Origin of the sequence: Mycolicibacterium pyrenivorans (genome assembly GCF_025821625.1) — a bacterium.
Taxonomy (GTDB): Bacteria; Actinomycetota; Actinomycetes; order Mycobacteriales; family Mycobacteriaceae; genus Mycobacterium; species Mycobacterium pyrenivorans.
This window is the reverse complement of the sequence record NZ_JACKSH010000017.1, coordinates 1-53,208: the sequence shown is the minus strand read 5'-3', so window position 1 is coordinate 53,208 and position 53,208 is coordinate 1. Positions and strand designations below refer to the sequence as shown.

At 63.5% G+C, this 53,208-nt stretch carries 45 protein-coding genes and 1 pseudogene; 13 read left to right on the top strand and 33 right to left on the bottom strand.

Going from position 1 to position 53,208, the window contains the following annotated elements; genetic code table 11:
• Positions 1–76 precede the first annotated feature (76 nt).
• The 3 genes from H7I57_RS01580 to H7I57_RS01570 all read right to left on the bottom strand — a co-directional run bounded on the left by H7I57_RS01580 (position 77) and on the right by H7I57_RS01570 (position 3,181).
• Positions 77–889, bottom strand: coding sequence for a hypothetical protein (locus tag H7I57_RS01580; RefSeq protein WP_264021498.1), 813 nt, complete (start codon positions 887–889; stop codon positions 77–79).
• Positions 886–1,791 carry a hypothetical protein gene (locus tag H7I57_RS01575; protein WP_264021497.1) on the bottom strand — a complete coding sequence of 302 codons (906 nt, stop codon included), beginning with the start codon at positions 1,789–1,791 and terminating at the stop codon, positions 886–888. Before H7I57_RS01575 ends, H7I57_RS01580 begins: the two co-directional genes overlap by 4 nt.
• 301 nt (positions 1,792–2,092) lie before the next feature.
• Entirely contained in the window at positions 2,093–3,181 is a 1,089-nt protein-coding gene (locus H7I57_RS01570; protein ID WP_264021496.1) for a phosphotransferase, read from the bottom strand.
• 238 nt (positions 3,182–3,419) lie between these two features.
• Between H7I57_RS01570 and H7I57_RS01565 the strand changes: the two genes are divergently transcribed.
• Positions 3,420–4,646, top strand: coding sequence for a cytochrome P450 (locus H7I57_RS01565; protein ID WP_264021495.1), 1,227 nt, complete (start codon positions 3,420–3,422; stop codon positions 4,644–4,646).
• A gap of 477 nt (positions 4,647–5,123) precedes the next feature.
• Here the strand turns inward: H7I57_RS01565 and H7I57_RS01560 are convergent, their stop codons facing one another.
• The 7 genes and pseudogenes from H7I57_RS01560 to H7I57_RS01530 form a co-directional block, all read right to left on the bottom strand.
• On the bottom strand, positions 5,124–5,987 hold the full coding sequence (locus H7I57_RS01560; RefSeq protein ID WP_264021494.1) for a hypothetical protein: 864 nt from the start codon (positions 5,985–5,987) through the stop codon (positions 5,124–5,126).
• The gene (locus tag H7I57_RS01555; RefSeq protein ID WP_264021492.1) at positions 5,984–8,197 is read right to left on the bottom strand and encodes a molybdopterin-containing oxidoreductase family protein; all 2,214 of its coding nucleotides are present in this window, start codon (positions 8,195–8,197) and stop codon (positions 5,984–5,986) included. Before H7I57_RS01555 ends, H7I57_RS01560 begins: the two co-directional genes overlap by 4 nt.
• A 10-nt stretch (positions 8,198–8,207) precedes the next feature.
• Positions 8,208–8,585 carry a nuclear transport factor 2 family protein gene (locus tag H7I57_RS01550; RefSeq protein WP_264021491.1) on the bottom strand — a complete coding sequence of 126 codons (378 nt, stop codon included), beginning with the start codon at positions 8,583–8,585 and terminating at the stop codon, positions 8,208–8,210.
• A complete protein-coding gene (locus H7I57_RS01545; RefSeq protein WP_264021490.1) occupies positions 8,582–9,301 on the bottom strand; it encodes a phosphotransferase in 720 nt (239 codons plus the stop codon). The genes H7I57_RS01550 and H7I57_RS01545 overlap by 4 nt, the downstream gene beginning before the upstream one ends.
• Complete coding sequence (locus H7I57_RS01540; RefSeq protein ID WP_264021489.1) at positions 9,295–9,663, bottom strand: hypothetical protein; 369 nt, start codon at positions 9,661–9,663, stop codon at positions 9,295–9,297. Before H7I57_RS01540 ends, H7I57_RS01545 begins: the two co-directional genes overlap by 7 nt.
• A 409-nt stretch (positions 9,664–10,072) precedes the next feature.
• Positions 10,073–10,369, bottom strand: coding sequence for a hypothetical protein (locus tag H7I57_RS01535; RefSeq protein ID WP_264021488.1), 297 nt, complete (start codon positions 10,367–10,369; stop codon positions 10,073–10,075).
• Between the two features lie 74 nt (positions 10,370–10,443).
• Positions 10,444–11,659: pseudogene (locus H7I57_RS01530) on the bottom strand (amidohydrolase family protein).
• Positions 11,660–11,726: 67 nt separating this feature from the next.
• On the opposite strand from H7I57_RS01530, the gene H7I57_RS01525 reads away from it, so the two are divergent.
• Positions 11,727–12,065, top strand: coding sequence for an acyl-CoA synthetase (locus tag H7I57_RS01525; protein ID WP_264021487.1), 339 nt, complete (start codon positions 11,727–11,729; stop codon positions 12,063–12,065).
• Here the strand turns inward: H7I57_RS01525 and H7I57_RS01520 are convergent, their stop codons facing one another.
• Together H7I57_RS01520 and H7I57_RS01510 are read right to left on the bottom strand one after the other, a co-directional pair.
• A complete protein-coding gene (locus H7I57_RS01520; protein WP_264021486.1) occupies positions 12,066–13,787 on the bottom strand; it encodes an N-acyl-D-amino-acid deacylase family protein in 1,722 nt (573 codons plus the stop codon). It abuts the gene before it with no gap.
• 339 nt (positions 13,788–14,126) lie between these two features.
• Positions 14,127–15,683 carry a class I adenylate-forming enzyme family protein gene (locus H7I57_RS01510; RefSeq protein ID WP_264021485.1) on the bottom strand — a complete coding sequence of 519 codons (1,557 nt, stop codon included), beginning with the start codon at positions 15,681–15,683 and terminating at the stop codon, positions 14,127–14,129.
• A gap of 116 nt (positions 15,684–15,799) precedes the next feature.
• On the opposite strand from H7I57_RS01510, the gene H7I57_RS01505 reads away from it, so the two are divergent.
• From H7I57_RS01505 to H7I57_RS01485, 5 genes are all read left to right on the top strand, one after another.
• Positions 15,800–17,080: an amidohydrolase family protein gene (locus H7I57_RS01505; RefSeq protein WP_264021484.1), complete on the top strand. Its 1,281-nt coding sequence runs from the start codon at positions 15,800–15,802 to the stop codon at positions 17,078–17,080.
• A 122-nt stretch (positions 17,081–17,202) separates the two neighbouring features.
• Positions 17,203–18,030 carry an SDR family NAD(P)-dependent oxidoreductase gene (locus H7I57_RS01500; protein WP_264021483.1) on the top strand — a complete coding sequence of 276 codons (828 nt, stop codon included), beginning with the start codon at positions 17,203–17,205 and terminating at the stop codon, positions 18,028–18,030.
• Positions 18,031–18,076: 46 nt separating this feature from the next.
• Positions 18,077–19,186, top strand: coding sequence for a dihydrodipicolinate reductase (locus tag H7I57_RS01495; protein WP_264021482.1), 1,110 nt, complete (start codon positions 18,077–18,079; stop codon positions 19,184–19,186).
• Positions 19,179–20,378 (top strand): cytochrome P450, encoded by a 1,200-nt coding sequence (locus tag H7I57_RS01490; RefSeq protein WP_264021481.1) that lies wholly within the window; start codon positions 19,179–19,181, stop codon positions 20,376–20,378. The genes H7I57_RS01495 and H7I57_RS01490 overlap by 8 nt, the downstream gene beginning before the upstream one ends.
• A 19-nt stretch (positions 20,379–20,397) precedes the next feature.
• Complete coding sequence (locus tag H7I57_RS01485) at positions 20,398–21,222, top strand: SDR family NAD(P)-dependent oxidoreductase (protein WP_264021480.1); 825 nt, start codon at positions 20,398–20,400, stop codon at positions 21,220–21,222.
• On the opposite strand, the gene H7I57_RS33690 is transcribed toward H7I57_RS01485, so the two are convergent.
• From H7I57_RS33690 to H7I57_RS01470, 4 genes are read right to left on the bottom strand one after another with little or no spacing between them, the layout of a single operon-like run.
• The gene (locus tag H7I57_RS33690) at positions 21,119–21,625 is read right to left on the bottom strand and encodes an SDR family NAD(P)-dependent oxidoreductase (RefSeq protein WP_372510087.1); all 507 of its coding nucleotides are present in this window, start codon (positions 21,623–21,625) and stop codon (positions 21,119–21,121) included. The two genes, H7I57_RS01485 and H7I57_RS33690, sit on opposite strands and share 104 nt — an antisense overlap.
• 23 nt (positions 21,626–21,648) lie before the next feature.
• Complete coding sequence (locus tag H7I57_RS01480; RefSeq protein ID WP_264021479.1) at positions 21,649–22,461, bottom strand: thioesterase family protein; 813 nt, start codon at positions 22,459–22,461, stop codon at positions 21,649–21,651.
• Between the two features lie 5 nt (positions 22,462–22,466).
• Positions 22,467–23,711, bottom strand: coding sequence for a cytochrome P450 (locus tag H7I57_RS33395; protein ID WP_264021478.1), 1,245 nt, complete (start codon positions 23,709–23,711; stop codon positions 22,467–22,469).
• On the bottom strand, positions 23,708–24,322 hold the full coding sequence (locus H7I57_RS01470; protein ID WP_264021477.1) for a hypothetical protein: 615 nt from the start codon (positions 24,320–24,322) through the stop codon (positions 23,708–23,710). The genes H7I57_RS33395 and H7I57_RS01470 overlap by 4 nt, the downstream gene beginning before the upstream one ends.
• A gap of 194 nt (positions 24,323–24,516) precedes the next feature.
• Between H7I57_RS01470 and H7I57_RS01465 the strand changes: the two genes are divergently transcribed.
• Positions 24,517–25,221, top strand: a complete 705-nt coding sequence (locus H7I57_RS01465) for a GntR family transcriptional regulator (RefSeq protein WP_264021475.1) — start codon at positions 24,517–24,519, stop codon at positions 25,219–25,221.
• A 26-nt stretch (positions 25,222–25,247) separates the two neighbouring features.
• Here the strand turns inward: H7I57_RS01465 and H7I57_RS01460 are convergent, their stop codons facing one another.
• The 3 genes from H7I57_RS01460 to H7I57_RS01450 all read right to left on the bottom strand — a co-directional run bounded on the left by H7I57_RS01460 (position 25,248) and on the right by H7I57_RS01450 (position 28,948).
• The gene (locus tag H7I57_RS01460; protein ID WP_264021474.1) at positions 25,248–26,492 is read right to left on the bottom strand and encodes an acetyl-CoA hydrolase/transferase family protein; all 1,245 of its coding nucleotides are present in this window, start codon (positions 26,490–26,492) and stop codon (positions 25,248–25,250) included.
• 72 nt (positions 26,493–26,564) lie between these two features.
• Positions 26,565–27,824, bottom strand: coding sequence for a CaiB/BaiF CoA transferase family protein (locus H7I57_RS01455; protein ID WP_264021473.1), 1,260 nt, complete (start codon positions 27,822–27,824; stop codon positions 26,565–26,567).
• On the bottom strand, positions 27,821–28,948 hold the full coding sequence (locus H7I57_RS01450) for an FAS1-like dehydratase domain-containing protein (protein ID WP_264021472.1): 1,128 nt from the start codon (positions 28,946–28,948) through the stop codon (positions 27,821–27,823). Before H7I57_RS01450 ends, H7I57_RS01455 begins: the two co-directional genes overlap by 4 nt.
• A 212-nt stretch (positions 28,949–29,160) precedes the next feature.
• On the opposite strand from H7I57_RS01450, the gene H7I57_RS01445 reads away from it, so the two are divergent.
• Together H7I57_RS01445 and H7I57_RS01440 are read left to right on the top strand one after the other, a co-directional pair.
• On the top strand, positions 29,161–29,595 hold the full coding sequence (locus H7I57_RS01445) for a Zn-ribbon domain-containing OB-fold protein (RefSeq protein ID WP_264021471.1): 435 nt from the start codon (positions 29,161–29,163) through the stop codon (positions 29,593–29,595).
• A complete protein-coding gene (locus tag H7I57_RS01440; RefSeq protein ID WP_264021470.1) occupies positions 29,592–30,761 on the top strand; it encodes a thiolase C-terminal domain-containing protein in 1,170 nt (389 codons plus the stop codon). Before H7I57_RS01445 ends, H7I57_RS01440 begins: the two co-directional genes overlap by 4 nt.
• Before the next feature lie 6 nt (positions 30,762–30,767).
• Here H7I57_RS01440 and H7I57_RS01435 read toward each other — a convergent pair whose 3' ends face one another.
• From H7I57_RS01435 to H7I57_RS01410, 6 genes are all read right to left on the bottom strand, one after another.
• Complete coding sequence (locus H7I57_RS01435) at positions 30,768–32,252, bottom strand: aldehyde dehydrogenase (RefSeq protein ID WP_264021469.1); 1,485 nt, start codon at positions 32,250–32,252, stop codon at positions 30,768–30,770.
• Between the two features lie 5 nt (positions 32,253–32,257).
• Positions 32,258–33,472, bottom strand: coding sequence for an amidohydrolase family protein (locus H7I57_RS01430; RefSeq protein ID WP_264021468.1), 1,215 nt, complete (start codon positions 33,470–33,472; stop codon positions 32,258–32,260).
• Positions 33,473–33,539: 67 nt separating this feature from the next.
• On the bottom strand, positions 33,540–35,867 hold the full coding sequence (locus tag H7I57_RS01425) for a CaiB/BaiF CoA transferase family protein (RefSeq protein WP_264021467.1): 2,328 nt from the start codon (positions 35,865–35,867) through the stop codon (positions 33,540–33,542).
• Positions 35,868–35,932: 65 nt separating this feature from the next.
• On the bottom strand, positions 35,933–37,114 hold the full coding sequence (locus tag H7I57_RS01420; protein WP_264021466.1) for a thiolase C-terminal domain-containing protein: 1,182 nt from the start codon (positions 37,112–37,114) through the stop codon (positions 35,933–35,935).
• Between the two features lie 49 nt (positions 37,115–37,163).
• Positions 37,164–37,571: a Zn-ribbon domain-containing OB-fold protein gene (locus H7I57_RS01415; protein ID WP_264021463.1), complete on the bottom strand. Its 408-nt coding sequence runs from the start codon at positions 37,569–37,571 to the stop codon at positions 37,164–37,166.
• Between the two features lie 43 nt (positions 37,572–37,614).
• The gene (locus H7I57_RS01410) at positions 37,615–38,898 is read right to left on the bottom strand and encodes an amidohydrolase family protein (protein WP_264021462.1); all 1,284 of its coding nucleotides are present in this window, start codon (positions 38,896–38,898) and stop codon (positions 37,615–37,617) included.
• Positions 38,899–39,172: 274 nt separating this feature from the next.
• Here H7I57_RS01410 and H7I57_RS01405 point away from each other — a divergent pair, with 274 nt between their 5' ends.
• Positions 39,173–40,666 (top strand): aldehyde dehydrogenase, encoded by a 1,494-nt coding sequence (locus H7I57_RS01405; RefSeq protein WP_264021460.1) that lies wholly within the window; start codon positions 39,173–39,175, stop codon positions 40,664–40,666.
• A gap of 13 nt (positions 40,667–40,679) precedes the next feature.
• Here H7I57_RS01405 and H7I57_RS01400 read toward each other — a convergent pair whose 3' ends face one another.
• Positions 40,680–41,477, bottom strand: coding sequence for an SDR family NAD(P)-dependent oxidoreductase (locus H7I57_RS01400; RefSeq protein ID WP_264021459.1), 798 nt, complete (start codon positions 41,475–41,477; stop codon positions 40,680–40,682).
• Positions 41,478–41,571: 94 nt separating this feature from the next.
• Positions 41,572–43,077, bottom strand: a complete 1,506-nt coding sequence (locus H7I57_RS01395) for a class I adenylate-forming enzyme family protein (RefSeq protein WP_264021458.1) — start codon at positions 43,075–43,077, stop codon at positions 41,572–41,574.
• A gap of 422 nt (positions 43,078–43,499) precedes the next feature.
• Here H7I57_RS01395 and H7I57_RS01390 point away from each other — a divergent pair, with 422 nt between their 5' ends.
• Positions 43,500–44,297 (top strand): SDR family oxidoreductase, encoded by a 798-nt coding sequence (locus tag H7I57_RS01390; protein ID WP_264021457.1) that lies wholly within the window; start codon positions 43,500–43,502, stop codon positions 44,295–44,297.
• 53 nt (positions 44,298–44,350) lie between these two features.
• On the opposite strand, the gene H7I57_RS01385 is transcribed toward H7I57_RS01390, so the two are convergent.
• The 6 genes from H7I57_RS01385 to H7I57_RS01360 all read right to left on the bottom strand — a co-directional run bounded on the left by H7I57_RS01385 (position 44,351) and on the right by H7I57_RS01360 (position 51,557).
• Positions 44,351–44,680, bottom strand: coding sequence for an SRPBCC family protein (locus tag H7I57_RS01385; protein ID WP_264021456.1), 330 nt, complete (start codon positions 44,678–44,680; stop codon positions 44,351–44,353).
• A 181-nt stretch (positions 44,681–44,861) separates the two neighbouring features.
• A complete protein-coding gene (locus tag H7I57_RS01380; RefSeq protein WP_264021454.1) occupies positions 44,862–46,037 on the bottom strand; it encodes a thiolase family protein in 1,176 nt (391 codons plus the stop codon).
• Positions 46,038–46,083: 46 nt separating this feature from the next.
• Positions 46,084–46,992 carry an enoyl-CoA hydratase gene (locus H7I57_RS01375; RefSeq protein WP_264021453.1) on the bottom strand — a complete coding sequence of 303 codons (909 nt, stop codon included), beginning with the start codon at positions 46,990–46,992 and terminating at the stop codon, positions 46,084–46,086.
• A gap of 38 nt (positions 46,993–47,030) precedes the next feature.
• A complete protein-coding gene (locus H7I57_RS01370) occupies positions 47,031–48,482 on the bottom strand; it encodes an aldehyde dehydrogenase family protein (protein WP_264021500.1) in 1,452 nt (483 codons plus the stop codon).
• Between the two features lie 304 nt (positions 48,483–48,786).
• Positions 48,787–49,851 (bottom strand): alpha/beta hydrolase family protein, encoded by a 1,065-nt coding sequence (locus tag H7I57_RS01365; protein WP_264021452.1) that lies wholly within the window; start codon positions 49,849–49,851, stop codon positions 48,787–48,789.
• Between the two features lie 32 nt (positions 49,852–49,883).
• Entirely contained in the window at positions 49,884–51,557 is a 1,674-nt protein-coding gene (locus tag H7I57_RS01360) for a flavin-containing monooxygenase (protein WP_264021451.1), read from the bottom strand.
• Positions 51,558–52,178: 621 nt separating this feature from the next.
• Between H7I57_RS01360 and H7I57_RS01355 the strand changes: the two genes are divergently transcribed.
• On the top strand, positions 52,179–53,093 hold the full coding sequence (locus tag H7I57_RS01355) for a TIGR03619 family F420-dependent LLM class oxidoreductase (protein WP_264021449.1): 915 nt from the start codon (positions 52,179–52,181) through the stop codon (positions 53,091–53,093).
• Positions 53,094–53,208 lie beyond the last annotated feature (115 nt).

Genomic DNA, 53,208 nt, shown 5'->3' with positions numbered 1-53,208 from the left:
ATGTGATCCTCGAGAAATCTCATTCTTTCACCACGACAGGGCATTTCGCTGTTACAACCCGCCTCCCATCCCTACCTCATCGGTGAATCCAGGTTAAGTCAGTGCTCTTCAACACCATCCGAGTCAATGCCTCCCGCGCCTGACGCTGCCCGTTCGGCACGTAGTTCGCGGCGAAGATGCACATCGCCCAGCAGTAGGAGAAGACCTGATAGCGAAGCTGAGTGCCGCCGTGGAATTGCTCGCCCCAGTCGAAACCCTTCAGTCCGTCGTGCGGCTGTTGCGCCAGGTCGTAGCACCACCGCACCAGCTCGGCGTCGATCGCATTCGGCTCGCGCGCTCCCGGACGCCCCGTGGGCAGCTCGACCGATGCGAGGTATTCGTTCAGTTCAGCCACCTTGGCACGCTTGGCACGAAACCGGCGCTCCAGCTTCCAGAGTCCCGTGCCCGCAGCCACCACCGCGATCAGGTAGACCACCGGTATGCTCCACGGCCAGGTGGTGCCTCGTTCGAGAATCAGCCGGGGCGAATCCACCAGGGACCAGGCAATAATCGCGCTGCCCAACCACACCGCGGGAATCGCCAAATGCGCGCTGATCCCCCACCACAGCACCAGCGCCACCACGAGTAGCGCAACGGTGAACACGAAGGCGATGGGGTGAGCGGTGTAGAGTAGGCCGCCGCCGGGGAAGACCAAAGACAGCCCAATAGCGCGCGAGGAATCCGTGGCAACACCGAAAACAAGGACTGCCGCGAGTACTTCGACCAGGCCGACGCACACCGCCGTACGAGCCAGCAGGTGGCGTGTCACCGGGCCGAAACGGGCGGGCCGCGGCGCAAGCAGAGGAACTGGTGCGGGCGAATTAGCCTGTGCGGGAACTGTTTGGGTCATGCGTCTCCAGACTCCTCGATGACGTGCGCTGCCCTGCCAGCGCGAAAATGCTCCGCCAGCCGGTCGATTGCCACGGCCAGCGGATCGTGTTTGACAGTCGGACGGTAGAGGACCGCTGCGGCGGCCGGGTCGTCGATGAAGTTGAGCCACACCCTGCCCGCAGCGACGAGTCGTTCGTCGTCGCTGCGTTCACTGCCCCGCGCCGCGGCGCCGAGCACGCGTTGACGCAGAGCGGGCCAGTCCTGCTCATCGATCCAACCACGGGAGTGCGCGATCGCCGTCACCAGCGCGTGTTCCCAGTCGCAACACTTGCCCGCCGACAATCCCAGCGGACTCCACCACCACGCCGCGCGGTGGCCGCGACGTATAGCGAAAGGGCCGGCCAGAGCGAGGCGCCATCGCTGGGCTGCCGTGGCGTCCTGGGCGTCTTCCAATGCCACCGCGACCAGGGTTGCATCGAGCGGGCGCACCCAGGTCGGTTCGCTACACGGCACGCCCACCCGGGAACAGTGCGCGTCTGCGGTCAGCCGCTCGGTACCGGTTGCGTCGAGCAGCCCGCACATCAACATCGCGGCCCTGGTGTGGGCATGATCGTTGCGTAACGGATCACCCGCGAACCGCCAACGTGCAGCCACACCGACCCGGCGTGCCCGCCGATGTACTTCCGGAGAGCGCAGTGCGTCGAGTGCGTCGTCATCGACCACGTCCGCCATCGACAGCACCGCAACCGCTCGACAACGATCCGGCACCGACAAGTCGGACAGGGTCCAGGGTTCGGATCGCGACCGCCGTCCGGCCAGCCAGCGGAATCCAGGCACCCCCGCCAGTGTCGCGCGCACCCAACCAGCCGTCGCCAGGAGCAGCAACACCAGCGGGAACTCGTGCGACTGGCTGTATGTCACGACCGCCCCAGCGGCCGCGTGTGTCGTGCTGCCCCACCCGGCTGAGGCAACCATCGACGCGACGACAATCAATGCAACAAGCCAGTCGGTTCCCCATAACAGCCATGCGGTGGTCCCTGCGGCAGCGCAGACCATGAACATGACCGCAATCACCGGTTGAGCCTCCAGCATTCCGGCGCCCGGAATCAGAAAGCTATGCGCAGCGTGCACGCCGGGATGACCGCACCCGAAAGCGACTACGGCCGGAGTCAGGGTCACGCAAACCGCGATCAGCCAGCGCGACCACGGCGTGCGGAGCGCATCACTCGAGGAGTTCGAGCGCATTGAGGTCCAGTGCATGTCGTCCGTGACGTTGGATCATCGAGGCCAGCAGCCTCTCTCCGCGTTCGGTCTTCTCGGCCATCAAAGATGCGGAGACGGAGTTAAACACACCCCACAACGAACCGAGACGGTAGTCGCGCCATGTGGTGTCCGCCGCGACCGAAACCCCGGCGGACGTGAGTTGGGCGTGATACTCGGCCACGAGATCACGCTCAACACTTGCGCTCCCGGTCTGGTCGGCGAAGCTCCCCCCGATCAGGTACGCGATATCGCCGGCTGCGAAACCAACATTCAGCGCCTGAAAGTCGACCACTGTCACCGGCGGCGCACCCGGCCCGGTACCAAACAGCAAATTATCAGCACGGAAATCGTTGTGCACCAGGGTCCTTGGCGTACCGAGACCGAGCGGTAGCCGGCCGGCGCTCGGCGCGAACTGTTCGATCAAATGAATGACGTCGGCATCGAGCTGGTTGCCGAATCGATCCAGGAAGTCCGGCAGCGCGGCTTCGAAGACGGCCTGGGTCAGGGCCGCAATGTCAACGAGTGAGGTCAGCGGCTGCCCGGCTGTGACGATCGCCTCGATCGACGGGTCACCCCACCGGGGCGCGTGCAACTTGACGGCCTGCGCGATGGCGATCGCGGCCTGATCGGCTGACAGGCCCGCCACTTGGTCGCCAGCCACCGCATCCTCAATGTCTTCGAGCAGCAAGACGAAGTCCTGTGCCTCTCCGTCGTACGCGGCGTAGTAGCACCGCGGCGTTCGTACTTCGACGAGCGCGGCCACCTGCTCGTAGAACACGTGTTCTCGCAGGTATGTGCCGGATCCAAAGAGAGCTGCCCGCGGCATCGGATCGACGCACGGCATCTTGGCCATCAACGTCTGTGGACGGTCGTCGGGCACGTCCCACGTGAGTCCGATCCGTGCGACCCGCCCCGCTTGTCCCGTCCCGACGTAGCCGATGAAGTGGGCATCGATCAATTCGGCGCCGTGCGCGACACCCGATTTCCGTAGGGCGCTTCGGACCCAATCGGCACCGACTGTCTCGGGATCACTCAGGACTTGGGTCATCGACAGGCACTCCTTCCACGGACGACGGTGTACGCGGGTCACCCCTTGTGCATACAAGTATGCATCTTTCCAGCGATGTCGGGCCGCAGAGCTCGGTTTGACGACGGTAGGAGTGATCGATTTCGCGCTCAAGAACCTCTATTCTCATTGGGAAGACCCGCTAGGCGATGCTTTGAGGCGAGCACATTGCGTAGTGTCCGGGTACCAGCACATTGCATTCGTGGAGGAAGCGACAGACATGAGCCGAGTTACCGACGACGCCGCGCTGGTGTTCGTCGACCCGCAGGCCTACACCAACGAGACCCGTCTACACGCGGCATTCGCTCACCTACGTGCCAATGATCCGGTGGCATGGGTCGAAGCACCGGGCTACAACCCGTTCTGGGCGATCACCAAGTACGACGACATCATGGCCGTCGAGCGGGCCAACGACACCTTCACGAATTCGCCCCGGCCCGTGTTGGCCACCGCCGAGCAGGACGAACAGTCCGCTCAGCTGGGCGTCAATACCCTGATTCACATGGACGACCCCGAGCACCGCAAAGTCCGCGCGATCGGCGCCGACTGGTTTCGCCCAAAGGCTATGCGCGCGTTGAAGGTCCGCGCCGACGAGCTGGCGAAAGAACATGTCGACAAGATGCTCGCCGTCGGCAGCGAATGTGATTTCGCCCAAGAAATCGCCGTCAACTATCCGCTGTACATGATCATGTCTCTGCTCGGCGTACCGGAGGCCGACTTCCCGCTGATGCTGCGGTTGACACAGGAGATGTTCGGCAACGCCGACGCCGAGATGCAGCGCGGCGGCGATGACGTCCTGGCGTCGCTGATGGAGATGTTCGCCTATTTCAATGACCACACCGCGGCGCGGCGCAAGAAGCCCACCGAGGATCTGATCTCGGCAATCGCCAACGCCAGGATCGACGGCGAGCCGCTTTCCGACATCGAGACGGTGTCGTATTACCTCATCGTTGCGACCGCGGGCCATGACACGACCAGTGCGACGATCGCCGGGGGTCTGCACGCCCTCATCGAGAATCCAGATCAGCTGCATCGTCTGCAACAGGACCCGTCGCTGATTCCGGCAGCCACCGAAGAAATGATCAGGTGGGTCACCCCGGTCAAACACTTCATGCGGACCGCTCAGGACGATGCCGTCATCCGTGACACGGCCATCGCCGCCGGCGAATCATTGCTGCTGGCTTACCCGTCGGGCAATCGCGACGAGGACATCTTCGACAATCCGACAAAGTTCGACATCAGCCGGGTACCCAACAAGCACGTCGCCTTTGGCTACGGTGTGCACTTCTGCCTGGGTGCCGCACTCGCCCGCCTGGAGCTCAACAGCTTCTTCACCGAATTGGTCGCACGCCTGAAGTCGATCGAGATGACCGCCGAACCCGAGTGGATGGCCACGACATTCGTCGGCGGGATTAAGCACCTGCCTATCCGCTACGAGCTCACTTAGCCGCGGCCTTCCTCAAGCCGACACTCGATCAGATCAGCGGCAGATCAGCCGACGTGGCGAATCCTGGTGCAGCATCGCACACCGCGGGCACCGCGTTGACCGCCTGTTCGGGGCATTCGCTTCCGACTGTCCATAGCGTCTCGATCCGGACGCGCGGGCGCACCGTTGCGCCGACCAACCCAGTTCCACCGCTGAGCCTCCGTCGTCCCTGCCCGCAGCAGGTGCTGGCCGGAGCAACGAATTTCATACCGTCGAAGTGTTATCGCCGGGCTGTCCCAGAGCGGCCAGTGGGCACGTTCCTGCTGCTTGATCAGATCGAGCGACGGTCCTATTCCGACATGGCCAGCGGTATAACACCAGACTTCTGCCCGGGTTCAGTCACTTCCATGCGAGGAGGCCCGCCCTTCTCGCACGCGGCGCGCTACCGGTCATGCATGGAAGTGCTCGCGGGGTGAAAGCAGAATGACACTGTCGGGTTCATACGATCTCGAGGACGGCGGCTGCAGATGTGATCGCCTTGTCCCCGTCGCCTTCATCGTGGAGCAACATGCGCACTCCGACTTTGTTCGGACCCCCGACGTACGCGCTGCCCTCAGCACGGAACGGGCCGACCTTGCCGCGCGCCATGAACATCACATGCCAACTGACGACCTGCAGCCGGCGGGTGCCCGCACGATCAGCTGCGAAATCGATTGCCGCCGTCTCCAGCACCACGTGCTGCGGGCCGATGTGCAGCGCCGCGTCGGGCGAAGCCAATTCGGTACTCAGCGGCGGCAACGTCCAGTACCCGTCGTCGCGCCGCGACGCCCCGAACGCCTGCCACAGCGGAGGCAGGTCCGGCGAATCCGCGATGACCAGTTCAGTCCCCGACACATCCATCCGGTCGAGCCCATCCGGTGGAATCCCGATGACCGCGCCCTGGCCCTCATTGAACGCGATGATCCGCTGCGCGTTGTCGGCATCGACGATCACACAGCGGCCATAACCCATCGTGCGGCCCTGGTGCACGACGCCTGATCCGACGATCTGAACCTTGCGCACATCGAAGCCGGGATCGACGATCTGCACCGACCCGATGACCGGGTTGGGCACCGCGACCATGTCGGTCTGGCACCCCTCCGGAGAGGCAATCGCCAACGGGGCAGCCATGATTCCACCGGCCTCGTTTCGCATATCGCGACGGATCACCACGGTATCGTCGATGTCGCCGGTGTTCATGGCCGAGTGGTTTCGGCCGATGTAGCGGTAACTCAACAGTCCGGTCCAGCGCTTGTACAGTTCGTCGCGGTACGCATCCTGGTCATTGACCAGTTCCCGGATGTCGCGCGGCCGGCCAGTCATGATGGCCCCCTTCCACTGTTGAGCTCCGCACGCGCCACCCGTACCGGAACGCCGGTGAGCCGAGACATGCCAGACAGCGACTCCACATCGGTGATTTCGCTCGACATCAGTTCGTTGACGTTGGCGCCACGTGCACGGTTGGCGAGGTGCCAAGTACCGGATCCGTTGTGCCCCCAGCCATGTGGGATCGCGATCACACCCACCACGATGTCCTTGGTGGTCTCGACGTCGACCTCGATCTCCCCGGTTCGCGATGCCACCGTGATCCGGTCACCGTCGCGGATCCCCAGCGGTTCGGCGTCGAGTTCGTGCATCAGCGCACGATGCCTGCGTTCGCCGCGCATCAGCGACGACGTGTTGTGCATCCATGAGTTCTCCGACTTCGGCTCACGCATGCCGATAAGCTGCATCGGGTACTCGTCAGCGTCATCGTCCCGCGACAGCTTGTCGACCTCACGGCGGATTTCGTCGTGCTCCAGCTTCATTCGCCGGCCCCGATACGCCACCATCGACGGGAGCACACCGGTCGGCAAATAATCCGAGAGCACCTTTCCGTGTGGATGCTCCTGGGTGAGGCGGGCAAATGTAAGCCCAGACTTCCTCAGCCCGAAGCGATCCCCGCCCTCGGACATGCGGACAATCGCGTCGGCGAGCACGCGGGGATTCATCCGCTTGCCCCGCAACCGTAGCGCTCGTCGGACGACTGCCATCACCGCGAACATCGGCGCGTGACCGGCAAGGCGGCCCATCAGGTCGTCGAAGATTTCCCACTCGCCTCGCGCATCACCGCGCGGCGTAACCACCGCCTCCGTTGTCTGCCGGAACGCGGTCGCTTGGAAGCCCTGGAAAGTGAGCGCGAAGTCGTCGCGTTCGTACATCGTGGTCACCGGCAGGATATAATCGCAGAGGCCGGTCGTCTCGGTGACATAGAGGTCCAGCGCGACCGACAGCTCGAGTTCGGCCATGGCGGAAGCGAGTTCGTTGCCGTTGGGAACGGACAGGACCGGGTTGCCGGCGCTGACGAAGAGCGCCTTCATCTGACCCATCCCGGGGGTGGTGATCTCTTTGGCCATCAACGCCGCCGGCGCGTAGCCGGTGACGAGGGGGAAGCTTCCGACGCGGGTTCGCTTCGTGCGGTAGGCGCTGCGAAGCGCGCTGCCCAGTGCGGTGTTCGTCCATTTCATTCCCGGGATCTGCAAGCCGCTGAAGACCGAACCGCCGGGGACATCGAGGTTTCCCGCCGCCAGGTTGACGGCATCCAGAAGGTACGACGTGAGGGTGCCGAACTCCCCCACACATGTCCCCAGCCGGCCGTACAGGGCTGCGCGCCGCGTACGCGAAAGCGCGTGGGCCAGGGCACGGACCGCATCGGGCTCGATCCCCGTGTGGGCGACAGTACGTTCGGGAGACCAGGGCAGCGCGAGTCCGCCGAGCCAGTCCAGTCCGTCCGCCTGGCGGTCGGCCCGGCGGCGGTCGACCAGACCGTCCTCGAAAAGCACATGTAGGAGCGAGAGCAGGAAATAGGGGTCACTGCCCGGGCGAATGCCCAGCCACTCAAATTGTGTTGCCGTCTCGGTCTTGCGGGGGTCAATGACGACGACTCTACCGCCATCCTTGACGATTTCGCGCAGGCGGTCGTGGATCCGGGGCGCGGTGAGAAAACTACCGTGCGATACAACGGGATTGGCGCCCACGATCACCAACATCTCGATGCGTTGCAGGTCGGGAATGGGAACTGACGTTGGTGTGCCGTAGAGAAATTGGCTTGCCAGGAGCCGACTGCTGGTGTCCTGGGTCGATGCGCTGAAGTTGTGACACGGGCCACCGCGCCGGCCGCCAAGTCCTTTGACGAACATCGTCAGCCACATCAGGTGTGCATAGCTGAACGCCGCCGGATTGCCCATATAGCAGCCGACCGCTGCCGGCCCGTCTCTGCGCACGATCGCGCCGAGACGGTCGGCGATGTCGGACATAGCGTCGTCCCAGGACACCGGCTCGAAGCCCGCCTCCGTGCGGCGTAGCGGCGTCGTCACCCGGTCCGGATCGTTCTGTACCTCGGTGAACGCGATGCCCTTCTGGCATGCGAAGCCGCTGGACAGCGGGTGCTCCTTGTCCGGTCGGAGTGCCACGAGTCGACCGTCGTCCACGGTCGCGATCATGCCGCACAGCGGTTCGCAGATCCGGCAGTACGTTGTGTGCTGTTCGACCATGTCAGACCTCTCAGTGCCAAGTGCCTTGTTTGTAGTCGCTGTTCCACACCTCGGTGATCCGACCGTCCACCACCCGGAAGACCTCGATGCTGCTGACCGTCGTATCGGTGCCGTTGGTGAACCGCATGGGTGACTCGTAAACTACGGCGACGTACTCACCATCGTCGACGACGACCTTGAGGTTGAAGCTCATCTCCTCAAACATCGCCAGTGAGTCCACGATGCGCTTGACCGCCTCCCCGTGGGTTTGCACCACCGCCTCGCCCACCTCGTGGCGTATCACGGTGTTGCCCATCAGCTCGTCTGCCAGTGCGAAATCTCGCTGCCCCCAGACGACGTGGTTGTAGAGCTCGACGACCTCGCGCGCGGACCGACTTGCGCGCGTCACGCCAACACCTCGTATGCGGCGTTGTCGTCGATCGCGGCCACCGCGCGGTCGACGAGGGCCAGGCACAGGGCCTGCGATCGTGGAGGCATGGCGTCCCAGCCAGTTAACAAGATCGTGGGGATCACGATCCAATACGCGGTTGCGGCGCGATACTGTCGCCACGCGTCCTCAAAGGAGTAGCCATCGCCGCCGAACGTCCTGAAGCGGTCGAGGTATTCGCGCACCAGCGCTTCGTCACCCGGATCGCGGCGCACCTCCGTCGGCAGGCTCTGACTGACCAGGTAGGCGACGTCGACGGCACCGGCGCCGTGGGCCATGAACTGCAGGTCGATGACTTTCAGCCGCGCTCCGGCGAAGAACATGTTGTCGGCCCGGATGTCACCGTGCAGCAGCACCGGCTGTTCGGCCATGATGGTGAGCGCGGTCAGCGCATGCGCGGCGAAGTCCTCCGCGTACCGGGTCACCGCACCAGGCACCACCGTCTCAGAGCGCTCGCGGTAGACCTGCCAGCCCGACGAGAACATGGGAACGAACAACTCACGCGCGACCGGCCCATCGATACTCGGGAACAGCGCTGGGACATCCGCGTTTGTCGGTTGCCACGACCACGCGTGCAGGGACGCCAATTCCGCCAGACATAACCGGGCCTGTTCGATCGTCAGGCCGAGGAGATGGTCGCCGTTGTCCCAGCCCGCCAGGTCTTCGAGTATCAGCACGAATCGTCGCCTGTGGCCGCGATCTCGGCGGCGTAGACGTGCGGAGTGGTCATCGGCACGCTGTCGGCGAGTCGCTGATAGAACAACAATTCCCGCTCGTAGCCACCGAGCACACTGATCGCCGCTCGCACTTCCGGTTTCGCCGGGAGCTTGGCGATCACGGCGGCGGGGATGTCGACGCTGCCGGCCAGATGCAAACGGTAGATCCGAGAAGCGAACCCGGTGTCTTCCGCGATCTGTTCGGCCCGCACGTCCGTCACCGTCGCTGCGTCGCCAAGCTGGGACCGGAATACGCGGGTGAGCCACTGTGGGGTGATGTCCCCGACCGTGGTCGGGACCCCACGCAGCACTGATTCCGCCATGGCCCTCCTCTGCTGCTGGCTGGCCAGCCATACCTGCGAAGGTACCTTATCGCGCAGCGCAAACACCTATTCTCGACGTCATGACGGCATCGCATAGCCCACGGGCCGTTCAGGCGGCCGGCACCGACAGCCCGTCGTGGGCCGTCGGCATCGGCTGGGCCGTGTTCGTCGCCGCGTGTAGCAGACGCGATCGGCGTCGAGCGCGAGAAGGTCGGCGACGTCGTAGGTCGCCATGACTCCCATTGGCTCGATGCCGACCAGCGCACCGGCGTCCTTCCCCACCATCGCCGGGTCATACACACGCAGGCCGACGGGTTCGAAGTCAGGACCCTCGACGATCGTCCGTGGGGCATGACACCCAACGTTTCCGTTCGCCCACTGGATGGTTCGGTACACCGGGACGCCTTCGTCAGAACCGAAGCGCGAGTTGCGCATCCACGTCAGGAATCTCGTCGAAGATGCTGCCCGGGGTTGCCAGGGGCTGCACCGGATCCGTACAGACTTCGCGACGGCGCATACCCAGCGCAGTTCGGCGACGCAATATCTCGATCGTCTCGAGGATGTCCCCCGCCGACGAATCGGTATCGGAGACGATGCCGGCCATTTCGGCGACGGGCGGCGAATCTCGGACCTGAGCGTCAGACTTCACGAGCGCGGTGAATTTCTTCAATACGCGCACGTACCCAACCTTGGCACCGGCGGCCATCAACTGCGCGGATCCATCTGTTGGCCCTGTTGACACGAAGGTACTCCCAGCTCTCAACGGGTGGATGACTCGGTTCAGACGGCGGGTGCGATCGACCGTGGAAAGTTCAGCATTCGCCGGGCGTTGTCCTCGACGATGAGCTGGCACTCTTCGTCGGGCACATTGGCCAGCACCTCGGCCGCCCGCTTTCGCGAGTTCGGCCAGTTGGAGTCCGAATGCGGATAGTCGATCTCCAGAGTGATGCGGTCGACGCCGATCTTGTAGCGGTTCTCGACGCCGTGCTCGTCGTCGATGAAGCAGCCCCAGAAATGATCCCGCCACAGGTCCGACGGCCGGGTGTCGAAATCGATCGGCTGGTAGTACCGGTGCCGTTCCCATACGAAGTCGGTGCGCTCCAAGATATAAGGCACCCAACCGATCCCGCCCTCCGACAGCGCGATCTGCAGCTTCGGAAACCGCTGAAGCTTGCCTGACAGCAGCAGGTCAACGGTCGTCCACGCCAGATTCGAATTGAACAGCGTGAAAGCGACCGCGAATGGCGAATCCATCGCCAACGGCGGTATATCACTGTCCGGGTCGGTGACCAACTGGCGGGGATCGGGATTGAACGACGAGAACGAAAATCCTGGGACGAAGCCGCCCGACCCAAAGTGCAGCGATACCGGCATCCCCGTATCCGAGCACACCGACCACAGCGGGTCCCAGTACGTCGAATGGAATGAAGGCAGTCCCAGCGGGACCGGGCTGTCGGGGAAGCTGATCGATCGGGCGCCCTTGGCAGCGGCCCGTTCCGCCTCCGCCACCGCCTCGTTGATGTTCCAGAACGGTATCAACGCCATGGGAATGAACCGGCCCGGAGCCGTGGCGCACCATTCGTCGATGTAGAAGTCGTTCCACGCCTTGATGCACAGCACCGACAGCTCTTTGTCCTGGCCGCGAAAGAACATCCCACCCGCGAATCCGGGGAACGACGGGAAACACATCGCCGACTCGACCCCGTCGAGGTCCATATCGGGGGATGCGGGCCTTCGGGTCGTAGCAGCCCGGCAGCATATCCTCGTATCGGACGGGATCGAGGCCCCACTCCGCCGGCGGCTTGCCCGCTACAGCATTCAGCCCGATGTTGGGATAGACCTGGTCCTCATACTGCCACATGTGCTTACCATCATGCTCGATGATCTTCGGCCCGGCCTCCTTGAACTTGTCCGGCAGCCGGTCCTGCCACACTCGGGGATGCTCGACCAGGTGATCGTCGACCGAAACGATCTGCATATCGTCTTGCAATGGCATCGCGCGCTCCTAGGCTGAGAGTCGGGGAAAGGGTTGATGCTCGGCACCTTTTTGACAGACTAGACAGTTGGCGTTGCCAAGACGCCGGATTGGGAGAACTATCATTTCCGATAACGAGAAGGCCATCATCCCCCGCAAGGCCCTCCGAGACCTCGGCGAGAACGACCACGATCTCCTGACCTTCGACGAGGCTGGCGGCCGACTGCAGTGCGAAATCGACCGCGCTGCCACATTGGTGGCCGATCTGCAGAAGACCGATGACGCAACGGGTATCCAACGTGCGAAGGACCGGCTCGCAGCACTCAAGGAGGCCGCCTGCCGGATTAGTGAACATCGGATCGCCGGAGCGAATTCCGGTGGATTCTTCGGATATCCCGCCGAGGTGGGGACAGAACGCGCTGAATGATCAGCCAGGTGCCGGCCGGCGACCGCGAACCAGCTTGCCCGGCCGGGCCGCGGTGGGCACGCCAAGTTCCGCAATGACCTCGCCACTGACCACCGTCACCACGTATCCGTTGGCGGCCTGGTCGAGCCGTCGTCCACCCGACGGGAGATCTTTGACGACCACCGGCCGGCGCAATTGCAGCGCGTCTTGATCGATGACGTTGAGATCTGCCTTGAAACCCACCGCGATCCGGCCGCGGTCGGCCAGCCCGACGACACCGGCCGGTACCGAAGTCAGCTCGCGAACGGCCTCGGCAACGGTCAGCCTGCCTGCCGGCCGATCACGAACCCAGTGGGTCATCACATAGGTGGGAAAGCTGGCGTCGCAAATCATTCCGTAGTGTGCGCCGCCATCGCCGAGTCCGAGAACGACGTCCGGACGCCGGATCAGCTCAGCGACGGTATCCAGGGATCCGTCGCGGAAGTTGGCCATCGTGACCAGCAGCATGGCACGTCCGTCGTCATCGAGCAGCCTGTCGTACGCCTCATGCAGCGGGCTCACGCCACGGGCGCGTGCCCGCTCGGCAATGCTGTCGCCTGGTTCGGGTTCGTAGATCGGCGGATCGCCCATCGGGAACATCCAGTCGAACGCCTGGGCGGCCATCATCAGCGGATGCCCCTCACACGTCGGCGCATCATGGAGGATGTGCTCGCGCACCTCAGGTTTACGCATCTCGGCAACGCGCTCGGCCAACGGTAGGGCAGCAATCGCCTGGTAACTCGGATAGAGGATGAACGGGTTACCCGACAACTCCAGGCCGAGGACCAGACCGATCGGGCGCGGGAAGATCTGCGCACTGACCTGGCCACCGGCTGCGTTGGCTTTCTGCACGATCTCAAGGGCGTCGATGAATTGCGGATCGCCGCCATTGGCAATGACGAGCGAAAATGTCACCGGCAGGCCGACGTCGGTGGCCACGTCGAAAACCGTCTTCAACACCGGCTCGTAGGCGCCGGCGACCAGGTCGGGTACGAACTGCAGCAAACCACCGCCCGCGGCCTTGATGCCACGGGCGATCGCCTCGTACTCCGCAGATGCCGCACCATAGCTCGGTATTGGGAAGCCACTTTCGCTGCGGTGCACCATCATCTGTGATGATGCGAAGCCGAGCGCACCGGCGTGCACCGCTTCGGCCGCGAGCTTGCCCATGAGCTGCAGATCCTCTAGGGTGGCGGGTTCGCGGTCGACGCCTCGCTGACCCATCACATAGACGCGCAACGGCGAGTGTGGCAAGAGGGCCGCCACATCGATATCACGGGCGCGACCCTCGAGTGCATCGAGGAATTCGGGAAAAGTCTCCCACGTCCACGGCAATCCATCGGCCATCACCGCCCCAGGGACATCTTCCACACCAGCCATCAAATCGACTAGCGTCTCGTGATCCTGCGCGCGACAGGGCGCGAAACCCACACCGCAATTGCCCATCACCACGGTCGTCACACCATGCGCCGAGGAGGGCGTGAGCCGGTCAGACCAGATCGCCTGTCCGTCATAGTGAGTGTGGAGGTCAATGAATCCCGGAGTCACAAGCAGTCCGGTGGCGTCGATTTCGCGCAGAGCATCACCGTCGACCTGCTCTACGCCGACGATGGTCCCACCCGAGATCGCTACATCACCGACGAACGGTTCACCGCCACTGCCGTCGACGATCGTGCCGTTACGGATTATCAAGTCACACAGCATGACCTAAACATACGACGTCAGCGCTCAGATGAGAATAGGCATTCTCTACAAACGGGTTCCAGCCGACCCGTGCCACGAGTAGATCGTTGAATCGGTTCCCCGCCCCTGGTGTGCCGCGTACCTATAATCGTCCCTCTATTCGGAGGGCGGAATGAACCCACGGGGGTGAACGTCGCTCCTTGAATGCACACAATCTTTCGGTGGCCTCCGAATCTTGGAAGCTGGCCTGCATGCCTGGCCCCTGTCTGGCGAACCGGAGGTAGAGCGTTCCCAACCAGTCACCGCCCGGCGGAGTGGCGGTCATTGCAGTCTCCCTCTCACCCACGCGATGAGCGCGGTTTAGGAGAAGCGTCGGCGCAGTTCCGCTTTAAGCACCTTGCCGGTCAGGTTTCGAGGCAAGGTATCGACCAACTCCACACGTTCGGGCCACTTGTATTTGCTCAATCCCTGTGCGTCGCAGTGCGTGGTCAGGTCGGCGACGGTGACCGTCGAGCCCGCTGTGGGTACGACGATCGCGCACACGCGCTCGCCAGTCCGCCCGTCTGGAACTCCGATGACTGCAACGTCGTCGACGTGGGCATGCGTGGCCACAGCTTCTTCCACCTCCAATGCCGAAATGTTCTCAGCGTTGCGAATGATGGCGTCTTTGAGCCTTCCCGTCACCCTCACATTTCCGTTGGCATCCACGCACCCCTGATCCCCGGTTCGAAACCAACCGTCGGCATCGAACGCGTCGACGGCGAGGGCGGTGTCGACATATCCGAGGAAGCACTGCGGTCCTTTGAGTCTCAACTCGCCCACAGTACCGGGCTCAGCCTCGAGCTCTCCGGGACCGACGACTCTGACCTGGACACCGGCCACCGGCCGTCCCACCGTCTGGTCGAGCACCTGTGAACCCGCTGTCACAGAAGGCGTTGTGGCGACGGGAAATTCGGTCAGCCCCCAGGCGTTGGCGATGCCTGGCACGCCGAGTCTGTCCCGGACCCGCTGCGCCAGCTCGGCAGTGATCGGCGCGCCGCCTCCGGTACAGCCGCGAAGGTCGGGAAACAACGGCTGTGCGCCGTGACCGTCTTGAGCCGCCACATACGCAGCGAAGAACGGGGTTGCCGAACCTAGGAGTGTCGGACGATGAGCCGCCATCGCCAACGGAGTCGTCGCAGGATCAAAGCCATCGAAGAGCACCAGCCGCAGTCCGGTTATCAATGCCGCGGCCAACGTCGCCGCGCCCCCGATGTGAGAGACGGGAAAGGCAATCGGATAGACGTCGTCACTGGCTGTCCCCACCAGATTGAGGATCCCCGAGGTACCCGCAATGATTGTGGCGTCGCTGTGCTGAATCCCCTTAGGCGCCGAGGTAGTACCCGACGAGTAGTAGATCCACCGCACCACCTCAGAAGACGTGAGGACGGCCCCTAGCTGCTCGGGTCCGCTCGCGGGCAGACGCAAACTCGGGTTGGCCGGCGGCCCGTCGAAGTCGAGTACCACTGCGCGTGTTCCGTGCGATTGCGACATCTGTTGCGCGAGGGCGGCGTGGTCGTACCCCCGCCAGGCACGCGGAACGATATACACCTGCGCGCCGATCTGTGATTGCGCGTGCGTGACTTCGTTCTTCCGCCAGATCGGCAGGATCGGGTTTTGTACTGCGCCCAACCGTGCGAGCGCAACCATCACGACCATGGTCTCCAAGGTGGTCGGCAGCTGCCACGAGACGACGGTGCCCGCGGTGATCCCCCACCCGGCGAGCGCCGCCGCGGTCCGCAGGCCGGCGTCGCGTAGGTCGCGGGTGGTGAGTTCGCGACCGTAGTCGTCAGACAGGACAACATGACTGGGCCGGGACCGGGCAGCCTCATCCACCAGGTTCCAGTAGGTATTACCGGCCCGGTCGGCGGATTCCACTGTCATGAACGCCATCGTCTCCTATTGGAAGCAGTAGACATCGCCAACCGCCATGGACCACCATTTGTATGCGGGTATACTGACATACAGTTGAGTGGCGAACAGGAAGGTCTGATGTGAACAAAGACGACATGATTCTGGTCAGCGTTGACGACCACCTCGTCGAACCGCCGGATATGTTCCGCAATCACCTGCCCAAGAAGTACCTGGACGAGGCACCGCGGTTGGTTCACAATTCCGATGGCAGCGACAGCTGGCAGTTCCGCGACGTGTCGATTCCGAACGTGGCGCTGAACGCGGTCGCAGGGCGCCCCAAGGAGGAATTCGGTCTGGAGCCGCAAGGGCTCGACGAGATCCGGCCGGGGTGCTACCAAGTCGACGAGCGCATCAAGGACATGAACGCCGGCGGTATCTTCGGGTCGATTTGCTTTCCGTCGTTCCCCGGCTTCGCCGGGCGCCTGTTCGCCACCGAGGATCCTGAGTTTTCTCTAGCACTGGTGCAGGCTTACAACGACTGGCATGTCGAGGAATGGTGCGGAGCCTATCCTGCGCGTTTCATCCCGATGTGTCTGCCGGTCATCTGGGATGCCGAGGCCTGCGCCAAGGAGATCCGGCGCAACGCCGCCCGAGGCGTGCACGCGTTGACGTTCACCGAAAACCCGGCGGCGATGGGCTACCCGTCGTTCCACGACGACTACTGGCGACCGATGTGGGAGGCGTTGGTCGACACCGACACCGTAATGAACGTGCACATCGGCTCGTCGGGCAAGCTGGCCATTACCGCTGCCGATGCGCCGCTGGATGTGATGATCACGCTGCAGCCGATGAACATCGTCCAGGCTGCCGCAGATCTGTTGTGGTCGAAGCCCGTCAAGGAGTACAAGGATCTCAAGATCGGACTCAGTGAGGGCGGCACCGGCTGGATTCCCTACTTCCTCGATCGCGCCGACCGCACCTACGATCTTCACTCGACATGGACGGGCCAGGACTTCGGGAAACAGAAGCCCTCTGAGGTGTTCCGCGATCACTTCCTGACGTGCTTCATCTCCGACCCGATCGGCTTGGAACTGCGGAATCACATTGGAATCGACAACATCTGCTGGGAAGCGGACTATCCGCACAGCGACTCGATGTGGCCCAACGCCCCAGAAGAGCTTGATGAAGGGCTCAAGACCCTCAACGTCCCAGACGACGACATTAACAAAATGACCTACGAGAACGCATTGCGCTGGTACCACTGGGACCCGTTCACCCATGTCCCCAAGGAGCAAGCCACCGTCGGTGCGTTGCGTAAAGCGGCCGAAGGCCACGATGTCTCCGTCAAAGCCCTGTCCACCCGGGAGAAGACTGGCGCCGGCGCCGACGTCCTGCAAGCAGCGACACAGCAGCTGCGCTGACAGCGTAGTCGGCCGCGGGACCACGGCCGACTACTCGAGCGGCAACCGGTATTCTCACTTCCAAGAATGGATAGTGTGTAGTTCGCCCGCGCAGTCGGGAAGGTGAGGAGAGGATTGACGACATGGCGGGCAAAACGATCGTCATCACGGGTGCCAGCGACGGCGTCGGAGCGGCCGCGGCACGCCGGCTGACCGCCGATGGCGAGAACGTCGTCATTGTGGGCCGCTCACCGCAGAAAACCAAGGCGGTGGCCGCGGAGACCGGAGCCGACTTTTTCGTCGCCGACTTTTCCGAGCTCGACCAGGTACGCCGACTCGCCGACGACCTCAAGGAGCGCTACCAGCGCATCGATGTCCTGGCCAACAACGCCGGCGGAATGGTGAGTTCAGACAGCCCGACGGTCGACGGCCACGAGAACGTCCTGCAAGTCAACTATCTCGCACCATTCCTGCTGACGAACCTGCTGCTGGATCGTCTGATCGAGTCACGCGCCACGGTCGTCAGCACTTCGAGCGCATATCAGCCGCTGATCCGAAACGTTTGTGTCGACGACCTCCTCCACGACGGACGGACCAGCGGTATGAAAGGCTATGCGCTGTCCAAGATCGCAGTCAACATGTTCATCTTGGAGTTGGATCAACGCTATAGGTCTGATGGCATCACCTGCGCGGCGTTCCATCCAGGCTGGGTGGTGTCCAACTTCGCGCCGGGATCCAGTTCCCGTGGGATCGCGCTCTTCCAGGCCACCGGCATCGGTCGACTCATTGGTACGACACCCGAGCAGGGATGCGACCAACTCGTCTGGCTGGCCACGACCGCGGCCGACCACGGCTGGACGTCCGGCGAGTACTACGTCAAACGGAAGGTCGCGAAGAACCACAAGATCACCCGCGACCGCGAAGCCGCGCGCGAATTGTGGGATCGCACCGCGGCGTTGTTGGCCCTCTGAGGTTCGGACGACGATGACTGGTACCACGAGGCCGAGACTTCGTGTGGTGCACGCTGGCACCGGGCTCACCGGACGGGAGGCGTTGGGGGCGATCATCGACGATCCCGCACTCGAGCTCGTCGGCGTCGCTGTCACGACACCGCAGAAGGTCGGCGTCGACGCCGGTAGCCTCTGCGGCCGCGACGACGTCGGCGTCACGGCAACCGACGACGTGGACGCGGTCATCGCATTGCGACCGGACTGCGTGTGTTATTGCGCCACTGCGGTCCGTCGGGAGGAGCACGCGGTCGAGGACATCGCCCGTTACCTGCGATCCGGCATCGACGTCGTGACGATCTCGACAATACCGCTGATCTACCCACCTGCGGCCCCACAGGAGTGGCTCGACACCATCGGGTCCGCGGCTGACCAAGGTGGGGCGACCTTTTACGCGACGGGCGGCGAACCAGGCTTCATCAGCCTGAACGTCCCCACCGCTCTGCTTGCCGGCGCTGGGCGGGTCGATGCGTACCGAATGGACCTCTACGCCATCCAGCTCGATGCGCAATACCCCATCTGGGACGTCTTGCACGAGTCGATGGGTTTCGGTAAAGCCGATGGTTATGTGCCGGCGCGCATCGCCTATGGCAAGGTCGAAGCCGACTGGTCAACCGTTGTCCGCTACGTCGCCGACATCCTCGGACTCACCCTGGATGGCCTCGAAGTCGACTGGGAGACGGTACTGACTCCGACTGACCTCGACACCGCTATCGGGGTGGTGCCGGCGGGCACGATCTGTGCGCACCGCTGGCGGCTCGCGGGGACAATAGACAAGCAGCCCATCGTCGCAGTGCAGTACTTCGCCGCGGTGTCGAGCGCGCCATGGCCGTCCCACTGGCCCGACCCGGGCCGGCTGACGGGCGGGATGTCGTTCCACATCTCGGGCCGCCCTGGGTTTCGGGTCGACTTCGAATTCGACAAGGCCGAAATCGGCGATACCGTGAATCCGGGCGTCACAGCCACGGCCATGGCCGTCGTCAACGCTATCCCCGCCGTCGTTGCCGCCGCGCCCGGCATCATCGAGCTTCCGTTGTCAGGACCGTCGATCGTGACTCGGCGCGCCACCCCCCGTCCAGCCCCAGCGACCACCCGAAAACAGGAGTTACATCATGGTTGAAGCCGCGGCCCGCGACGTCTACTACGACCCGTACGATTTCGATATCGACTCAGATCCCTATCCGTACTGGAAGCGCCTGCGCGACGAGGCACCGCTCTACCACAACGAAAAGTTCGGCTTCTACGCCCTCAGCCGCTACGACGACGTGCAGCGTGAACTCCACAACTGGGAAACCTTCCGGTCGGGCAAGGGCACGATCTTGGATTTCCTGGTCAACAACATCGAGGTGCCTCCCGGCATCCTGCTCTTCGAAGATCCGCCGATCCACGACCTGCACCGAAAGATGCTGTCGCGGGTGTTCACTCCCCGACGGATGAACGCCATCGAACCGTTGGCGCGCCGTTTCTGCGTTGAGGCACTCGAGCCACTCGTCGGTGAGTCCGGATTCGACTTGATGACCGTGCTGGCCAAGCAGATGCCGATGCGTGTCATCGGTGCGCTGCTCGGCATCCCGGAAAGCAGTCAGGTGACCATCCGGGACGGCGCCGACGACTTCCTCGCCATCTCCGAAGAGGGCTTCGGCGAGTTCAAAGACGACCCATTCGCCAACATGTTCCAGCTGTTCGCCGACTACATCGACTGGCGCGCAGACAACCCGTCCGACGATCTCATGACCGATCTGCTGCACACCGACGTCGAGGAGACCGACGGCACCATCCGCCGGCTGACCCGCGACGAGGCGCTCGCCTACAGCGTGATGATTGCCGGAGCCGGCAACGAAACCACCACACGCCTGATCGGCTTCGCCGGGCAACTACTCGCCGACCACGACGACCAGCGCCGCGAACTTGCGGCCACCCCGACTCTCATCGGCGGTGCCGTCGAGGAGGTGCTTCGTTTCGAAGCCCCGTCGCCGGTTCAGGCGCGCTACGTCGCCCGCGATGCCGAGTTCTACGGACAGCGGGTGCCAGAAGGTTCTGCGATGCTGCTAATCAACGGATCGGCGAATCGGGACGAACGCCATTACGAAGACCCTGATCGCTTCGACATCCACCGCAAGGGAAGCCATTTGAGCTTCGGCGTTGGTCTGCACTTCTGCTTGGGATCCTCGTTGGCGCGGATGGAGGCACGCGTGGCGCTCGAGGAAGTGCTCAAACGGTGGCCTGACTGGAGCGTCGATTACGACGCCGCCGAAAAGGCACACACTCAGAGCGTGCGGGGCTGGGCGAAGCTGCCGTTGGTCTTGGGCTGACGCGGCAGGCATCACGTACGTGCGATACCTCGATCGAGTCGCTGTCGTCACCGGCGCAGGTTCGGGCATCGGGCGTGCCCTCACGATCGCCCTCGCGCGTGACGGCGCACGCGTCGCGGCAGCCGACATCGACCCGTCAGCACTGGCCGACACCCAGGCTGGCTGCGGCTCGGACCGGGTGAGCGCCTACCCGGTCGATGTCACCGACCGGGAGGCCGTCCTGTCGTTCGCAGACGACGTGCGCCGTGACCTCGGGTGCGCCTCGCTGGTGTTCAACAACGCCGGGGTAGACCTCTACGCCAGTGCAATCGACATGTCTTTTGCCGACTTCGACTGGTTAATGGCGATCAATGTCGGCGGCGTGGTCAACGGCACCAAGGCATTTCTGCCGCAGCTCATCGAGGCCGGATCGGCGCGGCGGCCCGCACGCCTGGTCAACATCTCCAGCGCGTTCGGGCTCATCGCGTTCGCCTATCAAAGTGCCTACAGCGCTTCAAAATTCGCTGTGCGCGGCTTCACCGAAGCCGTTCGTCAGGAAATGATCGTCGACCACCATCCGGTGACCGTGCACAGCGTGCATCCCGGTGTCGTGCGCAGCAACTTCGGTGTGAACATGCGCACGGCCGACACCGAGGACCGCGATAAGGCGGTGAAGCAGTATGAGCGCGCGGCGCGGACGTCGCCTGAGAAGACGGCGAGGCTGGTCCTGCGCGGGGTTGACAGAAACCGGGCGAGAATCGTCATCGGACCCGACGGCTGGGTGGCCGCCGCCCTGCCGCGGCTGATCGGTGTGCACTACACCGGATTGATGGCGTGGGCCACCCGGCTGACCAACAAACAGTAGGGCGGCTTACGAAGTGGGGCCACGCCGCGCGGGTGACGTAGAGAGTGCCGAAGTAGTGCACATCCATCAGGGTGCGGAACTGCTGAGGATCCGTGTCCGCGAACAAGCCGCCGAGACCGATTCCAGCATTGTTCACCACCGCGTCGATCCGGCCGTAGGTGTCCACGGCCGCCGCAACGATCGCGGCGGCCGAGTCCTCGTCAGCGACCGAACAGTAGCGAGCGATCGCCTCCCCACCGTTCGCGCTGATCTCCCCCACCACCTCATGTGCAGGATCGGAGGACGGCGCGCTCCCGTCGACCTGGACGCCGAGGTCGGCGACGACGACGCGGGCTCCGCGGGCGGCGAACGACAGCGCGTGACTGCGGCCGACTCCTCGGCCGGCGCCGGTGACGACAACCACCTCGTCGTCGAACCGGAGCTCGTTCACTTGACCGGTCGGGGGCGTAGCAGCTGTGCCTGCTGGATCTTGGCGATCGCGCCGCGCTGGTCGAACAGCGTGCCCGCCGAGACCCCGACACCATCGGGACCATAATTCGTTTCGGCCCGTACACCGATCCAGTCGCCGTCAGGAACCCGGTGGATGTGCACCGCCAGATCGGTGTTCATGAACATCCAGTCGAGCATCTCGATACGGGTTCCCAGCCCATTCGCCATATCGGCCACGGTGAACAACCGTTCCAGCGGCGTCATCACCTCTCCTGCAACGAGGTTTACGATCGGCTTCGCCCACGATTCCGCGGGAATATCGTGCAGCTCGGTGAGCATGCGCCACTCCAGGCTGGTGATGTAGCTCTGTGCGGTGGTCCCGTCGATCTCGAACCGGGCGGCCTGGCCGACTGGGCGCAGGGGCGGGTCCGCCGCGAACGTCAGCGCCCCGGTATCAAACCGGGCGAACCGCCAGGCGGTGGCTTTGGCGACGGTGCGCAGCGCATGGCTCGGGGCTGGAGCGAGCATTTCGGCACTCACCAGTTCGATCCTCGAACCGGTTCGCTCCAATTGCGCGACAACCCACAGCTCGTCGGAAATCGGCACAGGACCGAGAAGGTCGACTGACACTCGGGTCAGGCGAGCATCCTCGCGGGGACTGCATCGCTCTATGGCGCGTACGAGTAAGGCCGATACGGGCGCTGCGTTCTGTATGGTTGGATCCCACGCACCGCGGACATACTCGGTCGCGCTGAATCGCTCACCGAGGAAGTTATTCTGGTCGATCCGCTCGTAGTAGGCGTCCACCATCTGCGCTACAGCGTCAACAGGAGCTGCGGCTGATAACGCGCCTTCACTCCCGTCCAGGTCGGCGTGAACCCGTCGGCGACACGCATATTCGGGAACCGGTCCATCAACAGGTTCATCCCGACATCGATCTCGCTGCGGGCGAGCATCGCGCCGAGGCAGAAGTGCCGCCCGCCGCCGAATGCAAAATGCTCCCCGGTGTTGTTGAACACCTTCTCGTGATCCAAATCGGACCGTTGAGGATCGAATACGTCGGGATGTTCGAACCGGGATTCGTCTCTGTTCGCACTGCCAATCATCAACACCACCAGCGACCCCGAGGGGATGTGCTGGCCGTGTAGCTCGATGTCCTCGGTCACCTGCCGGCTATTCATCTGGGAGGGCGGGATGTACCGCAGCGTCTCGCTGATCGCCGCGGTCACCTTGGAACGATCCTCGCGTATCTCCTCGAACAACTCGCGCTTCTCGAGCACCAACGCGATCATGCTCGCCAGCGCCTTGCCCGTTGTCTCCGAACCCGCATTGAGCAGCTGGGTGATATGGGTTTTGACCTCGATGTCGTCGAACATCTCGCCGTCGACTTCCGCGGTCACCAGCGTCGAGATGAGGTCGGACGCGGGATTTGCGCGTCGCTCGGCGATGATCGGCGTCAGGTAATCCCACAGTTCGGCGGTCGCGGCCCGCCCGATCCGGTCGATCTCAGGATCAGAGCCGAACGCGCCGACGAAATTGGTGTGGGCGGTGTACCAACCTTTGAACCGTGGATAATCCGCCTGCGGCAGCCCGAGCATCTCGGTAATGACATACACCGGAAGGTAATTGCAGAATTCCTCGACGATGTCGACCGTTTGGCCTGGCTCGAACCGGCTGGCCAGATGCGCGGCCGCGTCCGCAGTGGCATCACCGAGGATGGCTACGGCGTTGCGCATGATGACGCCCTGCCAAGCCTCCAGACCCTTACCGCGGAAGTAAGGAGTCACCAGCGCGCGCTTGCGCGCATGCTCTTTTCCATCCATCTGTAGCAGCGAGCGCCCGAAGACCGGCTCGATGATCCGCTCGTAGCTGCGTGAGCTGAAGATCGGATCCCGGTACCCCTTCGCCACATCGGCGTGCCGACTGATCAGGTAGCCGTTCAAATCATGGTCGTAATGCACGGGCGCCTCGGCGCGAAGTCTTCGATAGAAGGCGTACGGGTCGGCAGCGACTTCCGCAGAGAAGAACGTCGGGATATCGGACAAAATCGTCTCGCTCACGAGCCGCTCCCCACCGAGAGCCGGCGATGGGGACCTGCCGCGATCTTGGGTTCGAGCACCGCCCGCAGCTGTTCGAGATCATAGAACTCATCGACGGTGATCTCACGCAGATCGGTGGCCGGCGAGTGATAGATGTGTTCGCCGATCAGCCGCGCCTCGTCGTTGTAGATGAAGTACATCGATGTCCAATGGTCCTCAATGAAGTAGCCGTCGAGGTCACGATCGTCGATATCGTGTCCCTTCGTCCGCGCCGCACGCCCCCGCAGATGCTGGTGCACGAACTGTTCCTGGGAGAATCCCCAATCGTTGACGGCGAGGTGCTCCTGCTCTTTGGTCTGCACCGTCTGACCGTGCTCCACAAGCGGTGCGTAGAACTCGTTGCGCACCTCGTCCATGCCGTCGTAGACACGGTATCCCGTCTGTGGAGTGCAGATTCGGTACACGGGGCGCTCGATCGTCATCTCGGGGGCGAGGAGCTCCTCGAAACGGCCGCAGTACTCCAGCATCGCGTGCATGCGGTAGTTCTCCATGATCGCGATGTGCAGCGGGTTGTCGAGCTGATCGATCAACCGTTCGGCCGCGGAGAAGATATTCGCTAGCTCTTCAGACACTGTCACCCTTCCGCCATGGCACCATCGTGTGCCGCTCTTCTGATTCGAGGTTTAGAGTTGCTACTCTGGGCTACCAGCTGGACATTCGCATACAAGCATGCACCAGGCCACCCGGCCTGACCCGTCTGGGCTGGCAGCCCGAGAAGGCTGATCGTGCGGCCACCTGTCGGAGGCCGAGAGAGAGGACTCCTTCGGTGCAACCCACTCCGTTCGCGACCACTTCGGCCGCTCAGCAACGCTCGTCGTCGGCCGTCGGCGACGTCTTTGTCGCGGTTCGTGACGGGATCCTCTCCGGGGCCTTCACGCCGGGACAGACGATCACCGAAAGCGAGATCGCGACCCAGCTCGGGGTCAGCCGCACACCCGTGCGGGAAGCCCTTCGCGAGCTCGAGATACAAGGTCTGCTGACCCGCCATCACCGGCGAATCCTGGTCGCGAGCCTGTCGGCGGCCGAGGCCGAAGACGTCCACGAGATTCGGGTCGCGCTGGAAATACTGGCGGTACGCCAAGTGATTGCCCGCCAGCCCGTCGACACGATTGTGCCGCAGCTCGAGCGAACGATCTCCGAAATGCGGTACGAGACCAAGAACGGCGACACGGCGATGGCGCTCGCCTCGGCGCGCGCATTTCATCAGGCGATCTTCGACGCGACCCACAACAAGATGCTGGCGCGATTCCTCGACCAAGTCTATAACCGCGTCGACCAGTACCGGTTCTACAGCTCCAGCCAACGCAGCTCCGCGCGGCTGCGTCGCACCATCGAAGAACACGTTGCGATCATCGGCGCGATTCGCGACGGCGACGTCGACCGGGCTGAGAAGCAGATGCGGGCCCACCTCTGCGCCAGTCATGATTTCGACGCCGGCACAGATGGTAAAGCTGCCGGCAAATCCAGCTGAGGGCGTCGTAGCGCCCAACGACGCCGTCACGATCCCGCGCGCATTCGGTCACGAAAATCGGGATGACACACGGCACTAAGCGCGCGTGCGCGCTCTTCCAAGGTGCACCCCGTCAGTCGCGCGGTTCCATATTCGGTTACAACAAAATCAACCAGGACCGCGGGTAGCGTTACAACACTTCCAGTTTCGAGCGTCGGCACTATGCGCGAGTACTTCCCGCCCCCCGCCGTAGACGGCAGCGCCACGATGCATCTTCCACCAGAAGACACCGATGCCCCAATGGCGAAGTCGAGCGAACCACCGGTGCCCGCGACCTGCCTACCGCGCAGGTACTCTGAATTGACCTGACCGCGCATATCCACCGCAATAGCGGAGTTGAGCGCGTGAAAGTTACTGAGGGCACCGATAATCCGGGCATCATGAGTGTAGGCCGCCAGTCGCATGCTGACCGCGGGTGACGTTGCCGCGAAGTGGTAGAGGTCCTGCGATCCATGGAGCTGGTTGGCCACCAGTAGTCCCCCATCGATTTCCTTGCGTGTCCCGGTGAGCACCCCCTTTTCGTACAACCGCCGCATCCCGTCGGTCAACAGTCCCGAGTGCATACCGAGTTCACGATGTCCGCTGAGGGCGTCCAGCGCCGCGTCCGGAATCGCCCCGATGCCGACCTCGATGCACGCCCCGTCCGGCACCAATTCGGCCACATAAGCACCGATGCGCTCAGACACCTCGTCCACGACTGTCGGTGTCGGGACAGTCAACGGCTCATTGACTTCAACGAACCAGTCGATCTCTGAAACATGCAGCCTCGCTTCGGACCAGACCCGAGGCATGGCGGCGTTGGCCTGGGCGATGACGATGGGGGCGTGGTATGCGGCCATGGCCGCGAAGTCGGTGCTGGTGCCGAAGGAACAGTACCCGTCATCATCGGGCATGGACATGTTCACCACCGCGACATCGGGCGCGATATCGCCATCTTCAAGCAGACGGCAGATGGTGTGGATCGATCCCGGCAGGAAGCTCGCAGTACCGTCGGCCACCGCGGTGCTGGCCGCGCCGCCGGGTGAATACGTCAGCAACCGGAATCCGCCCGTTACCTCCGGGTCGGCGAGCAGCCCACGGGTGCCTCGCACTGATTGGAAACCCCGACACGTACCCAGTACGCCGTCGGTGATCATGGCATCGATCAGGACTGTCGGCTCACCTTCGTAGGAAGTGAACACCAGCAGACTTCCCGCGGGGACCTTGGCTGCCGCGGTGCGCGCATCCACCACACGGCTACGGTACAGCTCGCGCCAGTCAGCTCTGGCCCAACTCTGATCCATCGAGCGTGCCACGGCGGAGGATCAGACCTCCACCGGCAAAGCGCCGAGTTCCGTTGCCCCAGAGGCGACTAGGTTGTCGATGTCCTTTTCGGTGTAGTCAAGCAGCTCGTGCAATACCTCGATGGTGTGCTCGCCGAGCATCGGCGAGGGACGCAGCGGTTCCCGGTCCCGTCCGACGAACTTGATCGGACGTCCGGTCATTTTCACGGTTCCAGCGATCGGGTGCTCGACCTGCTCGATCATCCCCCGGGCTTCGGTATGCGGAGCCACCACCACCTCGCTGACCTTCTGCACCGACGCGTTGGGGATATCCGCCTCATCGAGTGCCGCGGACCATTCGGCACGGGTCCTGGTGGTGAGGACTTCTTCGAGGATCTGGGTGAGTTCCGCTTTGTTGGCGACGCGCAGATCGTTGGTGGCGAACCGCTCATCGCGCGACAATTCCGGGCGCCCGATGACGTCGCACAGCCGCCGCCAGAACTGCGTCTGGAATGCGGCGATGATGATGTCTCCATCCTTGGCCTGGTAAGCGCCATAGGGCACGATGCTGGGATTGCCGGATCCGACCGGACCCGGGTCTTCTCCCGTCAGGAAATAGTCGGTCAGGTAGTAGTGCATCAAGCCGAGCATCGAGTCGTACATCGCGATATCGATGGCGGCGCCGCGGCCGGTCACCGAGCGCTCACGAACCGCCGCCAGGATGGCGATGATGGCGTAGAGGCCGCCGGCCAGATCTCCCATGGCGACACCGAGCCGTGAGGGCGGCTGGTCCGGATGACCAGTGACGGACATGGCGCCGGTCATAGCCTGCGCGATCACGTCGAAGGCAGGGCGATCGCGGAGCGGACCATACGCACCGAAACCGGAGATCGACGCGACCACGATGCCGGGATTCACTTCGCGCAGTGCGTCGTAATCCAGGCCCAGCCTTGCCATGACGCCGGGACGGAAGTTCTCGATGACGACATCGCATTTGGCCGCCAATTCTCGCGCCACCCGAACACCTTCGGGATTCTTCAGATCGAGAACGACACTTTTCTTGTTACGGTTGGCTGTAATGAAGTGGGTGCTCTCCCCGTTGGCCTTCGGCCCGCTGTAACGCGAGTCATCGCCCTTACCGGGGCGCTCGATCTTGATGATCTCAGCGCCTAGGTCGCCGAGCATCATCGTCGCGAACGGACCCGCGAGCACGCGGGTGAAATCGAGAATCCGGATTCCGGACAGCGGTCCGGCGAGTTCGCCGGCGCCGTTGGTGCTGGGCCCTGAAGAAGTGGCGGTCATCGTGTCTTCTCTCCGTCGGTCTTTCGCGGTAGTTCGATCTCAACCTCGCCGGCAGCGGTAACGATGCCCCGTTGGTCGGTCGCGGAAATGTCAGCCCTCACCACTGATCTGCCGTCTACCTCAACTTTGTCGGTGATGCGTCCGGTTAATGTGGTCAGATCGCCTTGCAGGTTGAACCTGCGCAGCGTCACGTTCAACTTGCGCAGGGTGCCGTGATCGCCTGCCCAGTAGGTCGCGAGCGTGCACAGCCACCCGATCCGCTCGGGACCGTAGTCGTAGGCCGCGGGCACGCCAACGCTGCGGGCGTACTCGTTATCCCAGTGGCCGCGCGACGGCCCTTCAGGAATTCCTTGATGATTGGGGCGGCCGGCCTTTGGGTGCTTAGCCAGGTAGTCATACCAATAGCTGTGCGTCTTGAGGAACTGCCCGCCGTAGACACGCATGAAGCACACCGAGTTGGTTGCGGTCCACGGACCGCGGATGAGTTCGCCGAGACTATCGCCGACCGCGACTTCTTCCCAGTATCGCGGCGCGCTCCCCCGGATCTTCGACGGCTCCTCTGCATAGAGTTGCGCGATCCGTTCGATGTCCTCGCTGGTGTATTCGGCCGGCGACAGGTCCTTGTGCTTGGACCCCATACTGCCCATACCGCGTTCTGTGCGAATACCCCACGGCATAGACCTCGCAACGAGCTCACCATTCTGGTTGGTGAACAGCACCTCTGAGGTCTGCTTGACCGAGCGCCCGGCGAACTCGCCGTGTCGGATCGCGACGTCCAGCAACTTGACCGACACATCGATGCGGTCGTTACGCCGGATCGGCATATACCACTCATGCTCGGCGCCCCCGAAAAATGAGTGCACCCCCGGCAGCCCGCTGCGATCCCCGATCGCCTGCAACGAGAAGCCGTAGATCATGCTCGGTGGCGCGATGATGCCGCCTGCCGGCGTCTGCAACGCATAGTCGTCGTCGGTCCACCGCGGGTCACGGTCACCGATCGCTCGGGCCCATTGCCTGATTGCGTCCTTGGACGCCTCTTCGAGGGTTGGTTCCTCACGGGTGAGCCGCGGCTTGCCGATCTTCGCGCGGAGTTGTTCCAGTGCCTCATCGGTGATTGTCGCCACGCGGTTCCTCACCCCTCGCCGGAAAAGGTTCGTTCTCGACAGTCGGGGCCCTAACGCCAGCCAGGGAACCCCGCTAGTACTCTTGTATACGTGTAGACATAATGCACGCGGGCGGGCCCACGAGTCAACTTTGAAGCATCCGCGCCGTTATCCTGCAGACCGCGCAGGAGCGCTGCTCACGTCGACCACCACCGAGCGGAGATGAGGACACCATGGCATCTGACACGTCATCGGACGCAGCCAAATTCGCGCCACAGCCGACTCCCGAGACTGAGCCGTTCTGGGCCGGCTGTGCGCAGGGGGAATTGCGGCTGCAGCGCTGCTCACACTGCGACGAGTTCTACTTTCCCCCACGGCCGTTCTGCCCGTCGTGCTGGTCGGCTGACGTCACCTGGCAGGCCGTGAGCGGCCGCGGCACGCTGCACTCCTACGTCATCAACCACCGCCCGGCACCGGGATTCGCCGCCGATGCTCCCTACGCGATTGCGCTGGTGCAACTCGATGAGGGCCCACGGATGATGTCCAACATTCTTGGCGTCGAGAACATCCCCGAAAACCTGGTGCTTGATATGGCACTGGAGGTCACCTTCGAACAGCGCGGTGACATCACCGTTCCCCAGTTTCAACCGGCAGGAGCGCAACGATGAGTATCCGTGGAGTCGCCGCGATCGTCGGCGCCAGTGAGACCACCCGACTGGGCAAGATCCCGGATATGTCGGTCCTCGGATTGCACCTCGATGCCGCTCGTAATGCGGTGGCGGACTGCGGAATCGATCCCAAAGAGATCGACGGAGTCGCGACTACCGGTAGCGTCAACATCACGCCGGTCAGCCCCGTGGTGATCTCCTACTACCTGGGATTGACCCCAAAGTGGATCGACAGTACGTCAGTCGGTGGTGGCGCATTCATGATGCTGGTTCGCCACGCCGCTGCGGCGATCGCGGCCGGCATGTGCAATGTCGTGCTCATCACTCACGGAGAGTCGGGGCGCTCCGGGGTTGGGGTCCCGGGCATGCCGGTGGACCGCACCTCGCCCTGGGCGCAGTTCGAACGACCGTACGGGCCATTCGGGGCGCCGAGTCTGTTCCCGATCGGCGTGCTTCGCTACATGAAGGACTTCGGCCTTACCCACGAACAGCTCGCCATGGTGCCAGTGGTCCAGCGAAAATGGGCGGCGCTGAACCCGCGGGCGATGGCGCGCGAACCGATCTCCATCGACGATGTGCTCGATTCTCCGATGGTCGCCTACCCCATGCACCGGATGGAATGCTGTCTGGTGGCCGACGGTGGCGGCGCGGTCATCATGACCACAGCCGAACGGGCACGCGACATGAACCTGCCCCATCCCCCCGTCTACCTGCTAGGTGCAGGTGAGTCAGCAGAGACCCCGATGATCTCGCAGATGATAGACATGACGACGTCGCGGGCGTTCCGGGTGTCGGGTGCAGCCGCCTTCGCCGAGGCCGGTATCACCCACGCCGATGTCGACCACTTGATGATCTACGACGCGTTCGCCCACAATCCGATCTACGGCCTAGAGGACCTCGGCTTCGTAGGCCGCGGCGAGGCGGGCGAGTTCATCGCCGCCGGCAACACTGCACCGGGCGGATCACTCCCGATGAACACCAACGGTGGCGGCCTGTGCTACGCGCACACCGGCATGTACGGCATGTTCGCAATCCAAGAGTCGGTCCGTCAGCTGCGCGGCACCGCGCCGGCACAGGTCGAAGGGGTGCGCATCAGCATCGCCCACGGCGTCGCAGCCTACTTTGCCGCGTCAGGCACTCTCGTGCTCGGCAACGAGATCCCGTGAGCCGCGTTACGACAACACTGCCGACTTGCTCTTGAGGATGAGAGTTTTCGACTCCGTGAACGGCAGAATCCCCTCAGTACCACCTTCGCGTCCGATGCCCGACTGCTTGAAGCCTCCGAAAGCGATCCCGAAGTCGGTGCGAAAGGCGTTATGCCCCACCGTCCCTGCCCGCAGTCGTTTCGCAACGTCGATAGCACGTTCCACATCGTCGGTGAACACCGAGGCGTTCAATCCGAAGATGCTGTCGTTGGCAAGCTCGACCGCGTGGTCCTCGTCGACCGCGGGTATTACGCTGACCACAGGGCCGAAGATCTCCTCCTGCGCGATCACCGACGAATTGTCAACGTTGCCAAAAACCGTCGGTTCGATGTAATAGCCCCGCGGCAGATGATCGGGCCGCTTGCCGCCTGCCGCCAAGATGGCGTCGGACTCGATGCCCTTGGCGATGTAGTACTCGACCCGATCGCGCTGGCGCGCCGACACCAGCGGCCCGATCTGGGAATCCGGCTCGAACGGGTCGCCGACACGCACCCCGCGGAATTCCGCGGCCAGCGCCTCCAGCATCTCGTCGTGACGCTTGACTGGCACGATGACACGGGTTAGCGACGAACACGACTGGCCCGTCAGCAGGCACTCCTGGCGCATCAAATGTGTTGCAGTCTTTGCGATATCGACGTCGTTGAGGATCACCGCCGCCGACTTGCCCCCGAGCTCCAGCGTGCAGCGCGCGACACGCTCGCCACAGATCGACCCGATGGTGCGCCCAGCAGCGGTCGATCCCGTGAAAGTGATCTTATCGACGCGCGGGTCGCGCACCAGCAGCTCGGACACCTCGCGGTCAGCCGTGATCACATTCACCACACCCGGCGGTAACCCGGCCGCCTCGACGGCCTCGGCGAAGATATACGCCTCTGCCGGCGCCTCGGGGGATGCCTTCAACACCACCGTGCATCCGGCGATCAATGCCGGAGCGACCTTGTAGCCGATCAGCCGCATCGGCGAGTTCCACGGGATGATGGCGCCCACCACACCCACCGGTTCCCGGATCAGGAATCCGGCCCCACCGAAGGTCGGTGTCATCGGCTTCACCCACCCGAAGGTGTCCGCCTGATCGGCGTAGTAGGTGAAGATGTCAAAGCCGTCCTGGCCTGCGGCACGAGCCACCGATTGCAGCGCACCGGTCTCCCGCGGCCATATTTGGCCGATGTCCTCGCCGCGCGTCAACAGGTATTCGGCGATGGCGCGCAGGTACACGGCGCGTTCGGCGTGCTTCATGCGTGGCCACGGGCCATGGTCGAAGGCAGCCCGGGCGGCACCGACCGCACGACTCATATCGTCGGCCTGAGCTTCGGCGACCTCGAGGAAGATTTCCTCGGTGGTCGAATCGCTCACCCGGATCTTGTTGCGGGTGGAGGGCTCGGCCCACTCGCCTCCGAGGAAGAGGCAGTCGGTGTTCTTCAGCAGCGCGGCAGGTCCGCTGGCGATCGCCACCGTACCTACGCCACGAATTCCGGCTCGCCGACGCTGGGGAACAGATCGAGGAAGTTGCCCTGGGTGATCTGGTAGCGAGCCTCCTCGGGCACTCCGTCGAAGAGCTCGTGGAGCACCTTCTGCGTGTGGCCGAACGTGCCCTCGAGGTGCGGGTAGTCGCTACCCCACATGACGTTCTTGTATCCCATCGCGAGGTAGGCCTGCACAGCGGACTTGTCGTGCTGGAACGAGGCATACACCTGTTCGTAGATGATCTCACTCGGCAGCCGAGACAGCTTGGGCCGCACGTACACGCCGTGCTGCCGGTACGCCTCGTCCATGCGGTCGGCGATGAACGGCACCCAGGTGGCACCACCCTCGGAGACGAGTACCTTCAGGTTGGGATGGCGGTCGAGCGCGCCAGAGGCGACGAGCATGGTGGTCGCGCGCTGGCCACCGAATACCGTCTCGACCCAGTTGATAATCGCGCCGCCTGGACCATGGTAGACCGAACCCGGAGATCCACCGTCCGGCGCCTTTGCATCCGAGCCGATGTGGATGCCAAGCACCATCCCGATCTCTTCGCAGACGGCCCACAGCGGTTCCCACACGTCGTAGTTCCAGTCGCCGATGCCGTCCTCGTCGAGCCCGGACGGCAGACTGATCGCCTTGAACCCCATGTCGGCGACGCGCTTGACCTCGGCGACGGCGTCCTCTACAGACCTGGTCGACACTTCGGCCGCGGGAATCGAACGCTTGGTCTTGTCGACGAACGTCTCCTTGAGCCAGTCGTTCATGACGCGGACGCCTTCGCGGTACAGCACCGGATCCTTGATCAAGCCGTTCCACAGACCGATCGACGGATAGACGATCTCGCCCCAGATACCCTCGTGGTCTAGGTCTTTCAGACGCAGCTCAAGATCCCACGCGCCCGGCGGGCGATCGAAGCCGCCCATCTCGGTGAAGGTCATCCCTTCCTGCCGGTGTGCCGAGCCCTCGACCCACGCACCCGCGGCAATCAGGTCTTCTTTGGTCATCTCGGGGTTGCGCCCGATCTTGCGCTCGAAGGACTGCCCGTCGACGTGCAGGACCTCGGTCCGCTCGTCGATCTTCTCGCTCCGAGGCATGCGCGCGGCCATGTCGGCCGTCATGCGCTCGCTCCACAAGGTGTCCGGTTCCAGCACGTGTGCGTCGCCCGAGTGCACCCACATCTTCTCATCTGCCACCATGTCGGTCGTCATCTTCGTTCCTCTCCCTGAAATCTGAAGTATCTGTCTCTCAATTACTTTCGCCCCTGAGCCGAGCTGGTCATCTGATGGCCCCGGCATCGCGCAGGCTGGCCACCTCATCGGCCGGGATCCCCATCGCGGCCAGGATCTCGTCGGTGTGCTCACCGAGTTCAGGTGCCCGCCTCAGCGCAGGCACCGTTGCGCCCTGGAACCTGATCAGCTGAGCGGGCTGCCGGGTCAAGCCATAGCGGGGATGGTCAAATTCACCGACGCGGCCGAGTCGGAGATTCTCCGGATCGTCCATGAACCGCCGGTTGTTCTCGTACACCGGCTCCGCGGCAGGAACGCCCACGGCGGTCAGCTCGCCGAGCAGATCACTCGTCGAACGAGTGAGGAACTGTCCGAAGAGCGCGTCCTCGAGCTCGTAGGCGTTGGCCTCCCGTAACTGCGGCGTCGCGAACCGCCCGTCACCGAGGATGTCGACCCCCAGCACGCGCCCGAGCGCCGCGATGTCCGTGTCGTTGGCCGCAACCACGACGATCCACCCATCGGCGGTTTCGTAGAGCCGGTGCAATGGCCCAACGCCCATTTGCAGCGCATCGAGGCGTCCTGCACCGAGCACGGTTCCGTCGCCGGTGCGCACGACGTGGCACATGTCTTCCATCGCGGAATGGAAATGCGGTGAATCGAGGAACTGACCCTTCCCCGTCTCGTGCCGATTCCACAGCGCCATGAGCGCGCCGACGGCCCCGAGCAAGCCGCCGCCGGAGTCCTCATTGGCGACCGGGTCTACCGGCGGGTTGTACAGACCCGCCGCTTCATAGTCGGCCCCGACGTATCCCGCCATCAACGGCGCGAGGCTCTGTCTGTTGACATCGGGGCCTCCAATTCCCCAACCCGTCGCGTGCAGGTACACCACATCCGGGTTCAGGTCGTGAACCTGCTCATAGCCCATACCCAGCCGCTCGGCGACGCCGGGACGCAGGTTGTGGTGCACCACGTCGGCCCACTTGATCAGACCCGAACGGATCTCGCCCACATCGGGGTTTCTGAAGTCGACCCCCATCGCCCGCTTGCCGGCCTGCGCGCTGCTGAACGGGCGCTCGAGGCCGCGCATCGGGTCGCCGATCGGCGGCTCCACCTTGATCACATCGGCGCCAAGATCGGCCATCAACCGCGATGCGTAGGGCCCGGCGAACCAGTGTCCGATGTCGAGGACCTTCAGCCCAGCCAGCAGCGGTCGCTCATCGATAGGACCAAGTTCGGATGCGGCAGGCGGCTTGGGTAGCGTGCCCGAGCGCAACTCGGCCAAAATTTCGTCGGTGTGCTGGCCGACTGTCGGTGCCCCGCCGCGCACCACGGCGGGAGTGCGGCCGTGTTTAATCGGCGGCGCGATCTGCTGCACGGTCCCCAGCGCCGCATCGGACACGGTGATGACCATCTCGTTGTGGACGGCCTGCGGCTCGTCGAACACCTCGGTCGGCCGCAGCACGGGAATCGCGCAGATGTTCGCGTCGATCAGTCGCTCCAGCCAGACCTTCCGGGGCTGAGTCTCGAAGATACCGGGAATCTCCGCCAGCGCGATCGCTTCGGACTCGCTCAGCGGCGTGCTCGCCTCCGAACCGTCCACCGGCAACACCCGATCGTCAATACCGACCAACGCCATCAGACGGTCGAACGCGCCCCGGGCCGCGGTATGCACGCCGATGTACTCGTCATCCGCGCAGCGGAGTGTCTTGATATAAAACCGTGTTCCGCCCGTGCGATACCGCTGCTTGTTGTGAGCGCTGTATCCCCAGCTCTGAGAGACATAGGCGATCATGCCATCGAGAAGTGACGTTTCCACGTGCCGTCCCCAACCATCGCTCTTGCGCCGGTACAGTGACGACAAGATTCCGATGAGTCCGAGATATGCCGCACCAGAGCTCGCTGACGGCACGCCGACGAAGATCGGACCGTCGCGGAAACCCGCCTGATCGCCCATTGTGCCGAGAAGGGCATGCACGAGTGCCTCGTGACCGGGCAGATCGCGGTGCTCACTGTCGGCTCCGAATCCTGAGATGGAGCAATAGACGAGGGCCGGATTGCGTTCGTGCACAGCTTCATAGCCCACCCCAAGACGATCGGCAACTCCGGGCTGCCAGCTCTGGATGAACACGTCGGCGCCTTCGAGCAGGCCGAAGAGTGTCTCGCGCTCACCAGAGTCCTGTAGGTTCAGCGTGATGCTGCGCTTGCTGCGGTTGAAAACCGAGTACGCCACCTCGAGTTCGCGCCGGAACGGGTCCCCGCCCGGTGGTTCGACCCAAATGACATCGGCACCGTAGTCCGCGAGAATTCCGGCCGCCTTGGCGCCGGCCATTCCCGACGTACAGTCGATGACCCGTAGCCCCACAAGTGGCCCAGCCATGTCTCAAATCCTCCAAGGTTGTCGGTCGCCGGAAATGCCCATTCTCGCAGCCTCCACCGTTGTGATCAATCCGTGGTGCGGAGCATCACTGCACCGGGTGTGAAGAAGAACCCGCCCGAGGTCACCAACGCGACCCGTGCTCGGTCCACCTGCCGCTGACCGGCGTTCCCGCGAAGCTGGTGAACGGCCTCACGAATATGACCGCTGCCCTGCGATGCGCCCTCAGACATGTTGCCACCGTGGGCGTTAACGGGAATCCTTCCGTTGATCATGATCCGCCCCGAGGCGGCGTCCCAGTTGTCGTCGAGGAAGTCTCCCGCCTCGCCGGGACCGCACCAGCCGATGTCTTCGAACCACTTCAATGTGGTGATGGTGAACCCGTCGAACGGGTTGTAGACGTCGACATCGTCGATTGTGAGTTCGCTGACATCCCACAGCCGCCGGCTGACCACTTTTTGGCTGGAATGGTCGACGTCGCGCAGGTTCTCTTCCGCGGTGCGATCGGTCTGACCTGCTACGGCGGCGTGGATGAGCACCGGCTTGTGCGGCAGGTCGCGGGCCCGTTCGGCGGTGGTGACGACGAACGCGTCGGAACCGTCCACCGGGAACTCCATGTCAAGCATCCGCAGTGGGTCCCACAGCATCGGCGCCTTCATATAGTCTTCGATGCTCAGCGGATCAGTAACCGCCGCATGGGGATTCATCCGGGCGTTGCTGCGGGCATTGACCGCTATGTAACCCAGGTGTTCCGGCCGCGCCTTGTAGGTGTCGAAATACTTTCTCGCCCACGGCGCGTACACCGAAGCTTCGCCGGCAATCGAGTCGGGCCAGTAACTCTGCGGGCGCCGCGCGTGCTGATAGTCGCCGGCACGCTTGCGGAACGGATCCTTGGCCGCCGATGCCGACAACATCGGTGTCCGGTACATCGAATGGTGCACCAACACCGTCTCGCACACCCCCGAGGCGACCGCCATCATCGCGTTAGTCATCTGGATGTTGAACGCGGTCAGGCAGCTGACCGCCCACCCCGTCTCCGGAATCCCCAGGGCGCTCTGGAGAATCTCGTTGCGGAAGACGTCGCCGGATAGGCCGTCGATGTCGTGCTTGGTCAGGCCCGCGTCCCTGATGGCGTTTTGGCATGCCTCGACGACCAGGGCGAGCTCGCTGCGGCCAGAATCCCTGGAAAATTCCGTGGTGCCGACGCCGACGATGGCGACCTGGTCACGTGCGGGATAGCGCCTGGTCATCGCGGCGCTGCTGTCGTCATGTCGGTCGCCATTCCGTTCTGGTCGTTGGTCATGCGGGCTTGAAGGCGGGCACGGGATTGCCGCGACGATCCAGCCAGTCGAGCTCGACCGCCATGCCGATGTCCACGTCCGCGGGCGCGACACCCACGACGAGGCCCGTGGCCCGCAGATCGTCCTGTTCGGCGAGCGAGACGACGGCCAGTGCGTGCTCGGCCCTCGGCGCGACCGTGAATGTGTGGACCACGCCCTTGCCGCTCACCGCGGTGGGTGTCACGTTGGATGACCAACAGTTGGGGCAGGTCGGCCACGGTGGCTGAAACCACTTCGTACAATCCCCGCACCGATTCACCAACAACTCAGAGCGCAGTAGCCCACGGTAGAACTCGACGTTGTCGCGGTCGATCCACTCGGTCGTGAAGCGGTCGAACACCTCCTCGGAGGCAGCTTCTGCCGTCACCCGTACCTGTATCCCTTCGTCAGCGCGCTGCCCAGAAAGCCCACTATTTCTTGTTGGTCGCCCATTCGGTCTTGTTCCACATGTCAATATCGCGCTCGTCGGCGGCGCGACCGGCGATCGTGACTGTGTCGACATCGGTGGCCAGCGCGCGCAGCGCACCGGCGGTGCACTGCTCCTTGGGCTGGTACTTGAACGGATCGAATTGATAGGCGTTGATCGCGTTCTCGTGGGTGATCTTGTTGATGACGTCGTCGGGCAGGTGCCCGAGTGTCCGGATCGCCTGCTCCGGCGAATTCGGCCACTCGCTGTCGGAGTGCGGGTAGTCCGACTCCCAGAACACGTGTTCGATGTTGAACCAGTCGAGCAGGTGCGGACCGACCTGGTCGTTGATGAAGCACGAGAAGATGTGCCTCTTGAAGACGTCGGTTGGGGTGTCGTAACCCGGGGGCATCTTGTGCTTGGTCCAGCCGCTCTGCCGCTCGAGGACGTGCTCAGACTTCCACAGGAAGAACGGGATCCAACCGATGTCGCCTTCGGTGAGCGAGAACTTCAGGTCGGGGAACTTGCTCCAGAAGTCGGCCCAGATAAGGTCGAGCATGGTGAACATCGTCATGATCGGAGCAGCCGCCATCACCGCATTCGGTGGTGCATCGGCCGTGAGCTGGGGGGTACGCGACGACGACCCAAGATGGCAGCACATCACCGTGCCCTCTTCGGAGGCGGCCTTGAACAGCGGATCCCAGGCATCACTATGAATGCTAGGCATATTCAGCGCCTCGGGGTTCTCTGAGAACACGACGGCGTGGCAGCCCTTGCGGGCCAGCCGCTTGACCTCCTTGGCCGCTTCCTCGACGTCGTACAGGGGAAGAAGACCCGCCGGAATGAATCGGCCCGGGTACGCGCCACACCACTCGTCGACGTGCCAGTCGTTGTACGCCTTGATCATGATGGTGTTGATGTCGCGATCGGGGCCTTGATTGAGCACCTGCCCCGAAAAACCTGTGAAGTTCGGGAAGTTCAAACCGCCCAGCGTGCCGCCGGCATTCATGTCCCGCACGCGCTCGTGCACGTCGTAGCAACCGGGCCGCATGTCGTCATAGCGCGACGCGTCGAGGTTGTACATCTCCCTGGGTTTACCCGCCACGGCGTTCAGCCCGAGGTTACGGCCCCGAATGTTGCCGTAGTACCACTGCTGGGTGCCATTGGCCTCAGCGACGACGCGCGGCGCAAACTCCTTGTATTTGTCGGGGACATGTGCGTCGAACATGTCCGCGGGTTCGCTGATGTGGTCATCCACACTGATCAGGATGAGATCGTCGGCTTCCATCGCTAGTCCCTTCGCTAAATTCGGCTCGTAATCAGGTGGTCAACGACGTGCTGCGAGAGTTCGCTGCGAATGCTTCCTGCCAAAACTCGGAGAACGCGTATTCTCACGATAGTCGTATACAAGCACATAGGGCTAGTGTATACAAGAACACCAAGAAGCCCGGGTTTGCCGGTTTCCGAAACCCGTTCGTGAATCCAGCTTTCGGGGCGGCATCGCAACCCACATCGGTACCGTTGCCAACGGGAACACCGCGTATGACGACACGGAGGTCAATGTGACAACGACGCAACTGCCCACCGCGCCACTGACCAATACTGACACGTTCTTCATCGACGGCGATTGGGCGAAGCCCAGCAGCGACGCGATGATCGACGTTATCGATTCGCACACGGAGGATGTCTATTTCCGGGTCGCCGAAGCGCAGGCGGCCGATGTCGAGCGGGCCGTCACGGCCGCACGCACCGCGTTCGACACCGGGCCGTGGCCCCGGCTGACGCCGGCCCAGCGGGCTGAGTACATGCGTGCCTTGGCCGACGCGCTCGAGGCCAAGAACGAGCGCAACTTGCAGATCTTCCCCCGCGAATCCGGGATGATCATGGCCTATGCGGTCAACGACTGCCCCGACGCCGCCAACCGGCTTCGATTCTACGCGTCGATGGCCGATACTTACTCCTTCGAAGAGCCGGCCATGCCGACCGCCGGCGGCGCCTTCGGGCTGTTGACTCGCGAGCCAGTCGGCGTGGTCGGCGGGATCGTGCCGTGGAATGGCCCGCTGTTCCTGTCGACAACCAAAATCGCCCCGGCCCTCATCGCAGGCTGCACCGTCGTGCTGAAGATGGCGTCCGAAGCGCCGGGCGAGGGATACCTGATGGCGGAGGCCGCCAAGGAGGCCGGCCTGCCGCCCGGTGTGCTGAACATCCTCACTGCTGAACGATCGGTCTCCGAACTCCTCGTCCGCGACCCGCGCGTCGACAAAATCGCCTTCACCGGATCGTCTGCGACCGGTAAGCGCATCGCAGGCATCTGTGCGGAGCGGGTGGCGCGGTGCACCCTGGAACTCGGCGGCAAATCGGCGGCAGTCATCCTCGACGACATGGATCTGGGCGCCGCGGCGGCGCAGATCGTGGGCGACGAGATTTTCCTTACCGGCCAAGTCTGCTCCTCGCTGACACGCATCATCGTCGGCAAGGAGCGTCACGACGAACTCGTCGATGCGATTGCCGCCGGGTTCGCCGCGGTCAAGGTCGGAGACCCATACGCCGCGGACAGCCAGATGGGCCCGCTGGCCGGTGCACGGCAGCGCGAGCGTGTCGAGGGATACATCGCCAAGGGCGTAGCCGAGGGCCAGCGACTGGTCGCCGGCGGTGGGCGCCCGAAACATCTCGACCGTGGGTTTTACGTCGAGCCAACACTTTTCGCCAACGTCGACAACAAGTCGACGATCGCGCAGGAGGAGATCTTCGGACCGGTGCTGGTGGTGATTCCCGCCGACAGCGAAGACCACGCAGTCGCGTTGGCCAACGACACGGTCTTCGGCCTGAACGCATCGGTGTACACCGCCGACGTCAACCGGGCCAAAGCCGTAGGAGCCCGCCTGCGGGCCGGCACGGTCGGCCACAACGCCTGCCGCACCGACTTCGGAGTCAGCTTCGGCGGCTTCAAGCAGTCCGGGCTGGGCCGCGAAGGCGGTACGGAGGGCCTCGGCGAATACCTCGAGGCCAAGTTCTCGATCTTCGAGGATGTCCCGGACGGGTACAGCCTGAAATAGCGGTGCGGAAACGTCACTCACCGATAGCAGCGTCGATACGAGCGATCACTGCAGTGTCGGCGTACCTTCGCATCGAATACTCGCGCCGGTGTATGCCGGCAACGTGAATCACCTTGCCAGTGATATCGGTCGCGTCGTCGGAGGCGAGCCACGCCGCCACCCGGGCGACGTGGACCGGATCGAGGTCCAGGGTCGTTGGCGACTTGTCGAACACACTTGCGTTCATGCGGGTGAACGCCCCCGGCGAGATGGCGTTGACAGTGACTCCGCACGCCCGGCCCTCGCTGGCCAGGCCGATGGTTGCCGACCATACCGCTGCCTTCGCCGGGCCGTAGATAAGGCCGAGTCCACCTTGACCGAGATCGGCTTTTCCCGGAAACGCCTCTTCGGAGACGGTGTTGATCACCCGGCCCCAACCCTGCGCCCGCATCATCGGCCACGCGGCTTTGGCCGCCCCGAGCGGGCCATACAAATGCAGCGCAAGTGCGCGTCGGAGTTGTTCCTCGGTGAGGTCCTCAATCGCCGCGCCGCCTGGGAGCCCAGCATTGTTGACGACGATGTCGACCTTGCCGAACGCCTGCGCCCCCGTGTGGACGGCTGCAGCCGAACCGGCGAATGAGGCGATGTCGTTGCAATCTGCGACAGCCTCGCCACCGGCGGCAACGATCTCGGCGACCACGCCCTCGGCCACGCTGCCGTCCCCGCCATCACCATCCAAGCCGACACCCAGGTCGGACACCACGACCTTCGCGCCGCGCTGCGCCATCAGCAGGGCGTGCGCGCGACCGATCCCCCGACCCGCGCCCGTCACCAGGGCGACATGCCCTTCGAGTGACGATGTCGACACGAGATCACCTCTGTTGGCACTCATGTGGAAACACCTCTCGCCGCGCCGGCTTGCCCGGTCAGGACGAGAGCTCCGACGTCGAATTCAACTTCGCGAGTACGTGCCGCCGCACCAACTTGCCCGTTTCGGTACGGGGCAGCTCATGCCAGACGTGAATCGTGTCGGGGGTCTTGGATCCGCGTAGTCGTGTTCTGACGAACTCCCGTAGGTCGTCTGGCGCGATGCGTGTGTTCGGGGCTCTGACGATGACGGCTTCCAACCGTTGTCCCCATTCGATATCCGCAACGCCCACGACCACGGCGTCGGCAACGGCTTCGTGGGCGAGCAGGACGGCCTCGATTTCTGCCGGTGCGATGTTCTCGCCGCCCCGAATGATGGTGTCGTCTGCTCGACCGCCGACGAACAGATAGCCGTCGGCGTCTATGTACCCCTCGTCGCGGGTATCGAAATAGCCGGAGCCATCCAACACAGAACCGGTTCCCGAGTACTCACCCGACACCTGCTCGCCGCGCACCCAGATGCGGCCCACCTCACCGGCGGAGAGCACCGTCCCATCTGCCCCCCGGATCTCGATTTCGACGGTGGGTAGGACCTGTCCGGCGGACCCGAGTCTGTCCCGGACGTGCTGGTCGGCAGAGTCGACGGCAGCTCGATGGTCCTCCGGGCCTAGCACCGCGATCGTTGAGCTCGTTTCGGTGAGACCGTAGGCGTTGACGAAACCGACGTGCTGCCATTCGGCGAGCGCCTTCTCGATAACCCGCCGGGGCATCGCCGCGCCGCCATACGAAAGAGTCCGCAGCGACGGCACGCGGTGATCGCCATCGGCGTCGATAATCCGCGCGAGCATGGTGGGAACGACCAGCGCGTTCGTAATCTCTTCGGAGCGGACCACTTCCAGCCACTCCTCACCACTGAACTGCTCCAGAACGACGGCTCGCCGTCCGGCGTAGAAATTCGTGATGGCGTTCGCCACAGCAGCAATATGGTATGGAGGCACACTTACCAGCGCTGCCTCGGAATCAGACGCGCCAGCGAACTCGACGGAACCCATCACGTAGCTGGTGAGATTCTCGTGCCTGAGCACAACTCCCTTGGGTTCCGACGTTGTGCCCGAGGTGTAAATGATGGCGGCCGGGGCCGCAGGATCCTCCGCGGCAACGTACGGCGAGCCGGCGGGGTTCGCGGCCAACTTGGCAAGCCAGTCGTCGCTGGTGACTGTCTTCAGTCCAGCGGCTGAACAAGTGGCTTCAAATTGTTCGGAGGTTATCACCAGCGCGCCCGGATGCTTAGCGAGTAAGCCGGCCATCTGTTCGGTGCTCTGCCGATAGTTCAACGGCACAAGGGGGATGCCGGCCCGGGCAGCGGCGAACAAAGCGATCGTGAAGCACGGCCCATTGATGTCGAGGTATACCAGCGCCTTCACATCTTGTGCGGTCAGTGAGGCTGCCGCCGTGTCGCATAACGCGGATACCTCTGATGCCGTGTACGTTTGCCCCTTCCTCCCCAGAAGGGGGCGGTCGCCCATGCCGTCGACCACCATATCGAGCAGTATCGACACGTTCACGAACAAACCTCTTCTCTCGTGATCAGCCGACGGACTCCGCCTTGTGCCCACCTATCCGTCGGCGGTGTTGCCTCATAGCAATTACCTAAGCCACTCCGGAACGGATGCCGCCCACTGCAACCTCACCACTGAATCCTGCATACTCTAACGTCACTAAGTGACTAATGTCCATCAGCGCCTATTGTTAGCCGAAGGTGCAGGTAGTGAAAAGAATCTCAGCGTTGATCATCGTGGCTGCGAGCGCGCGAGGCTATTCGAGTCCGCCCATGGAGCACCCAACAGCGAAACAATTGCTGTGGTAATCTCCATTCTCAAGTACCGCTTGTTTATCCTCTCATAGGGGTGACGAGACGCCGCACAAATCTGTGCCCTAACGACGGGCGAGTGTCTCGACGGCGTACGAACGGAAGGATCCTCTGGGCGTGGGCGATCACGATGAAGCCGCGAGTCAGCTCGCCACGTCCCAGCCGGCAGCCCGCTATCAAGATCTTGCCGGCTTGCGGACACTGGTCGTCGGCGCATCGTCAGGAATCGGTGAGGCATTCGCTATCGCGGCGTCTGCCCGCGGAGCCGCGGTCGCGTTGGCGGCACGTCGCATCGAACGGCTCAAACCGTTGGCCGACAGCTTGAATGGCTTCGCCTATGAACTCGATGTCTCGCGCCCCCGCGAGATTGAGAAGATCGTGGAGGACGCGGCCGCCGCGCTCGGCGGCCTCGATGCCGTGGTCTTCACGTCCACTTTCCTGCCGTTCGCACGTATCCACGACACCGACGTGACCACCTGGGTACACGCATTCTCGGTCAACGCAGTCGGCGCGTCGCACGTGCTGCGCGCCGCACTGCCCCACCTCTCGTCGTCGTCGGTGATCCTGATCGCCTCCAGTCACGACGTCGGTCGTCCACGAGCAGGGGTCGCTGCCTACAATGCGAGCAAGGCGGCACTGGACGAGGTGCTGCGCTCTTGGCGCGGTGAGCATCCGGAGCTTGCACTCATCAGGGCCGCAATCGGACCCACCACCGACACCGAAATCCTGCGCGGCGCTGACCGGCATTTGCTGGCCGAGCTGTACAGCACATGGAAAGATCATGGCCAGATCCCGTCTCAGATGTCGGCGGTTGCCGACGTCGCAAACGCACTCGCATCGCTGGTGGCAGCCGCCCGTGACAATCCTTCGGTGGTGGCGGAATCGGTCACCCTGGCACCGCGGCATATCAACTGAGCGACGTACTGGAAAGCAACGTTGGTTGAAGGTCGTACCGTCAAAAATCTCATCTAGGTATCGACTGCGGCGTACGCGCGCAACCGGTTCAGGTTCCGTCTCAAGCTGATCACCAGGATCGGGCTCATGACCTTTATCACCGACTCCGGGATTCCGCGCGGCCGGACCAGCACAGACCACGTAAGTCTGCATCCACCATCGGCTGGCTCGATTCGATAGTCTTCGGCGAAGGCGCGGAAGACCGGCCGCGAGCAATCGGTGAACCGAAAAGCCATCCGTTGATTCGTCTCCCAACAGATGAATTCCTCGTTAGCGACGAACGCACGCCCGATATCAACCGTGCGGGTCGTTCCGACCCCCTTCGGGTCGGGACTGGTCCACACCACCTTTCGTGATCGCGGTCAACCACCGCGGCCAGGCCGCCGCATCCTCGAGGATCTCGAACAACTGATCCGGTTGTACCGGAATATCGACAGCGACCCTTAGCGTCGGTCGACTCAGCTCGACCAAATCGACCGGCCCACAATCCCACATTCTCATCGTGTCGAGACATCGTCACGTCGGTCAGACCTCGATGACAACGGCGCCGCCCTGGCCGCCGCCGGCACACATAGCAGCCACACCGATCCCACCACCTCGACGGTTCAACTCGTAGAAGAGTGTGGTGAGCATCCGCGCACCGCTGGCCGCGATGGGATGCCCCAGGCTGCACCCACTGCCGTAAATGTTCACCAGTTCCTCGTCGATACCGAACTCACGGCATGCCGCGATCGGAACCGATGCGAAAGCTTCGTTGATCTCCCAGAGGGCGACATCGCCGGCCGACAATCCGGTGCGGTCGAGCACCTTGCCGATCGCGAAGACCGCCCCGAGGCCGGTGTCCTTCGGCTCGACGCCGGCCGCTGCCCAAGCCCGGACGACCCCCAGTGCATTGAGCCCTGCCGACGACGCGATCTCGGAGTCCATCACGACCATCGCCGCCGCGGCGTCATTGGTGCCGCTGCTGTTGCCCGCTGTGATCGAGAATTCTGGGATCTCAGGGTGCAACACCGGCAGAGCTTCCAGACGCTCCATGGTGGTACCGCGGCGGGGAGATTCATCGACGGTGAAACTCGTGACCGAACCATCGGGTCCGGTGATCTTGAGCGGAACGATTTCGTCGGCGAACACGCCGTCATCGATCGCCTTGATTGCCCGTTGATGTGACCGCAACGCCCATTCGTCCATCTCGCGCCTGCTGATTCCGACAGCTTGCGCAGTGTTCCACCCAACCGTGATCGGCATGTCGCGGGTAGGTGCATCCGCCGTCTCAGGATGTGACGGCGGGATCCACATGTCCTCGAATTCGGCCTCCGGTCCTGGAATGCGGACCTTCATCAGCGGTATCATCGATAACGACTGCACGCCACCGGCAACGACCGTGCGATCCATCCCGGAATTGACCTGCGCGGCCGCGTTGGCTACCGCGGTCAGGCTGCCGGCGCAGTGCAGGTTCAGCGCCTGGCCCGGCACCGTGTTCATGCCGAGCTTTGCCGCAGCGTAGCGCGCGAGATCGCCTCCCCCATAGTGTGATTCGGCAAACATGATGTCGTCGATCGACGCCGGATCGACCCCAGACCGTTCGACGACAGCCTCCAGGATGGTCGTAGCTAGCTCCTCGGGAGTGGTGTTCACCAGTGATCCTTTGAAGGCCCGGCCGATCGCAGTACGAGCGGCACCTACAACGACGGGTTTCGGCATGAAAGTCCTTTCATCAGTTGTCAACGAAATAAGTTGTGAGATAGAGCTATTCGGCGACGCGGACCCGATCCTTGACCGCGGTGACGATCGGTGGTGCTGTTCTCCAGTTGGGGACGCCTTGCTCTTCACCCGCAACCGCCCCGCCGTCGTCACGAACCTCGGCCCAGTGCGCGTGGTTCATCTGGTGAAGTGAGAAGCATGCCTGCAGCGAGTTGTAGAAGCCCATGTTGTCGACCGTCTGGTTTACCGACTCTTTGATCAGCAGGGCCGCCACCGTCGGGACCGAGGCGATCCGGCGGGCCATGTCCAGAGTGCGCTCCGGTAGTTCATCGCGCGGGAACACCTTGCTCACCATGCCAAGCCGGTGCGCTTCGTGGATGTCGATGGCATCCCCGGTGAGCATGAGCTCCTTGGTCTTGCGCGGCCCGAACTCCCAGGGGTGGCCGAAGTACTCCATACCGCACATACCGAGGCGAGTCCCGACCACATCGGCGAATCGGACCTCCTCACTGCCGACGATGAGATCGCAGGCCCACATCAACATCAAGCCCGCCGAGAACACATCGCCATGGACCTGCGCGATGGTGATCTTGCGCAGATTGCGCCAGCGCAGCGTGTTCTGGAAGAAGTAGTGCCACTCCTGAAGCATGCGGCTCTCAGTGCCCGCCCGAGTGCCACCGTTGATTGTCATGGTGGGGTGCTGCCCCGGTCCTGGCGTGTACTCAGCCATCGCCTGTTTGGAGCCGATGTCGTGCCCCGACGAGAACATCGGACCCTCACCGGCCAAGATGACGACCCGGACGTGGTCATCGGCTTCGGCCCGCAGGAATGCCTCGTTGAGTTCCACGAGCATGCCGCGACTCTGCGCATTGCGCTGTTCGGGCCGATTCAATGCGATCCGCACGATGCGCCCCTCATCGAGGACCTCGTATTTCACGAACTCAAAATCAGACATAGTGCACTCCCGGTTGTCGGCGTTGGGCTTTGGGTGCGTCAGCTTCCCGGCGGCAGCGCCACAGTCTTGGTCTGCGTAAAGATTTCCAGACCTTCGATACCGCATTGGCGCCCGACGCCGGACTGCTTGTAGCCACCGAATGGCGCGTCCGCCCCGTACCAGACCGCGCCGTTGAGACCTAGCGTTCCGGTGCGGATGCGGCTGGCCACGTCGCGCGCCCGGTTGATATCGCCGGAGCTGATCTGCCCGGACAGCCCGTAGGGCGAGTCGTTGGCGATCCGGACCGCATCGTCGTCGTCGTCGAACGGGATGACGACCAGAACGGGTCCGAAGATCTCTTCCTGCGCGATCGTCATCTTGTTGTCGACATCGATGAATAGGGTCGGTTCGACGAAGTACCCCTTGGGCAGATGGGCAGGAATCCCGCCGCCGACGACAAGTTTCGCGCCTTCTGCCTTGCCCTTCTCGATGTAGCTCAGCACCCTCTCCTGCTGACGCTTGGATACCTGTGGCCCCTGCAAGTTCGACGGATCGTTGGGGTCGCCGTAACCGATGTTCTTCATACCCTCGGTGACGATGTCGACCGCCTCCTGATAGCGCGATCGGGGCACCAGCAGTCGCGTGGAGATTGCGCAGCCCTGGCCGCCGTGGGTACACACCGCCGCCGCCGTACCAACCGCCGATGGAAAGTCCGCATCGTCGAGAATGATGTTCGCCGACTTCCCACCGAGTTCGAGGAACGTCGACTTCAACGTTCCCGACGCGGCCGCCATGATTCTCTTCCCTGTGGCAGTAGATCCGGTGAAGGCCACCATGTCCACATCGGGAGACGTCGACAAGATCTCGCCGACCGAGTGATCGGATGAGGTGACGATGTTCACGACACCCGGCGGGATGTCGGTGTGTTCAGCGATCAGCCGACCCAACCGCGTCGCGTTGTACGGGGTATCCGGGGCGGGCTTAATCACACAGGTATTGCCCATCGCCAAGACCGGGCCGAGTTTGTTCAGGGTGATCTCGAGCGGAAAGTTCCACGGAACAATCACCCCGACAACACCGACCGGTTCCTTCCAGACCTCCCGCTCGGCGATCATGCCCCAGCCAAACGGGTCCTTTTCCCCCAGCGACCGCGTCCAAGGGAAGGTGTCGATCTGTTCGGCGGGCCATTTGATCGCCTCGTTGATCGGTGCGTCCAACTGTGGGCCATGGGTCAGCAGCACCGGACATCCGACCTCGGCGATCAGTTCTGCACGGAACTCCTCGCGCTCGGCCTCCAGAGCCTTCTGCAGCTGCAGAAGGCTCTGCTTACGGCCTTCGTGATCACGGCCCCAATCGGTGTTGTCGAATGCGCGCCGGGCCGCGGCTACCGCGCGTTCAGCATCACTACGAGAGCCGTCGGCGACATCACCCAGTACTTCTTCGGTGGTCGGGTTGATGTTCTGGAAGGTTTTGCCATCTTGGGCGTCGACCAGCTGTCCGTCGATGAGCATCCGGTGTTCGTGCATGAATTCTCCTGTGTTAGAGGCGGTGTCCGGCGCCGCGAGCGAGATTGCAAAGGCAGTGCTGCATGGTGGACGCTCCGGCACGAGACTGGAGCACTGCACGCGATGGCCGTCAGCCTGGAAGGCTCTTCGAGCGCCGGCCCGAGTCTGATCACGAACGAGAACATATCTTCTCGTCGAGTATATAGAACGGCCATATCCCAACCGCCGTCGGCACCGCCACGGCGGGCGCGAACAACTGCCGGCAGGTCGCCGAAGCGTTCCGACACTGCGGGCGGGCAGGCGAGTTGGCTCATGTTGACGCAACCCGGCGAAGGAAGTCCTCGGTGATGGAGGTGACCGTGCTGGAAAACATAACGCCGACGTGGCCACCGTCGTGCCAGTGCAGCTTTCCCTTCCATTTCTCGTTCAGAGCCTCGGCTGGGCGCCGCAGCGCCATCCGGTCGTGCCACGCTCCGACGATCAACCGACGGTCGGCCGGTGCAGCCGGTTCCACGGCCAGGGGGTCAACGACGGACGTGAGGGCTGACACCGCGTCGGACTGCATGACCCGGCCGAGCTCGGCGCCCGCGCTACCCCAGCGTTGCTGATGTTGGGCGATCATCTGATTGAGTCCGAGAATCGGCACGTACAGTGCGACCGCGTCCACTTGAGGCTCGAGGTATGAAACGAACGCGGCGACCGCCGAGCCCAACGACAGCCCGGCGACAGCGACGCTGGTCGCCTGCGGCTGGACCCACCGGACAACGGCGCGTACCTCCGAGATCGTGCGCATCATTCCGGCGACATTGTCGATCGGATCGACGGCCGGGTAGGCCGGCCAGGCCCGACGACGGATGCCCTGGCCCGGTTGGATGGGCAGGGCGATATTTAATCCCAGTTTGCTGAAAAATCGGTAGGACCGGGACGCGGCGATGTCGGCGGGTCCACCCATTCCCGTACCGTGCACCCATATCAGCCAGGGCCGCGGACCGTCGCTGTGCCGGATGAGATGCACCACACCGTCAGCGGGCCCCCCGAGGCCCTCGGCCTCAAGCACGGGGGGCAGGCCGGGACGGTGGCGGTAGGTCATCCTTTCATAGCGCACGCGGCCGAGACGGTGCGATGTGGTAGCCCTGGGGCACAGGACGGCAGGATCGACGTGTGCGCGGCCGATGCCGAGCGAGACGAGTTCGGCAGCGACCCGCTCGTAATCCTGCACCGGACGCCCTAGCCCACCCATCGGTCCCGTCAGCGTCATTCCAGCGAGCGCCATCTCGTCGATCGCGACTTCAGCCACTCGGCGAATACCACTGGGCTGCAGGGGCTCCCATCCTGGGCCTGCGCGAACCTCGGCGAGCGAGCGCGGCACAACCATGCCGAAATCACGGGCCGCCTGCCGCAGCGGGATCACGTCGATGGCGCCGAATCGATGTCGAAGCCGGCATATCCGTTGGCCGCGGCCACGTCACAGCGTCGACGGTATTCGGGTACCCCCGCTATGTAGCCCATGTACATCTTCTTCTTGCCGGCCACGTTGCCCCCGTTGTACCAGGAGTTACAGGAGGGATGGGTGAACAACGATCCCTTCACCATCGAGGTGGTGTGCTCCATCCACTCCTGCTGAGCCTGTGCTGTCGCCTCGATGGTGCGATGGCCCCGGTGCCGAAGGTGGGCCAGACAATCGGTTATCCATTCGACGTTGGCCTCCATCACAGCTATGTAATTGCTCGACGGAGCGGGGCTGCCGGGGGCCTGGACGACGAACATATTGGGGAAGCCAGCCACCGCCAATCCCAGGTAGGAGCCGGCGCCGTCGCTGCTCCATCGATCACGCAGCGACTGCCCCAGGCGCCCGCGGATATCCATCTTGGTCAGCGCGCCGGTCATGGCGTCGAAGCCCGTGGCGAAGATGATCACATCGATGTCATAGGTACCCTGCTCGGTTTCGATGCCGGTGGGGATCACCCGCTTCAGCGCCCCCTTGCGCAGGTCGACCAATGTGACGTTGTCGCGGTTATAGGTCTCGTAGTACCCCTGGTCGATGATCGGCCGTTTGCAACCGAACGCGTGGCTGGGCACCAGCGACGCGGCAGTGTCCGGATTCGTGACGATTCTGGCGATAGCCCGACCGTAAAGCCTTCGCGCAAGGTCGTTGGCTTCCATGTCGGTGAAGACATCACTCCAGTTCAGTGCCCCCTTGACACCGTCGTCTTCAACCGCGCGCTGGCGCTCTTCTTCGGATGTGGCCAGCAGACGCGGACGCTCCATCATGCCGAGCATGAACGAAAAGGCGGTCAACCTGGCTGCGCCGACGAAGTGCTCCCGCTGGGCCGCCCTGATCTCCGGGTAGCGAGCTTTCATCTCGTCAAGTTCGCCGTCGTCAAGACTGCGGACCTCCCAGGGCAACGTGTAGGCGGGCGAGCGCTGGAACACGGTGAGATGTGCCGCCTCCCGGGCGACGACGGGGATTGCCTGTACACCTGTCGATCCGGTGCCAATGATGCCAACCCGCTTGTTCGCAAAGGAGACTTTGTCGCGGGGCCAGCGGTTGGTGAACAGCGACTCTCCGCCGAATGACTCCATGCCTTCGATGGTGGGTTCGAGAGGCACGGACAAGATCCCCGAAGCCGCGATCACGAAGCCAGCGGTGAAAATCTCCCCGCCCTCGGTGCGGATCGTCCACGCCGCGTCAGTGTCACTGAACTGCATGGCCACTACATGGGTGGTGAATTTGATGTCGCGGCGAAGGTCGAGCCGGTCGGCGACGAAGTTGAGATACGCCTCGATCTCGGGCTGAGCGGGCATGTTCTCCGTCCACACCCACTCCTGCTGGATCTCCTCGGAGAAGCTGTAGGAATATTCAATGCTCTCGATATCGCATCGCGCACCCGGATACCGGTTAAACAGCCACGTGCCACCCACCGAGTCAGCTTTCTCGAGGCTGACCGTACGAAAGCCCATTTCACGGCATCGATGCAGTGCGTAGAGGCCAGCGAATCCGGCTCCGATGACGACGACATCGAAGTCGGTCTCGCCCGAACTCTGATTCACATTCGCGACGGCCGTATCGGCGTTAACCACGGTGGCTCCTTCTTCTATGAATCCCATGCGCTATCCATGCCGCGCGCATGCCATGGCATCCTACGCAAATGCTCGATATCGTCCAGAGAGAATTCTAGTTCTCGCCGCCGGAAGGCTCTGATGCCTCATCTGACCACCCCCGCCATCTAACAGATCGAGGACCTCGAATGCCCCAGCCCAGCCTCGCCGACCTGCTCGATCCGTTGATTGCGGCTGTGGTCACTGAGGAATGCCCGGGCGGTGCCGTAGCGCTGGACAGCACCTTGCCGGCAGTCGCCACCGAGGCACAGCGCGGGGCGATCCGGAACGTCGCCAGGTCTCCTGCGGCTGCACGTGCCGCCGGTGTGACCGTCGCCCACTGCTCAGTCAACCGCCGACATGACGGCCGTGGATCGAACCCGAACGCCCGGTCGTTCGACGCGGGGCGGACAATTGGCGGGAATCGGACGCCGGGCAAGCCGGGCGGTCGCTATTGCCCAAATTAGGTGCTCACCCAGACGATCTCGCAACTGGCGCGCCTCCTCGGACTCGGACCAACGGGCATCGACAACACCTAGCCGCCTGGCAATAGCCGATGCGGGGCCGCCACAAGCAAGCAATCCTCCGAAAGGACACCCAAGCGTGACTCTCCACTACTCGTTCGAGCTGCCGACAACAAAGGTCGAGGCTGCCGCAGAGTTCGTTACCGCCGAGGCGATCGCCGAGATCGCCAACGCAGCGGAAAGTTGTGGATATGGCGCCGTCCACGTGACCGATCATCCGGCGCCGGACGCGAAGTGGCTTGATCACGGCGGCCACCACGCCCTTGACCCCTTCGTCGCCTTGTCGTTCGCCGCTGCCAGGACGTCCACCATCAGGCTCTTGACGAACATCTATGTGGCCGCCTACCGCAACCCCTTCCTCGGGGCGAAGCTAATTCAGAGCCTCGACATGCTCTCCGGCCGCCGCTTGATCCTCGGCACGGGGGCTGGATATCTAAAGCCCGAATACCGTTCCCTTGGCGTTGATTTCGAGACCCGTGGCGCACTGCTGGACGAGGCGCTCGACGTCCTCGCCAAGATCTATACCGGCGACGACGTCGCCTATGACGGCTCGCGCTTCTCGGCCCGCGGCGTTCGGTTCCGCCCCCTTCCTCCCGGAGGGTCACCGCCGCCGGTCTGGATCGGAGGCAACAGCAAGATCGCCGTACGCCGCGCGGTGTCACGATACGAGGGCTGGGCACCGTTCAACACTGTCGGCTACGAGGCCGCTTCGCGGACGGCGGGAATCGCAACTGTCGACGAACTGAAGTCGGCGATCGACTGGGCCCGCGCCTACGGCGCCAGCATCGGGCGGACACAACCGCTGGACATCTGCTTTTCGGCGTCGGTAATGCTTGACGGCAAGTCAACTGACGAGCAGCAGGCGGTGCTGGCCGCACTGGAGAGCGCCGGAGTCACCTGGGTCATTGTCTCCGCGGTCGGCGACGACCGGCACGAGGTGATCGCGAATCTGCGCGACTTCGCAGACCGGTTCGTCACATCCGCAGCCCGGTGAACGCACCCGGCTGTGACCTAGTAGTACTTTGTTAGGTGGGGAAGGTGTGGTGGCATAGTGGGCAGGTGCCGATCCAATGAGCCAGTGCGCGTTGAAGTTTGCGCACGATGCCGTA

Coding starts and splice junctions, on each gene's coding strand:
- H7I57_RS01425 (WP_264021467.1), bottom strand. CDS start 35,867: ATGGCTGGGCCACTTGTGGGGCTACGGGTCATCGACTGTACGTCGGGA.
- H7I57_RS01565 (WP_264021495.1), top strand. CDS start 3,420: ATGAGCCGAGTTACCGACGACGCCGCGCTGGTGTTCGTCGACCCGCAG.
- H7I57_RS01445 (WP_264021471.1), top strand. CDS start 29,161: ATGGCATCTGACACGTCATCGGACGCAGCCAAATTCGCGCCACAGCCG.
- H7I57_RS01570 (WP_264021496.1), bottom strand. CDS start 3,181: ATGACCCAAGTCCTGAGTGATCCCGAGACAGTCGGTGCCGATTGGGTC.
- H7I57_RS01455 (WP_264021473.1), bottom strand. CDS start 27,824: ATGACCGCCACTTCTTCAGGGCCCAGCACCAACGGCGCCGGCGAACTC.
- H7I57_RS01370 (WP_264021500.1), bottom strand. CDS start 48,482: ATGCTCATCGACGGACAGCTGGTCGACGCCCAAGATGGCAAAACCTTC.
- H7I57_RS01540 (WP_264021489.1), bottom strand. CDS start 9,663: ATGGCGGAATCAGTGCTGCGTGGGGTCCCGACCACGGTCGGGGACATC.
- H7I57_RS01520 (WP_264021486.1), bottom strand. CDS start 13,787: ATGCTGTGTGACTTGATAATCCGTAACGGCACGATCGTCGACGGCAGT.
- H7I57_RS01420 (WP_264021466.1), bottom strand. CDS start 37,114: ATGACCAGGCGCTATCCCGCACGTGACCAGGTCGCCATCGTCGGCGTC.
- H7I57_RS01410 (WP_264021462.1), bottom strand. CDS start 38,898: ATGGAAGCCGACGATCTCATCCTGATCAGTGTGGATGACCACATCAGC.
- H7I57_RS01365 (WP_264021452.1), bottom strand. CDS start 49,851: ATGGTTGTGCCGCGCTCGCTCGCCGAGGTTCGCGCAGGCCCAGGATGG.
- H7I57_RS01560 (WP_264021494.1), bottom strand. CDS start 5,987: ATGACTGGCCGGCCGCGCGACATCCGGGAACTGGTCAATGACCAGGAT.
- H7I57_RS01500 (WP_264021483.1), top strand. CDS start 17,203: ATGGCGGGCAAAACGATCGTCATCACGGGTGCCAGCGACGGCGTCGGA.
- H7I57_RS01430 (WP_264021468.1), bottom strand. CDS start 33,472: ATGACGACCGACATGGTGGCAGATGAGAAGATGTGGGTGCACTCGGGC.
- H7I57_RS01580 (WP_264021498.1), bottom strand. CDS start 889: ATGACCCAAACAGTTCCCGCACAGGCTAATTCGCCCGCACCAGTTCCT.
- H7I57_RS01440 (WP_264021470.1), top strand. CDS start 29,592: ATGAGTATCCGTGGAGTCGCCGCGATCGTCGGCGCCAGTGAGACCACC.
- H7I57_RS01490 (WP_264021481.1), top strand. CDS start 19,179: ATGGTTGAAGCCGCGGCCCGCGACGTCTACTACGACCCGTACGATTTC.
- H7I57_RS01480 (WP_264021479.1), bottom strand. CDS start 22,461: ATGGTGGACGCCTACTACGAGCGGATCGACCAGAATAACTTCCTCGGT.
- H7I57_RS01555 (WP_264021492.1), bottom strand. CDS start 8,197: ATGGTCGAACAGCACACAACGTACTGCCGGATCTGCGAACCGCTGTGC.
- H7I57_RS01535 (WP_264021488.1), bottom strand. CDS start 10,369: ATGGCCGCCGGTGCCAAGGTTGGGTACGTGCGCGTATTGAAGAAATTC.
- H7I57_RS01375 (WP_264021453.1), bottom strand. CDS start 46,992: ATGTCTGATTTTGAGTTCGTGAAATACGAGGTCCTCGATGAGGGGCGC.
- H7I57_RS01380 (WP_264021454.1), bottom strand. CDS start 46,037: ATGCCGAAACCCGTCGTTGTAGGTGCCGCTCGTACTGCGATCGGCCGG.